Annotated in this window: 57 protein-coding genes, 2 tRNA genes and 1 pseudogene (1 of these 60 cut by a window edge); 29 read left to right on the forward strand and 31 right to left on the reverse strand. The window is 37.5% G+C overall.

What is annotated here, in order from left to right; all coding sequences use genetic code 11:
• Positions 1–2,671: the 5' portion of a SusC/RagA family TonB-linked outer membrane protein gene (locus D017_RS06680; RefSeq protein WP_035335497.1), read on the reverse strand. 452 nt of this gene lie to the left of the window's left edge; 2,671 of the gene's 3,123 nt are visible here — the first part of the coding sequence; its start codon is at positions 2,669–2,671; the stop codon falls past the left edge of the window.
• A 326-nt stretch (positions 2,672–2,997) separates the two neighbouring features.
• Between D017_RS06680 and D017_RS06685 the strand changes: the two genes are divergently transcribed.
• Genes D017_RS06685 through D017_RS06695 form a run of 3 tightly spaced genes read left to right on the forward strand, consistent with a single transcriptional unit; the run spans position 2,998 to position 6,215 of the window.
• Positions 2,998–4,440 (forward strand): alpha-amylase family glycosyl hydrolase, encoded by a 1,443-nt coding sequence (locus D017_RS06685; protein ID WP_035335498.1) that lies wholly within the window; start codon positions 2,998–3,000, stop codon positions 4,438–4,440.
• On the forward strand, positions 4,433–5,674 hold the full coding sequence (locus D017_RS06690; protein WP_035335500.1) for an NAD(P)/FAD-dependent oxidoreductase: 1,242 nt from the start codon (positions 4,433–4,435) through the stop codon (positions 5,672–5,674). Before D017_RS06685 ends, D017_RS06690 begins: the two co-directional genes overlap by 8 nt.
• A gap of 10 nt (positions 5,675–5,684) precedes the next feature.
• On the forward strand, positions 5,685–6,215 hold the full coding sequence (locus D017_RS06695; RefSeq protein ID WP_035335501.1) for a DUF1697 domain-containing protein: 531 nt from the start codon (positions 5,685–5,687) through the stop codon (positions 6,213–6,215).
• Here the strand turns inward: D017_RS06695 and D017_RS06700 are convergent.
• Positions 6,208–6,684 (reverse strand): TspO/MBR family protein, encoded by a 477-nt coding sequence (locus D017_RS06700; RefSeq protein WP_035335502.1) that lies wholly within the window; start codon positions 6,682–6,684, stop codon positions 6,208–6,210. The genes D017_RS06695 and D017_RS06700 overlap by 8 nt on opposite strands.
• Positions 6,685–6,779: 95 nt before the next feature.
• On the opposite strand from D017_RS06700, the gene D017_RS06705 reads away from it, so the two are divergent.
• From D017_RS06705 to D017_RS06715, 3 genes are read left to right on the forward strand one after another with little or no spacing between them, the layout of a single operon-like run.
• The gene (locus tag D017_RS06705; RefSeq protein ID WP_035335504.1) at positions 6,780–7,862 is read left to right on the forward strand and encodes a diphosphomevalonate decarboxylase; all 1,083 of its coding nucleotides are present in this window, start codon (positions 6,780–6,782) and stop codon (positions 7,860–7,862) included.
• A 30-nt stretch (positions 7,863–7,892) separates the two neighbouring features.
• The gene (locus D017_RS06710; RefSeq protein ID WP_035335505.1) at positions 7,893–8,831 is read left to right on the forward strand and encodes a mevalonate kinase; all 939 of its coding nucleotides are present in this window, start codon (positions 7,893–7,895) and stop codon (positions 8,829–8,831) included.
• 31 nt (positions 8,832–8,862) lie between these two features.
• Complete coding sequence (locus tag D017_RS06715; protein WP_035335506.1) at positions 8,863–9,768, forward strand: geranylgeranylglycerol-phosphate geranylgeranyltransferase; 906 nt, start codon at positions 8,863–8,865, stop codon at positions 9,766–9,768.
• 91 nt (positions 9,769–9,859) lie between these two features.
• Here D017_RS06715 and D017_RS06720 read toward each other — a convergent pair whose 3' ends face one another.
• The 3 genes from D017_RS06720 to aspS form a co-directional block, all read right to left on the reverse strand.
• Entirely contained in the window at positions 9,860–10,051 is a 192-nt protein-coding gene (locus D017_RS06720) for a cold-shock protein (protein WP_013750944.1), read from the reverse strand.
• 91 nt (positions 10,052–10,142) lie between these two features.
• Positions 10,143–10,409: a hypothetical protein gene (locus D017_RS06725; RefSeq protein ID WP_035335508.1), complete on the reverse strand. Its 267-nt coding sequence runs from the start codon at positions 10,407–10,409 to the stop codon at positions 10,143–10,145.
• Positions 10,410–10,568: 159 nt separating this feature from the next.
• Entirely contained in the window at positions 10,569–12,332 is a 1,764-nt protein-coding gene (aspS, locus tag D017_RS06730) for an aspartate--tRNA ligase (RefSeq protein ID WP_035335510.1), read from the reverse strand.
• 217 nt (positions 12,333–12,549) lie between these two features.
• Between aspS and D017_RS06735 the strand changes: the two genes are divergently transcribed.
• Entirely contained in the window at positions 12,550–13,323 is a 774-nt protein-coding gene (locus D017_RS06735; protein WP_192816525.1) for a DUF3050 domain-containing protein, read from the forward strand.
• An 83-nt stretch (positions 13,324–13,406) separates the two neighbouring features.
• Here D017_RS06735 and D017_RS06740 read toward each other — a convergent pair whose 3' ends face one another.
• Positions 13,407–14,153 carry a uroporphyrinogen-III synthase gene (locus D017_RS06740; protein WP_035335512.1) on the reverse strand — a complete coding sequence of 249 codons (747 nt, stop codon included), beginning with the start codon at positions 14,151–14,153 and terminating at the stop codon, positions 13,407–13,409.
• Positions 14,154–14,945: 792 nt separating this feature from the next.
• On the opposite strand from D017_RS06740, the gene D017_RS06750 reads away from it, so the two are divergent.
• Genes D017_RS06750 through D017_RS06760 form a run of 3 tightly spaced genes read left to right on the forward strand, consistent with a single transcriptional unit; the run spans position 14,946 to position 17,526 of the window.
• Positions 14,946–15,668 carry a polyprenol monophosphomannose synthase gene (locus D017_RS06750; protein WP_035335515.1) on the forward strand — a complete coding sequence of 241 codons (723 nt, stop codon included), beginning with the start codon at positions 14,946–14,948 and terminating at the stop codon, positions 15,666–15,668.
• Between the two features lie 2 nt (positions 15,669–15,670).
• Complete coding sequence (locus D017_RS06755; RefSeq protein WP_035335517.1) at positions 15,671–17,011, forward strand: dihydroorotase; 1,341 nt, start codon at positions 15,671–15,673, stop codon at positions 17,009–17,011.
• Positions 17,011–17,526, forward strand: a complete 516-nt coding sequence (locus tag D017_RS06760; RefSeq protein ID WP_035335518.1) for a DUF4296 domain-containing protein — start codon at positions 17,011–17,013, stop codon at positions 17,524–17,526. Before D017_RS06755 ends, D017_RS06760 begins: the two co-directional genes overlap by 1 nt.
• On the opposite strand, the gene D017_RS06765 is transcribed toward D017_RS06760, so the two are convergent.
• Positions 17,510–18,505, reverse strand: coding sequence for an NAD-dependent epimerase/dehydratase family protein (locus D017_RS06765; RefSeq protein ID WP_035335520.1), 996 nt, complete (start codon positions 18,503–18,505; stop codon positions 17,510–17,512). The genes D017_RS06760 and D017_RS06765 overlap by 17 nt on opposite strands.
• A 131-nt stretch (positions 18,506–18,636) precedes the next feature.
• Here D017_RS06765 and tyrS point away from each other — a divergent pair, with 131 nt between their 5' ends.
• Complete coding sequence (tyrS, locus tag D017_RS06770; RefSeq protein ID WP_192816526.1) at positions 18,637–19,932, forward strand: tyrosine--tRNA ligase; 1,296 nt, start codon at positions 18,637–18,639, stop codon at positions 19,930–19,932.
• A 99-nt stretch (positions 19,933–20,031) separates the two neighbouring features.
• On the opposite strand, the gene D017_RS06775 is transcribed toward tyrS, so the two are convergent.
• Positions 20,032–20,481: a YHS domain-containing (seleno)protein gene (locus D017_RS06775; protein WP_035335521.1), complete on the reverse strand. Its 450-nt coding sequence runs from the start codon at positions 20,479–20,481 to the stop codon at positions 20,032–20,034.
• Positions 20,482–20,544: 63 nt separating this feature from the next.
• Positions 20,545–21,522 (reverse strand): acyltransferase, encoded by a 978-nt coding sequence (locus tag D017_RS06780; protein WP_035338072.1) that lies wholly within the window; start codon positions 21,520–21,522, stop codon positions 20,545–20,547.
• A gap of 313 nt (positions 21,523–21,835) precedes the next feature.
• On the opposite strand from D017_RS06780, the gene D017_RS06785 reads away from it, so the two are divergent.
• Both D017_RS06785 and D017_RS06790 read left to right on the forward strand, forming a co-directional pair.
• Positions 21,836–22,519: a response regulator transcription factor gene (locus D017_RS06785; RefSeq protein ID WP_035335522.1), complete on the forward strand. Its 684-nt coding sequence runs from the start codon at positions 21,836–21,838 to the stop codon at positions 22,517–22,519.
• A complete protein-coding gene (locus D017_RS06790; RefSeq protein ID WP_035335523.1) occupies positions 22,519–23,574 on the forward strand; it encodes an ATP-binding protein in 1,056 nt (351 codons plus the stop codon). The genes D017_RS06785 and D017_RS06790 overlap by 1 nt, the downstream gene beginning before the upstream one ends.
• Before the next feature lie 111 nt (positions 23,575–23,685).
• Here D017_RS06790 and D017_RS15570 read toward each other — a convergent pair.
• Positions 23,686–24,168 (reverse strand): annotated as a pseudogene (locus tag D017_RS15570) (glycosyltransferase); the annotation flags it as partial.
• Positions 24,169–24,674: 506 nt separating this feature from the next.
• Between D017_RS15570 and trmB the strand changes: the two are divergent.
• From trmB to D017_RS06830, 7 genes are all read left to right on the forward strand, one after another.
• Positions 24,675–25,349 carry a tRNA (guanosine(46)-N7)-methyltransferase TrmB gene (gene trmB, locus D017_RS06800; RefSeq protein WP_035335524.1) on the forward strand — a complete coding sequence of 225 codons (675 nt, stop codon included), beginning with the start codon at positions 24,675–24,677 and terminating at the stop codon, positions 25,347–25,349.
• A 9-nt stretch (positions 25,350–25,358) separates the two neighbouring features.
• A complete protein-coding gene (locus D017_RS06805) occupies positions 25,359–25,988 on the forward strand; it encodes a LysE family transporter (protein WP_035335525.1) in 630 nt (209 codons plus the stop codon).
• The gene (locus D017_RS06810; RefSeq protein WP_035335526.1) at positions 25,985–26,335 is read left to right on the forward strand and encodes an MGMT family protein; all 351 of its coding nucleotides are present in this window, start codon (positions 25,985–25,987) and stop codon (positions 26,333–26,335) included. Before D017_RS06805 ends, D017_RS06810 begins: the two co-directional genes overlap by 4 nt.
• Positions 26,336–26,503: 168 nt before the next feature.
• A complete protein-coding gene (locus D017_RS06815; protein WP_035335527.1) occupies positions 26,504–27,640 on the forward strand; it encodes an Mrp/NBP35 family ATP-binding protein in 1,137 nt (378 codons plus the stop codon).
• 2 nt (positions 27,641–27,642) lie between these two features.
• Positions 27,643–27,885: a NifU family protein gene (locus tag D017_RS06820; protein ID WP_035335528.1), complete on the forward strand. Its 243-nt coding sequence runs from the start codon at positions 27,643–27,645 to the stop codon at positions 27,883–27,885.
• Positions 27,886–27,960: 75 nt separating this feature from the next.
• Positions 27,961–29,013, forward strand: coding sequence for an NAD(P)/FAD-dependent oxidoreductase (locus D017_RS06825; protein ID WP_035335530.1), 1,053 nt, complete (start codon positions 27,961–27,963; stop codon positions 29,011–29,013).
• A gap of 53 nt (positions 29,014–29,066) precedes the next feature.
• Positions 29,067–29,396 (forward strand): 2Fe-2S iron-sulfur cluster-binding protein, encoded by a 330-nt coding sequence (locus D017_RS06830; protein ID WP_035335532.1) that lies wholly within the window; start codon positions 29,067–29,069, stop codon positions 29,394–29,396.
• Positions 29,397–29,442: 46 nt separating this feature from the next.
• On the opposite strand, the gene D017_RS06835 is transcribed toward D017_RS06830, so the two are convergent.
• Both D017_RS06835 and D017_RS06840 read right to left on the reverse strand, forming a co-directional pair.
• The gene (locus tag D017_RS06835; protein ID WP_035335533.1) at positions 29,443–30,339 is read right to left on the reverse strand and encodes a metallophosphoesterase family protein; all 897 of its coding nucleotides are present in this window, start codon (positions 30,337–30,339) and stop codon (positions 29,443–29,445) included.
• Between the two features lie 94 nt (positions 30,340–30,433).
• Positions 30,434–30,508, reverse strand: a tRNA-Pro gene (locus D017_RS06840).
• A 136-nt stretch (positions 30,509–30,644) separates the two neighbouring features.
• Between D017_RS06840 and D017_RS06845 the strand changes: the two genes are divergently transcribed.
• On the forward strand, positions 30,645–31,091 hold the full coding sequence (locus D017_RS06845) for a hypothetical protein (RefSeq protein ID WP_035335534.1): 447 nt from the start codon (positions 30,645–30,647) through the stop codon (positions 31,089–31,091).
• Between the two features lie 74 nt (positions 31,092–31,165).
• Positions 31,166–31,240: transfer RNA gene (locus tag D017_RS06850), tRNA-Pro, on the forward strand.
• 160 nt (positions 31,241–31,400) lie between these two features.
• Here D017_RS06850 and D017_RS06855 read toward each other — a convergent pair.
• From D017_RS06855 to D017_RS06920, 14 genes are all read right to left on the reverse strand, one after another.
• Positions 31,401–32,342 (reverse strand): DUF3078 domain-containing protein, encoded by a 942-nt coding sequence (locus tag D017_RS06855; RefSeq protein WP_035335535.1) that lies wholly within the window; start codon positions 32,340–32,342, stop codon positions 31,401–31,403.
• Positions 32,343–32,495: 153 nt separating this feature from the next.
• The gene (locus D017_RS06860) at positions 32,496–33,452 is read right to left on the reverse strand and encodes a DUF3078 domain-containing protein (RefSeq protein ID WP_035335536.1); all 957 of its coding nucleotides are present in this window, start codon (positions 33,450–33,452) and stop codon (positions 32,496–32,498) included.
• A 65-nt stretch (positions 33,453–33,517) separates the two neighbouring features.
• Positions 33,518–34,027 carry a DUF2480 family protein gene (locus D017_RS06865; RefSeq protein WP_035335537.1) on the reverse strand — a complete coding sequence of 170 codons (510 nt, stop codon included), beginning with the start codon at positions 34,025–34,027 and terminating at the stop codon, positions 33,518–33,520.
• 64 nt (positions 34,028–34,091) lie between these two features.
• Positions 34,092–34,415 (reverse strand): DUF59 domain-containing protein, encoded by a 324-nt coding sequence (locus D017_RS06870; RefSeq protein WP_095522107.1) that lies wholly within the window; start codon positions 34,413–34,415, stop codon positions 34,092–34,094.
• Between the two features lie 81 nt (positions 34,416–34,496).
• Positions 34,497–34,922: a SufE family protein gene (locus D017_RS06875; RefSeq protein ID WP_035335540.1), complete on the reverse strand. Its 426-nt coding sequence runs from the start codon at positions 34,920–34,922 to the stop codon at positions 34,497–34,499.
• A gap of 2 nt (positions 34,923–34,924) precedes the next feature.
• Positions 34,925–35,353, reverse strand: coding sequence for an META domain-containing protein (locus D017_RS06880; protein WP_035335541.1), 429 nt, complete (start codon positions 35,351–35,353; stop codon positions 34,925–34,927).
• A 43-nt stretch (positions 35,354–35,396) separates the two neighbouring features.
• Entirely contained in the window at positions 35,397–35,945 is a 549-nt protein-coding gene (locus tag D017_RS06885; protein ID WP_035335542.1) for a GNAT family N-acetyltransferase, read from the reverse strand.
• Between the two features lie 35 nt (positions 35,946–35,980).
• On the reverse strand, positions 35,981–37,195 hold the full coding sequence (locus D017_RS06890; protein ID WP_035335543.1) for a cysteine desulfurase: 1,215 nt from the start codon (positions 37,193–37,195) through the stop codon (positions 35,981–35,983).
• Positions 37,196–37,319: 124 nt separating this feature from the next.
• On the reverse strand, positions 37,320–38,633 hold the full coding sequence (gene sufD / locus D017_RS06895) for a Fe-S cluster assembly protein SufD (protein WP_035335544.1): 1,314 nt from the start codon (positions 38,631–38,633) through the stop codon (positions 37,320–37,322).
• Positions 38,634–38,714: 81 nt separating this feature from the next.
• On the reverse strand, positions 38,715–39,467 hold the full coding sequence (sufC, locus tag D017_RS06900) for a Fe-S cluster assembly ATPase SufC (RefSeq protein WP_035335546.1): 753 nt from the start codon (positions 39,465–39,467) through the stop codon (positions 38,715–38,717).
• 23 nt (positions 39,468–39,490) lie between these two features.
• Positions 39,491–39,910: a hypothetical protein gene (locus D017_RS06905; RefSeq protein WP_051583827.1), complete on the reverse strand. Its 420-nt coding sequence runs from the start codon at positions 39,908–39,910 to the stop codon at positions 39,491–39,493.
• Between the two features lie 3 nt (positions 39,911–39,913).
• Complete coding sequence (locus tag D017_RS06910) at positions 39,914–40,801, reverse strand: N-acyl homoserine lactonase family protein (RefSeq protein ID WP_035335548.1); 888 nt, start codon at positions 40,799–40,801, stop codon at positions 39,914–39,916.
• A gap of 44 nt (positions 40,802–40,845) precedes the next feature.
• Positions 40,846–42,291, reverse strand: coding sequence for a Fe-S cluster assembly protein SufB (gene sufB, locus D017_RS06915; RefSeq protein WP_035335550.1), 1,446 nt, complete (start codon positions 42,289–42,291; stop codon positions 40,846–40,848).
• 151 nt (positions 42,292–42,442) lie between these two features.
• Positions 42,443–42,772: an iron-sulfur cluster assembly accessory protein gene (locus tag D017_RS06920; protein WP_035335551.1), complete on the reverse strand. Its 330-nt coding sequence runs from the start codon at positions 42,770–42,772 to the stop codon at positions 42,443–42,445.
• 492 nt (positions 42,773–43,264) lie between these two features.
• On the opposite strand from D017_RS06920, the gene D017_RS06925 reads away from it, so the two are divergent.
• Together D017_RS06925 and D017_RS06930 are read left to right on the forward strand one after the other, a co-directional pair.
• A complete protein-coding gene (locus D017_RS06925; protein ID WP_035335553.1) occupies positions 43,265–44,542 on the forward strand; it encodes a ribonucleotide-diphosphate reductase subunit beta in 1,278 nt (425 codons plus the stop codon).
• Positions 44,543–46,333 carry a ribonucleoside-diphosphate reductase subunit alpha gene (locus D017_RS06930; RefSeq protein ID WP_035335555.1) on the forward strand — a complete coding sequence of 597 codons (1,791 nt, stop codon included), beginning with the start codon at positions 44,543–44,545 and terminating at the stop codon, positions 46,331–46,333.
• Between the two features lie 137 nt (positions 46,334–46,470).
• On the opposite strand, the gene D017_RS06935 is transcribed toward D017_RS06930, so the two are convergent.
• Complete coding sequence (locus D017_RS06935) at positions 46,471–48,852, reverse strand: hypothetical protein (RefSeq protein ID WP_051583828.1); 2,382 nt, start codon at positions 48,850–48,852, stop codon at positions 46,471–46,473.
• An 85-nt stretch (positions 48,853–48,937) separates the two neighbouring features.
• Between D017_RS06935 and D017_RS06940 the strand changes: the two genes are divergently transcribed.
• The 3 genes from D017_RS06940 to D017_RS06950 all read left to right on the forward strand — a co-directional run bounded on the left by D017_RS06940 (position 48,938) and on the right by D017_RS06950 (position 52,889).
• Entirely contained in the window at positions 48,938–50,989 is a 2,052-nt protein-coding gene (locus D017_RS06940) for a TonB-dependent receptor (RefSeq protein WP_035335557.1), read from the forward strand.
• 4 nt (positions 50,990–50,993) lie between these two features.
• Positions 50,994–51,752, forward strand: a complete 759-nt coding sequence (locus tag D017_RS06945) for a sulfite exporter TauE/SafE family protein (protein WP_035338080.1) — start codon at positions 50,994–50,996, stop codon at positions 51,750–51,752.
• A 75-nt stretch (positions 51,753–51,827) separates the two neighbouring features.
• Entirely contained in the window at positions 51,828–52,889 is a 1,062-nt protein-coding gene (locus tag D017_RS06950) for a ThuA domain-containing protein (protein ID WP_035335558.1), read from the forward strand.
• A gap of 16 nt (positions 52,890–52,905) precedes the next feature.
• Here D017_RS06950 and D017_RS06955 read toward each other — a convergent pair whose 3' ends face one another.
• The gene (locus D017_RS06955) at positions 52,906–53,127 is read right to left on the reverse strand and encodes a hypothetical protein (protein WP_035335559.1); all 222 of its coding nucleotides are present in this window, start codon (positions 53,125–53,127) and stop codon (positions 52,906–52,908) included.
• Between the two features lie 269 nt (positions 53,128–53,396).
• Between D017_RS06955 and thiL the strand changes: the two genes are divergently transcribed.
• Complete coding sequence (gene thiL / locus D017_RS06960) at positions 53,397–54,449, forward strand: thiamine-phosphate kinase (protein ID WP_035335560.1); 1,053 nt, start codon at positions 53,397–53,399, stop codon at positions 54,447–54,449.
• On the opposite strand, the gene D017_RS06965 is transcribed toward thiL, so the two are convergent.
• Entirely contained in the window at positions 54,446–54,700 is a 255-nt protein-coding gene (locus D017_RS06965; protein WP_035335561.1) for a hypothetical protein, read from the reverse strand. The two genes, thiL and D017_RS06965, sit on opposite strands and share 4 nt — an antisense overlap.
• 162 nt (positions 54,701–54,862) lie before the next feature.
• A complete protein-coding gene (locus D017_RS06970) occupies positions 54,863–55,639 on the reverse strand; it encodes an alpha/beta hydrolase (protein WP_035335563.1) in 777 nt (258 codons plus the stop codon).
• Positions 55,640–55,674: 35 nt separating this feature from the next.
• On the opposite strand from D017_RS06970, the gene brnQ reads away from it, so the two are divergent.
• Positions 55,675–56,949, forward strand: coding sequence for a branched-chain amino acid transport system II carrier protein (gene brnQ / locus D017_RS06975; protein ID WP_035335565.1), 1,275 nt, complete (start codon positions 55,675–55,677; stop codon positions 56,947–56,949).
• On the opposite strand, the gene D017_RS06980 is transcribed toward brnQ, so the two are convergent.
• Complete coding sequence (locus D017_RS06980) at positions 56,946–57,602, reverse strand: hypothetical protein (RefSeq protein WP_035335566.1); 657 nt, start codon at positions 57,600–57,602, stop codon at positions 56,946–56,948. The two genes, brnQ and D017_RS06980, sit on opposite strands and share 4 nt — an antisense overlap.
• Positions 57,603–57,671: the final 69 nt, after the last annotated feature.

The raw sequence follows: 57,671 nt of genomic DNA on the forward strand, positions 1-57,671 counted from the left end.
TAAGGTTTAAGCCAGCTGTTACATCTGGTAACGCATTTTCTCCTACGAATTTTTGATCAGTAAAAGCGTCTCCTACACCATCCCCATTTACATCTTCATAAATAGGCTGGCCATCGGTATCAAATCCTTCAAATACAGGTAGAAAGAATGAGAAAATTGGTTGACCGGCTTCTAAACGCTGTACAGCAGAACCGGTTAAACCTGCACCTCTCAGCGCTCCAGCCCTTACAGGAACTCTTAAGCCTTCAACCATGTTGTCATTGTAGGCAACATTAAAACCTACATCAAATCCCCAATCCTCTGTATTGATGAAATCATAATTTAAACTAAATTCAACACCTTGATTTACGATGGTAGTGTCGTCAAGATTACGAATAAAAGTGCCGCCTGCACCAGGCGCTGCTGTTTCCACAGGAATCAGTAAGTCGTTTGTTTCTTTTCTGTATAAGTTTACAGATCCATTAAGGCGATCATTGTCAAACCCAAAATCAACACCTAAGTTTAGATCTATAGTATTTTCCCATTTAAGATCAGGATTAGGGAAATTACCTACTGTTTCAGTTCCCGGTCTAGGTAGTACCTCTAGATTATTTGAAATTCCACCACCTTGAGCAACAGTTCTAAATAAGAAACCACCAAACCCTAAGCCTTCTTGATTTCCTACGCTACCAGCACCTACTCTAAGCTTTAATGTAGAGAAAGTATCTCCTATAAAATCTTCTTCGTGTACTTGCCATGCAAAAGCTCCTGAAGGGAAATAGCCATATCTTTTATTATTACCAAATAGTGTTGAGCCATCTGCTCTCATTGTACCAGTAAATAAAAACTTATCATTAAATGATACATTAGCTCTAACAAAATAAGACTGTAATTCATCAAAATTGTCAAATATTCCAGCCGTGTAAGCAGGTATTAATCTTTCAAACTCTCCAAGTTCCCCTGTTAAGTCGATTTCTGGAAATAATCTACTTACGTAGCTACCATCAGTTCCATAACCGAATACTTGAAATCTTCCATCTATCGAATTTCGTGCTAAGTCGTATTGATTTAAAAGTTGAGAGTGGATAACATCAAGGTCATCTCCTCCAAAACCAGCTCCTTGAGCGAAAACTCCACTTCTGTCAAATTTTTGATAAGAGAAACCACCTAAAACATCGACTTTAATATTACCAAATTCTTTCTTGTAATTTAAAGTCGCTTCTAAAAGTGTATTAGTTTGGTCTATAGTATTCAGACTTCCACGACCAATACCTGACACTCCGTTTAGACCCTGTACAGTTCTATTGAAGGCTGTAATTGTCTGTGCATCGGTGTTATCATAACCTACAGTTACCTTGGCGCTAAAATCATCTGTAAAATCATATTTCGCTGAAATGTTTGCGAGAACACGAGTACTTTTAGATTCGGCAAGATAGTTATTCAGTAAACTAACCGGGTTTAGTGTGTTTTGTCCAAATGTTAAATTTTCTTCTAAAGGAAATAATGGGCTAGCACTTAAAGAAGCACCTATTAAGTCGCCTGTTGATCCAACAGTTCCATCCAAAGGAGGAGATCCTCTGTCTACTTGAGAAATAGCCCCAGTTCCCGTAAGTGTTAATTTGTCTTCAAAAAAACGTTGAGAAAAGTTTACACGTCCTGAGTATCTCTCTAAGTTGGAATCCTCTATAATTCCATTAGTGTTGCTATATGACCCTGATAATCTTACATTACCACCATTGTAGCTCTTAGAATAGCTTAAATTAGTTTGTCTTGAAAAAGCCTCACGAGTGTAAAAGTCCTGCCAATCTGTGTTAGCATTTCCAGGTAATGCTGTAACATCTATGTTATCTAAGGCGTCGTTAAATTCTTGTGCATTTAATAAGTCATATCTATCTGCTGCTGCAGATGAACTTACCGTAGATCCTAATTCCCAAACACCCTTAGAAGCTCCTCTTCCTTGTTTTGTTTGTACAATAACAACACCGTTTGCTCCACGAGATCCGTAGATTGCAGTAGCTGAGGCGTCTTTAAGTATCGAAATACTTTCAATGTCATTAGGATTTAAGAAACTTAAAGGATTACCTCCACTTGTAGCTCCTACACCACCTACACCATTAGCAGGTGCTCCTCCACCAGCTAAAGGTATTCCGTCCACTACAAATAATGGATTGTTGTTAGCTCTTACAGAATTACTACCACGTATGTTTACTGCAATACCTGCTCCAGGCTCTCCAGAAGATTCTGATATTGTAACACCGGCTGTTTTACCTTGTATAAGTTGCTCTGGTGATTGGATAACACCTTGGTTGAAGTCTTCTGAACCAACGTTATCAACAGATCCCGTGGCGTCCTTTATCGTTGTTGATCCGTAACCGATAAGTACCACTTCATCAAGTGCATTGTCTGGAGCAAGAGCAATATTAATCGTGCTTCTTCCACCTACAGCTACTTCTTGAGCGGCATAACCTACGTAACTAAAAACGAGTGTTGCATCGTTTGGTACGTTGTTAAGACTGTAGTTTCCATCAAAATCGGTAGTTGCACCGTTTGAAGTACCCTTTACAATAACATTTGCTCCCGGTAATGGGCCGTTTTCCTCAGTAACTGTTCCAGTCACCGTCTGGGCTTGGGCAATTCCTACAAAGAGGATTGCAACAAACAAGAGCATACTTTTAAGTATTACTTTCTTCATAAGAATCTTGTTTAAAATTAGTTTGCTTAGTTTATTTGAGTGTTTGTACACTTTATAAGGGTTAAAAATATGCAAATTTTATGTTAAGATAGTGTGACTACCCCCATAAAGTTACGAAAACGATTTCGTGTGAACAAGGGGAGATTTGTAAGAATACCATAATATTTGATTGCTTTGATTGTCATATTATGATTTAAATAGCCCAAGTTTTTTTATATAATTACTTAAAATTGTTTTTAAGTCATATATCACCGCCATCGGTGTCGCATTTGGCTAACTTTGATCAGATTTTATTATTAGTCTAATTTCACACAAAAAGGAATCTTATGAAAAAGTATTTTTTAAGCTTAGCTGTACTCGTTACAACACTATTTTCTTGTGAATTCAATACTTCAAATGAATCTCCCGCTTTCGCGAAAGCGTTATCAAACACCTCTTTCCAGTTTGATGAAACCATGGAAGAGTCTGGGGTTATATATGAAGTGAATATAAGGCAGTACTCCGCCGAAGGAAACTTTGCATCTTTTACAAAAGATATACCTGTAATAAAAGAGTTAGGGGTTAAGATACTCTGGGTGATGCCTATTTTTCCTATTTCCGAAACTAATAGAAAGGGGGAGTTGGGGAGCTATTATGCAGTGTCAGATTTTAGAGAGGTAAACCCTGAGTTTGGCACTTTGCAAGATGTGGATGATATGATTAAGGTTGCTCATGAGCATGGAATAGCTGTTGTGCTGGACTGGGTGCCTAATCATACGGGATGGAATCACACGTGGATTACAAAGCACCCCGAATGGTATACTCAAAATGATAAAGGAGAGATTGTTGATCCTATAGATCCAGCAACCGGTAAATCGTGGGGATGGACTGATGTGGCAGATCTTAATTACGATAATCAAGCCATGCGCGATGAGATGATTGCAGATTTGTTGTATTGGGTACAAGAACATGATATTGATGGTTTTAGAATGGATGTTGCTCATAAAGTGCCAGTACCATTTTTCAAGAAAGCAATAGATTCTCTTGAGCAAATAAAGTCACCGCTATTTATGCTTGCAGAAGCAGAGCAAGAGGATCTTATGGCAAATGGTTTTGATATGCACTACGCCTGGCAGATGCATCATTTACTTAATGAAATAGCCAAAGAAGAAAAAAGTGTAGAGGACTTCTGGACACTACTCGCACAGTATGACCAAACACTAGCTCAAGATGATATGAATATGTACTTTGTTACAAATCATGACGAAAATAGCTGGGCAGGAACGCTAGGTGAGCGCATGCCAGACAATAAAGAGATCTTTACCACACTTACCTATATGTTGCCAGGCATGCCTCTTGTTTATAGTGGGCAGGAATATGATCTGGATAAACGATTAGCCTTTTTTGAAAAAGATAGTATACCTAAGGAACGAGGAGATTACTTTGAATTATTAGCAACCCTCGGGGCTCTTAAAAATAATAATACGGCACTGCATGGTGGTAAAGAAAAGGCTTCACTTATAAAGATAGATCTAAGTCACCCAGCTGTAATGAGTTTTGGAAGAGAAAAGGAAGCAGAGCAATTAGTATTCATTGGTAATTTCTCAAGCAAGACTGTAAAAACTACCTACCCATATAGCGGTACGTTTACAGATATGGTAAACGATAAGGAGGTGCTCATAAGCTCAAATGATGGATTTGTACTAGAGCCTTGGGAGTTTTATATCTTAGAGCCTGTGAATACACTTATCTTTGACACTCGTATTGTACCAGATGTCGCACATGAATAAATTTGATATACTTATAGTAGGTGGAGGAGCAGCCGGTTTTTTTACAGCTATTAATATAGCCGAGAAGAGACCATCGCTTAAAATTGCCATTTTAGAACGAGGCAAGGATGTGCTTACCAAGGTGAAAATCTCTGGAGGTGGGCGTTGTAATGTGACTCACGCCGAGTTTATACCTAAAGAACTTTCAAAAAAATATCCTCGTGGTCAAAAAGAGTTGCTAGGGCCATTTCATACGTTTATGACTGGTGATACTATTGCTTGGTTTGAAGAGCGCGGTGTCGAACTGAAAATTGAGGAAGATGGGAGGATGTTCCCCATTACAGACTCTTCATCTACCATTGTAGATTGTTTTTTAAGGGAGGCTCGTAAGCACAATATTGAAGTACTTACTAATCATTCTGTGCAAGATGTTGGTTTTGATTCCGCTTTCGCGAAAGCGAGAATTTCAAATAAAGATCCCTTTTATGTAAAGACGAGTAAAGGTGATTTCACATGTGAGCACCTTGTAATGACTACTGGAAGTAATCCTAAAATGTGGTCATTATTGCAAAAATTAGGTCACTCTATTACAGATGCAGTGCCATCACTTTTTACTTTTAATATCAAGGATAAAAAGATAGAGGGTCTAATGGGGCTGGCAACTAATGTCACAGTAAAGGTGCTAGGAACCAAACAGAAATCTGAAGGTCCTTTGCTTATAACTCACTGGGGAATGAGTGGTCCAGCTATTTTAAAACTCTCTGCATGGGGAGCAAGAGAACTTGCCGACCTGAAATATCAATTTGAGATTCAAGTAAACTGGCTGCAGTTTCTTACACAAGAAGATGCTTTAGATGAGCTTTTAGAGCTCAAGTTGAAACACGCAAAACAGTCTCCGTTTACCTATGCACAACTTGAGTTGCCTAAGCGTTTATGGCATAATTTATTAACGGCCTCAGGGATTCAGCAGGCTACCAAGTGGGCAGAACTCACGAAGGCGCAATTACAGTCATTAAGCCGAGAGCTCACGCAATCCCGTTTTCGCGTAAGCGGGAAAAGTACTTTTAAAGAGGAGTTTGTAACTGCGGGAGGTGTTAACCTAAAGGAGGTGAACTTTAAAACCTTTGAAAGTAAAAAAGTACCAAGTCTTTATCTTGCAGGTGAGGTGCTCAATATAGATGCAATTACGGGTGGTTTTAATTTTCAAAATGCATGGACGGGAGGCTATCTTGCTGCTCAGGCTATAGATTCTTAATAGAAGATGTATGAATACGTATATATGTTTGCTGCGCGGAATTAATGTAGGAGGTCATAGAAAAATCAAAATGGCAGACCTCAAAGCTCTTTTTACTTCGCTAGGATATACAGAGGTAGTGACCTATATACAAAGTGGGAATATTGTATTTAAATCTCACGAGAAAGATATAGACGAGGTAACAACTGTTTTAAAGAAAACTATTGTGGACACATACGGTTTTGAGTTGCCAGTGTTTGTTTTAACTCGTAAAATGCTCACTCAGGTTTATGAGAACTATGCGCTCTCACTAGAATATATAGAGTCAAGTTATTTTACATTGTTGCATACCATACCTAGCACAGAACATAAAGCGCTTGTAAATAATTTAGAGCTACCTAACGAACATTTTGTAGCTACTCAAAACTGTGTTTACCTTTATCCGGAGAAAGGGTACGGGAAAGCAAAGGCGACAAATACTTTTTTTGAAAAGAAATTAAGCGTGGTCGCTACAACCCGCAATTATAAAACCATCGTAAAATTGTTAGAACTTTCTAGTTAAGACGCCAGATTTCAAAATTAAGAGCCGACGCAAATGCAAGCCATAATAAATAAGGAATAAGTAATGCTGCGCTCCATCTGTCTACAACTTTGAACCATTTTATGGTTAGTATGACTAAGATAAAAAGGCTGCAAATGGTGAGTAAGGCAAAGAATGGCTGTTCTAGCCCGAAGAAAATGATGCTCCACAATCCATTAAGTATAAGCTGAAAACCAAAATGGTATAAAGCTACTTTTACCCACTTGTGATAAAAACCTCTATTCCACACAATACCTGCGGCTATACCCATCATGATATAAAGTACAATCCATACGGGTGCAAATATCCAGTTAGGCGGACTCCAGCTAGGTTTCATAAGACCTACATACCATGTGTCTATGCTGCTTTGTGTTGCCAGTGCACCTATAGTTCCTATGAGAAGGCAAATGATTATGCTCAGAACAATGCGAATCAATAAATCTTTGTCCATAAAATAAATTGGTTAAGACTTAAAGGTAGTAAATAATCTTAGACGTCTCTAAAGGTTGATATTGCTATCTTTGTATAAATTTCTACTCAAACTCAATGACCGAAAGCGATTTTATACCCTCTGGTGATTATCAGGTATTACCTGCAGGATCTGTAAGTTATCAATCTCCTAGCAATATAGCCCTTGTTAAATATTGGGGTAAATATGGTGAGCAGTTACCTCAAAATCCAAGCATAAGTTTTACCTTATCTAACTGCCATACAACAACAACGCTATCTTATAAAAAGAATAGTAATAGCTCTGGCGAGATTCCTTTTGAGATCTTTTTAGATGGAGAAGCAGCGCCAGATTTCAAGCCAAAAATTGCCAAATTTTTTGAGCGTATAGCTATTTATATGCCTTTTGTAAAGGAATATGAGTATAAAATTGAGACGTCTAACTCTTTTCCTCATAGCTCTGGTATTGCGAGTTCTGCATCTGGTATGAGTGCGCTTGCTCTCTGTCTTATGGAAATGGAGCGAGGTATGGAGGGAGCCATGACAGATGCTTTCTTTAATGAGAAGGCAAGTTTTCTTGCTAGACTAGGTTCTGGAAGTGCGTGTAGAAGTATAGAGGGGCCTCTTGTGGTTTGGGGTAAGCATGCGGAGATAGAAGGGAGTACAAACTTTTATGGAACATCTTACGAAGGAGAAATTCATGAGAAATTCCACAATTATCAAGATACCATCTTGCTTGTAGATAAAGGCGAGAAGCAAGTAAGTAGTACTGTAGGGCATGATTTAATGCATGGTCACGCTTTCGCGAAAGCGAGATTTACCCAAGCACATGAAAACTTATCAAGCTTGATGCAAGTTTTTAAGGAAGGTGATGTTGATCAGTTCATTAAAATTGTGGAAAGTGAGGCGCTCACACTGCATGCTATGATGATGACGAGTCATCCTTACTTTATCTTGATGAAGCCTAAAACACTCGAGATAATAAATGAAATCTGGGCTTACCGCAATGAAACAGACTCAAAAATTTGCTTTACACTTGACGCTGGAGCAAATGTTCATGTGTTGTATCCAGAAAATGAAAAGGAATCTGTTCAGAAATTTATAGCTAGTAAGCTTTCAAAATTTTGCCAAAATAGCCACTATATTGATGATTGTGTGGGTAATGGAGCAAAAAAACTGTAAATTTGTGTAACTCATTAGGAGAACCCCATTATGAAAGGTCCACTTTTTTATTCTAAAATCTTACTTTTTGGCGAGTATGGAATCATAAAAGATTCCAAAGGACTTGCTATACCATATAACTTCTATAATGGAGCTCTTAAGATAGAGGAGAATCCGTCTGAAGAAGCAATTGCATCAAACGGGCATCTTGCACGTTTTGTCACCTATCTGAAAGACTTAGGGGCGGAGCAGCCAGAGCTTGTTTCATTTGATATTGATCAAATGCAAGCAGATGTAGCTGCAGGTATGTACTTTGATTCTAGTATACCTCAAGGTTACGGAGTGGGAAGTAGTGGTGCGCTAGTAGCGGCTATTTATGATAAATATGCGGTAGATAAAATCACAGTATTAGAAAATCTTACGCGAGAGAAGTTGCTTAACTTAAAGCAAATCTTTGGTGGAATGGAATCTTTCTTTCATGGCAATTCTTCTGGATTAGACCCTCTTAATAGTTATTTAAGTTTACCTATTCTCATCAATAGTAAAGATCACATTGAAGCTGCAGGAATTCCCTCTCAAGCGCAAACGGGTACAGGTGCTGTTTTCTTATTAGATAGTGGTATCGTAGGTGAGACTGCTCCTATGGTAAATATCTTTATGGAAAGTATGAAGCAAGATGGCTTTAGAGCAATGCTTAAAGATCAGTTTGTAAAACATACAGATGCTTGTGTAGATGATTTTTTGAAGGGAGACGTAAAATCACTTTTTGGTAATGTGAAGCAATTATCTAAAGTGGTGCTTAGCAACTTTAAACCTATGATCCCTGCAAAATTTCATGACCTATGGAAGCAAGGAATAGAGAGTAACGACTATTATCTAAAGCTTTGTGGCTCTGGCGGTGGTGGTTATATGCTCGGGTTTACAGAGAACTTAGAAAAAGCGCAGCAAGCCCTTAAGGGACACAAGTTAGAAGTGGTTTACACTTTCTAGTAATTCTTACTACTTACATAAAAGGTAACTGATGCTTTCGAGAAAAAACAAACGTTTTATCCTTAAGTTAATCAGTCTCTTTTCTGTGGTGCGTGGTTATAATATTCTTGTAATTGTCATTGCACAGTATCTTACTTCTATATTTATACTAGCTCCAGATTTACGCTTACGCGAAATTATATTTGATCTCAATCTCTTATTTCTAGTGCTCGCTGGAGTTTTTACCATCGCAGCGGGTTATATTATCAATAGCTTTTACGATTCTGAAAAAGATCTGATTAATAGGCCTAAAAAGACCATGTTAGACAGGCTCGTGAGTCAAAACACAAAGCTGTCTATATATTTTGTACTCAATTTTCTAGCCGTAATCGCAGCTAGCTATGTGTCTTTTAGAGCGGTAATATTTTATGCCCTTTATATTTTTGGAATATGGATTTACTCACATAAACTCAAAAAATATCCTTTTGTAGGTAATCTAGTAGCGGCAACACTCGCGATTACTCCATTCTTTGCTGTATTTATCTATTACGGGAACCTAGCGCCTGTAATTTTTGTACACGGTTCATTTTTATTTCTAGTAATAGCCATGCGAGAGATGGTAAAAGATCTGGAAAATTTGAAAGGCGATCTCGTGCAGAATTATAGAACAATTCCCGTGATTTATGGTACAACTACTTCGAAGTGGTTGCTTACGATATTGGCAGGCTTAACCATAATCCCTATCTTTTTTCTAATTAATCGTTTTAAGTTAGGAGATATGAGTTACTACTTTTATGGAAGTGTTGCTCTGTTATTATTGTTTCTAGCCGTTTTATGGAGATCTGTAGCGAGACCTCATTATGTGTTACTACATAATATTTTGAAGTTTATTATCGTAGCTGGGGTGTTCTGTATTGTGCTTCTGGACGCGAGTGTGGTGCTTAATAGAATATTTTAAGTTAAGGGTTTAAAGGAATTGATCTAAACGAAAAAAGCCCGCCATAGGCGAGCTTTTGTAATCGTAAAAAAGTATCTATCTATCTTGATTACTACAATACACGTACTTGTGCAGCAGTCAATCCTTTTCTTCCTTCTTCTTCTACGTACTCAACTTTGTCTCCTTCGTTGATAGTTTCCCCGTTAAGACCTGTAACGTGTACAAAAATGTCTTTACCGGTGTCGTCATTAGTTATAAAACCATAACCTTTTGACTCATTGAAAAATTTTACTGTTCCTTCCATTATAAAATATGTATTAATAAAGTGCAAACTTACACTTTTATTTGGTAACCAAAACTTTTGCTAATATTATATTAATGTAAACTCTTTAAATTCAGCGCTTTTTATCTTTGGAATTGTTAAATTCTTTCATTCTTTTAAAAGCGTCATCTGTGAGCATATAGTCTGCCACTTTGCGATCTTTCCAGCGGTGATAAATAAAAGTGGGCATTAAAATGAAAAAACCACCTGCAATAGAAAGGCCAATAAACTTATGACCCAAAGCTGCGTCTACATTGTCTTTGCAGTAAAAGCCATATGCAAGCATCGCTGCTAGAATAAAGAAAAGAACAATGATGAAAATACGTCGAGCTTTGTTCATTTATTCAAAGAATGTAATGGTTATAAAAAAAGCAATGATAGCTAGTACCAAGATGCTAACCATCGTGATTGCTATCGTTTTTAAAACAGTTTTAAATACTTTAGAGTTGCTTTGATTTTCTTCTGTTTCCAAGACTTGGTTTTGTTAAGTAGGAGTTTGTTAGTGTTTTGACTTTTGATCACGTAACTTCAAATTCAATTCCTTCATTTGCTCATCATCAAGAAAAGCAGGTGCGTCTATCATGACATCACGACCACTATTATTTTTAGGGAAAGCAATAAAGTCACGTATAGTTTCTTGTCCTCCTAGAATAGCAACAAGTCTATCTAGCCCAAAAGCAAGACCTCCGTGTGGTGGCGCTCCATACTCAAAAGCATCCATAAGGAAGCCAAACTGTGTCTTAGCTTCTTCTTCAGAGAAGCCTAAGTGGCGTAGCATGATAGCTTGCGTTTCTTTATCGTGTATACGTATAGATCCTCCTCCTATTTCGTTACCGTTAAGTACTAGGTCGTATGCGTTTGCTTTTACCTCTCCAGGTTTTGTATCTAGTAGTTCTATCTGTCCAGGCTTAGGAGATGTAAATGGGTGGTGCATTGCGTGGTAATGCCCAGTCTCTTCATCTAGTTCAAGTAATGGGAAATCTATTACCCATAATGGAGCAAATACCTTAGGATCTCTTAGTCCTAAACGTGTTGCTAGCTCCATACGTAATGCACTCATTTGAGCGCGAACTTTTGAAGTTTCTCCAGAAAGGATGCAGATAAGATCTCCTTTTTGAGCTCCAGTTACTTCTGCCCATTTTGCTAGATCTTCTTGGTCATAAAATTTATCTACAGAAGACTTGAATGATCCATCGTCATTGCAACGAGAGTACACCATTCCTAGTGCACCTACCTGCGGGCGCTTTACCCAGTCTATAAGTTTATCTATTTCTTTACGAGTATAGCTATTTCCTCCTGGGACAGCAATACCTACTACGAGCTCTGCGTTATTAAAAACGCCAAAGTCCTTATGTTGTGCTACCTCATTAAGTTCTCCGAATTCCATCCCAAAGCGGATGTCTGGTTTGTCATTACCATATAAACGCATTGCATCATCATACAGCATGCGAGGGAACTTCTCAATCTCAACACCATTTACTTCTTTAAGTAAGTGGCGTGTAAGTCCTTCAAAGATGTTCAAGATATCCTCCTGCTCTACAAAAGCCATCTCACAGTCTATTTGTGTAAACTCCGGCTGTCTATCTGCACGTAAATCTTCATCACGGAAACATTTTACAATCTGGAAGTATTTGTCCATTCCTCCCACCATAAGCAATTGCTTGAAGGTTTGCGGAGATTGTGGTAATGCATAAAATTGTCCTTCGTTCATGCGAGAAGGAACTACAAAGTCACGAGCTCCCTCAGGAGTAGACTTGATTAAGTATGGTGTTTCTACCTCAATAAAATCTTGGTCAGAAAGATATTTACGTACTTCTAATGCAACTTTATGTCTAAAGATCAAGCTGTCACGCACTGGCTTACGGCGTATATCTAGGTAACGGTATTTCATGCGTACATCCTCACCACCATCAGTTTCATCTTCTATGGTAAAAGGAGGAGTAAGTGATGCGTTAAGCACTTCTAGTTTTGATACTAAAATCTCGATATCTCCTGTAGCAATATTTGGATTTTTTGAATCACGCTCTATTACGGTTCCAGTAACTTGAATTACAAATTCGCGTCCTAGTTTACGTGCTTGCTCCATAATAGATGCATCGGTACGCTCCTCATCAAAAACAAGTTGCGTCATTCCGTAACGATCACGTAGATCTACCCAAATAATAAATCCTTTATCTCTAGATTTTTGAACCCATCCTGCGAGGGTAACTTCCTTATTTACATCGGCAGCTCTTAGGCTTCCATTATTGTGCGTTCTGTACATTTCTTGCTCTGTTTGAGATGTGCAAAAATAAATATATCAAAGGGGATTTAAACAGTAACTGTCTATAAATGTTAAGGAAGTGTTTTTTATGGTTTAATTACGCTTTCGCGAAAGCGTAAAAATTCAATTTACCTTCTTAAAAACGTAAATTTGTCGTCTGTTTACAAGAACCGAAACGCGCTTATATGCGTATTATATATGATAAAATAGATTGAAAATGATTGCACAAGTTACACGAGAAATACAACCGCTTCAAGAACAGTTGCTTAGTCATTCTTTATATAAAGAGATAAAAACGCCTGAAGATCTTTTGGTCTTTATGGAGCATCACGTATTTGCCGTTTGGGATTTTATGTCTTTGTTGAAGGCATTGCAAAATGGATTAACATGTACAAAAACTCCATGGAAACCAATAGGAAGTGCCGAAACTAGATATTTAATCAATGAAATTGTTCTTGCTGAGGAGACGGATATTAATGCAAAAGGGGAGCGACAGAGTCATTATGAGATGTACATCGATGCTATGCAAAAAGCTGGTGCGAGTACGGTTGCAATAGATCGTCTAGTTACTACAGATTTTGATGTAATTGCAATACATGAGGCTATCGAAAATCTGCCAGCTGGGGTAAGTCAGTTTTTAAAATTTACATTTGATATTATAGATAGGGGTAATTTGCATGAGATAGCAGCGGCATTCACTTTTGGCCGTGAAAATTTAATTCCAGCAATGTTTAGTGCAATTATTGGGGAAATAGAAGATAATTTTCCAGCTAAAGACTTATCTGATTTTAAGTATTATTTTGATCGTCATATTGAGCTGGATGAAGATGAGCATGGGCCTATGGCTTTGCAGATGATTGAACATTTATGTGGAGAGGATAATAATAAATGGGATGAAGTGATTACAGTCTCTAAGGAGGCTTTAAAAGTAAGATTAAATCTTTGGGATGGTATATTAAGTGAGATTAAGCGTGAAGAGATTTTTGCTTAGATAAATGGGGTAGTATACTTTACTAACGTCCATAAAAAAACCTGCTCACTGAGCAGGTTTTTTATATATGTGATGGAAGAATATTACTTCTTGTTTACATCTTTAATGTACTTCTCTAATGCCATAGTCATAGAAGGAGTTTCTGGTGTAGGTGCTTGGATATTTACTTTAAGCCCTGCTTCTTCGGCAGCTTTTACCGTGGTGTTACCAAAAGCGGCAATACGTGTGTCGTTCTGTTTAAAGTTAGGGAAGTTTTCAAATAATGATTGAATACCACTTGGACTAAAAAATACTAATATGTCGTAAAATACATTTTCATATTCAGAAAGATCACTTACTACGGTTTTATAAAAAGTAGATTGCATCCATTTTACACCTAAAGCATCGAGAAGTTCTGGCACATTAGGCTTGAACTTATCTGATGATGGCAATAAGAATGTCTCATTCTTATGCTTTTTGATTAATGGGATAAGCTCTGGAAATGTGCGTTTACCTACATATATTTTACGCTTACGGTATACCACGTATTTCTGAAGGTAGTAAGCAACAGCTTCACTCTGACAAAAATATTTTAAGGTATCTGGAACTTTAAAACGCATTTCCTCTGCAATTCTAAAGAAGTGATCAACGGCATTGCGACTTGTGAGTATGATTGCTGTGTAGTCTTTAAGATCTACTTTTTGCAATCTAACTTCTTTTCCTGAGACACCCTCTACATGGATGAAAGGGATGAAGTCTATTTTAACGCGTTGTCTTTGTTCTAGCTCAAAATAAGGTGAGTTTTCAACCTTAGGCTTTGGTTGCGAAACGAGGATAGTTTTCACTTTCATAAACACTCATTTTTTTAATTGGGCTACTGTTTTGCGATGAATGAGTACAAAATAAAGTAGGGCCCAATTTCGAGAGTGCAAAAATACAAAATAAAATAAAAAGGAAACCTAAAAAAGTCACTCTTGTATTTACGAATGAGCCAAAATTGTGAAATAGTGTAAATAGTTATGATTATACCTAGGATGCTGTAAATGAAATACAAAGGAATTTGCAGTTGGTATACGATAAAGGCACTTCCTAAAAGCGCAAAGAGTCCTAAGAGGTGTTTAACATTAAGTCGTTTGTAAAAAAAAGACTGCATCTTTTTGTCAAAATTTAAAACATATGCTATAAATCGTTCTAACAAGAATTTTATAATCTCAAAGGCGGCATAGCCTATTAATATATACTTGAAAATATCAAAGTTGTCTGAAAAAGTGAGGCCTTGAAAGGTGCAGTATGTTAAGTAGAAGAGAAGCGAGATGCCTGTAAATTGTATTATCAATAGTGCAAGCTGTAATGGATGTAGTATAAAAACTCCTTTCGATCTTGTGCTGAAAAATCGATCTGCACCTATCACTTTTATAAAATCTGTGAATCTAGCCTGATAAAAAAACTTAATTGTAGCTAGTAATATCAAGCAGCTAACTATGGTTATTGTTATCCAGTTTTGATATGTAATAAGACGTAGGCTGCTTTCCAAATCGAGGAGTTTTTTTAGAGCGTTAAAAATACTACAAATTCTACCAAAAGGTGCTCTCGAGGTGTAATGACCTTATTAAAATAAGTACATTTGCCTCAAACAAGATTGCATGGCAAACGCTGTAGTTATCATACCCACCTACAACGAGATTGAGAATATTGAGAGACTATTGCGCAATATATTTGCGCTACAACGAGCTTTCCATATTTTAGTTGTTGATGATAATTCTCCAGATGGAACAGCTGCTACTGTAAAAGAACTTCAAGAATCTTATAAAGGGAAACTATTTCTTTTAAATAGACCTAAGAAAAATGGGCTTGGTACTGCATATATAGCGGGCTTCAAATGGGCTCTTGATCAAGAATATGAATATGTTTTTGAGATGGATGCAGATTTTTCACATAACCCTAATGATTTGATTAGGCTTTATAATGCATGTGTTAAAGATGGTGCAGATCTTGCTATAGGATCTAGATACGTAACGGGAGTTAATGTTGTAAACTGGCCCATGGGGAGGGTATTGCTTTCTTGGGGAGCCTCCAGATATGTTAGGTTTATAACAAGGATGAACATATATGATACTACAGCTGGATTTATTTGCTATCATCGTAAGGTGTTAAAAGCAATAAATCTTGAAAATATTAAATTTGTAGGGTATGCGTTTCAAATAGAGATGAAGTATAAAGCATATCTCAAAAAGTTTAAAATAGTTGAAGTTCCTGTAGTCTTTACAGATAGAACTAAAGGTGAAAGTAAAATGAGCTCAGGTATTATCTCTGAGGCTATTTTTGGTGTTGTTAAAATGCGATTACAACACCTTTTTAAAAAGTGATTATGGAAAAGATTTTAATAAAAGATGCTCATATTGTTAACGAAGGAACCATTTTTAGAGGGGACGTATTAATACATGATGGCATTATAGAGGAAATTGCAGAAAGTATAAGTGCAAAATCTGGTGATGTGCACATTTTTGATGCAGAGGGTACTTATCTTATACCTGGAATTATAGATGACCAAGTGCATTTTAGAGAGCCTGGACTTACTCATAAAGCAAATATTGCGACAGAATCTAAAGCGGCTGTTGCTGGAGGTATTACATCTTTTATCGAAATGCCTAACACAAACCCACAAACTACTACTGTTGAGAAGTTGGAAGAAAAGTTTGAAATTGCAGCAAACTCATCTGCAGCAAACTATTCTTTTATGTTTGGAGGGACTAATGACAACCTTGATGAGATCTTAAAAGTTGATAAGAAAAGTGTTGCCGGACTTAAGTTGTTTTTAGGGAGCTCTACTGGTAATATGCTGGTAGATAATGAGGCAGTGCTTGAAAAAATATTTAAGTCTACAGATATGGTTATTTCAACCCACTGTGAAGACGAGGAGACCATTAGAAAAAACCTGGCCATTTATAAAGAGCGCTATGGTGATGATATACCTATGAATCTCCACCCTATCATAAGAAGTGAGGAGGCATGTTATATATCTTCATCTAGAGCAATAGCGCTTGCAAAGAAAACTGGAGCTAGACTTCACGTTTTTCACTTATCTACAGGTAAGGAAACAGAGTTGTTTGATAACAGCATTCCACTAGCCGAAAAGAAAATTACAGCAGAGGTTTGCATACATCACCTATGGTTTTCTGATGCAGATTATGATGAGAAGGGCTCTAGGATAAAATGGAATCCAGCTGTAAAAACCGCTCAAGATCGTGATATGCTCTTTCAAGCATTGCTAGATGATAAGATTGATGTTATAGCAACAGATCACGCTCCACATACTCTAGAAGAAAAAAATAACGTTTATACAAAAGCTCCTAGTGGCGGCCCATTAGTACAACATGCTTTACCGGCAATGTTAGAGTTTTATCATCAGGGAAAAATCTCTTTAGAGAAGATTGTAGAAAAGATGTGTCATAATCCAGCAATACTTTTTCAAGTAGAAAAGAGAGGGTATATACGTAAGGGTTATAAGGCAGATCTTGTGCTTGTAGATCTTAATGCACCGTGGACTGTACAAAAAGACAATATTCTTTATAAGTGCGGTTGGTCTCCTTTTGAAGGAACTACATTCAAGTCTAGAATAACACACACTTTTGTAAATGGGCGCCTTGCTCATAAAAACTTTAAGGTGTACGATGAACTTTTTGGTGAACGTCTTACGTTTGATAGATAATGAGAGGATTATATGCTTTATTTCTAGGTTTTATGTGCTTGATGAGTTGTCAAGACATTCCGCCTGTAGAAAAGCCAGATAATTTCATTAATCAGAAAACCATGGAGAATATATTATATGAATCTGTACTTATTTCTAGTGCTAGAGGTTATAATATTGCACAGCTTAAACTCTTGGGGATCCAGCCAGAAACTTATATTTATGATAAATTTGATATTGACAGCCTTACGTATGCAAAGAATCTAGCTTATTACACAGCAGATGTAGATGCTTACAAATCTTTAAATGCTAAAGTGCTAGAGAGAGTCAAAGCAGAATTGAAAGTGAATGACTCGATAGAAAGAGTGCAGAAAAAAGAGCAAGATTCTTTGCGAACATTAAAAGCAAGAGAAGTACAAGCAAAATTTAAACAAAATGATTCTGCAAAGTTTAAAGAAATTCCAAGGCGTTTAATTACAGATACTTTTAGCAGAAAAAAGATACGGGTAAAAGAAGATTTTAGCGAGTCTGATTAATATGCACTGCTATACGTGATAATGTCTCATCCAGTGGCGTGGGAACATAATTAAATGCCTCTACTATTTTGTTATTATTGTACAGCGTCTGTGTTTGCAATGACTTGTACCCTATTTTAGTTATTTGTCTTTTGCGAGTAAATATGCCTCTTATAAAGTCTAAGAAGTTTAAAAACTGTAGTAAGCTACTGCTTAGAGGTCTAGTAGGTGCTTTCTTGCCTAAAGTCTGTGCTATTTCTTTTAGTAGCTCACGATAAGTGATATTGTAAGCAGTCGCGATGTATCTTTCTTGCGCTAGAGGAGTGATCATAACTTTCTCCATTAATGCTACTAGGTCCTTTACATCTATCACAGCGCTACTTCCAGTAGGGTATAAATCTTTTCTTTCAAGAATATGATTAAAGAATTTTCCGCTGCCAGCTTGGTAGTTTCCTTCACCTATTATAATTCCGGGATTTAAAATAATTGCGTTTAAGCCTTCTTGTGTTCCTCTCCATACTTCCATCTCTGCGCCATTTTTTGTGAGCGCATATACCGAATTTTTGGCGTCGGGATCCCAGAAATTTTCTTCTGTAATTGGATTGTTTGGTGTGTTTGCCAGCGTAGCAATAGAGCTTATATGGACTAGCTTTTTTATATTATTTGCTAGGCATAGGTTTACAATATTTGCCGTTCCTTCAATATTTATTTTAGTAAGCTTTTTAAATTGGTAGGGGTCAAATGAAATAAGTGCCGCACAATGATACACATGGGTTATACCCTCAAAGGCTGTGGCGAGGCTGGGTATTTCTGTAATATCCCCTTGAACCCAATCTATACGTTGTAATTGAGATTCCGCTTTCGCGAAAGCAAAAAAAGAAACAACCTCTTCCTTCTTAGATTCACTTCTGTATAATGCTCTAACGCTATCACCTTTTTGTGTGAGGCTTAACAGTAAATGCGTGCCTACAAGTCCAGTACTCCCCGTAACTAAAATCATATGGTAAAGATACATCTCAGGGATTAATTCTTAATTATATGAAGTATATACATGATTTGTCTTTTTAATAGAAACAATAGCCGTGGTCACACGCTTCTTTTTATATTTGCTATTGCCTAAATACAATAGCAATGATTAAGAATTTTGTAGAAGAATTAAAGTGGCGTGGGATGATACACGATGTGATGCCACAAACCGAAGAGCATTTAATGGAAGCGATGCGCTCTGCATATGTAGGTTTTGACCCTACAGCAGACTCATTACACATTGGAAATTTAGTTCCTATTATGTTGCTGGCACATTATCAAAGATCTGGTCATAGACCTGTCGCACTGGTGGGAGGAGCTACGGGTATGATAGGGGATCCATCTGGAAAATCTTCTGAGCGTAATCTTCTTGACGAAAAAACATTGCGTCATAATCAAGAGTGTGTGAAAAACCAATTGTCGCAATTTCTTGACTTTACTTCGGGTGCAGAAAATCAGGCACTTTTAGTGAATAACTATGACTGGATGAAGGAGTTTTCTTTTCTAGACTTCATTCGTGATATAGGTAAGCATATTACGGTTAATTATATGATGGCAAAAGATTCTGTAAAAAACCGACTTACCGGTGAAGATGCAGATGGTATGTCATTTACAGAGTTTACCTACCAGATGGTTCAAGGATATGACTTCTTGCACTTGTATAAAAACGAAGGAATCACGCTCCAAATGGGAGGAAGTGACCAATGGGGTAATATTACTACAGGTACAGAATTAGTTCGTCGCATAGGAGGCGGAAAAGGATATGCACTTACATGCCCGCTTATTACCAAGTCTGATGGAAGTAAATTTGGTAAAAGTGAAGGAGGAAATGTATGGCTAGATGCAAAAAGAACATCACCATATAAATTTTACCAGTACTGGTTAAATACAACAGATGAGGATGCAGAGAAGTACATTAAGATCTTCACATTTTTAGATAGAGAAGAGATTGAGGCACTTGTTGCAGCTCATAAGGAAGCTCCACACCAGAGAGCTTTACAAAAGAGACTGGCAGAAGAGGTAACTACTACGGTACATGATGCAGAGGCGCTAGAAAAAGCAATTGCAGCTTCAAATATATTATTTGGTAAGAGTACGAGTGATGACTTGAAATCTCTTGACGAAGCAACCTTTCTAGATGTTTTTGAAGGTGTGCCACAAGCAGAGATCGACAAAGCAGACATAGAAGGTGGCTTAGATATCATTGCAGCACTAGCGGAGAAGACTGGATTTTTGAAGTCTAATGGAGAAGCAAGACGTGCGCTTAAAGAAAATTCCATTTCAATTAATAAGGAAAAAGTAGGAGAGGATTATACCATCCAGACTACAGATTTAATAAATGGAACCTTTGTACTGCTTCAAAGAGGTAAGAAAAACTATTTTGTTATTAGAGCAGTCTAGTTAAGTAAAAACTTTACTAATAAATATATGAAAGCCCCAGTGTTCAAGTGAACATCTGGGGCTTTCTAACTAACTAACCAATCTATTATGAAGTCGTTATTAATGTTTAGTCCTTACACTCTTCCACTCAATATCTGCTTTTTTCTTTAAAGCGGCTGCGCCCTCTTCATTCCATTTTTCTAAGGTGTTTACTCCCCATGAATTATAAAAGAGATATAATTTGCCATCTCTTATTTCAAAAGTTTCTGGATCTATAGACACTTTTTTTCCTTTATCTGCAATGGCGTAAGCACAATAGCCTCCGTATTGAGGGATGAATTTTTCTGGAGTCAGCAAGAAAGCCTCTAAGTTTTCATGGCTGGCAAATTTGAATTTTGCACCATCATAGGTTGTGGTAAACTCCTTGTTTCCTTCTATTGCCTTATTATTAAAATACTCTGTCACGTCATATCCTTCGGCTACATATCCTTTTTTGAGGTTGTAATCCGTTTTTTGGGCAGTAGCGGCAATTGTAAACAATGCTACGAGAATAAATGATAGTGATTTCATAAACTTGCTATTTTAGTAATACGTACGTAAGGTAAGTCGTATTAGTTTTAGCAGGATTACATTTTATAGGGACATGAGGTTGCAGCCCCGAATATCTGAGTTGTCAAAACGACCTATTACGGTAAAGCTGCCATCTTTGTATACTCGCCCAAGATCTTGAGTGGCTATAAAGGGGCAAGAAAATCTATTAGCCAAGTCAATCACATTGAGACCTCCGGTTTTCGTTCCTTCTAGTAGGCTTAGAGCATCTTCTGTGTCTCGAGTGTATATTTTCATCCATGGAGGTGTGGTAAATATCCCGTTGCCATTAGAATACCCTTGACTTAACAGCTCGGTCATGCCATACTCACTATGTATTGAAGACACGCCAAAACCATTACGAAGTATTTCATGCAGCTCTTCACGCACTAGTTCTTTGCGACGCCCTTTCATCCCTCCAGTTTCCATTATGATGGTGTTCTTAAGATTAAAGCGATGGGATTCTACTAGGTCTAAAAGCGCAAATGATACTCCTATGAGTAACACTTTTTGTCCAGACTTGTCTAATGAGTTTAGCTTTTTTGCTAGTTCGTCGAGGTTATTTAAATAAAACCCACTGTCAGGGTGATTACTGGTCTTTATTAAATCATCTACCATGTAAATAAGTGAAGAACCAGTTCTTTCTAGATAGGAGGGTAGTAAGGCTAGGATTACATAATCTTTTGGGTTGCCGTACGCTTTCGCGAAAGCGTGCCTAAAACTATCCTCATATAAACTCAAGTCTGCAACATTGTGCTTGCTAGTAATGCTCCCCGTAGTCCCACTACTACTAAAAACAACTGAAGGCTCTGATCCAGACGTGAGAATGGTGTGTGATTTAAAAAACTGAATAGGTAAAAAAGGGATGTCTCTACTTTTTGTAATCTCACTGGGATGTTTATAAAGTAAATCACAGAAAGATCTATAAGTGCTATTATTCTCAAATTGAAAGCGGAATGATTCTAGTGCAGCTTCTTCAAATTGTGCATCTGTAGTGATATCGAAAATAGACCGTTGAGGCATTGAGAGTAGTGTTTGTGCAAAGATATAAAACATATCTACCCATATTTATGTCAGTTTTAAGGATAAATTAATGGCAGGTGAGTAGTTTTTAGCATGAATATAGCTTAATGGAAAAACTCTTTTGTCATTGATGTGTTGTTTATCATGCAGTTAAATGCTTTAATTTTACCTTGCCAATTGTTGTCGTTGTAGAAAAACTTAACGAATTCTTAATGCTCTTAACATGAGAAAGGATAATATTGCTAATACATTGCAGGGTAAATCAAAAGATTAAAACAACGTATATTTACAGTAGGCGTATAATATTTAAAGCATGAAAAAAAAGGACCTAAAAATACTTCTTGTAGATGATGAACCGGATATTCTTGAAATTGTAGGTTATAATTTATCTAATGAAGGTTACCAAGTTATAACTGGGTCAAATGGTGTAGAGGCTGTAAAACTTGCAAAAAAACATTCACCTCATTTAATCATTCTCGATGTGATGATGCCAGAGATGGACGGTATAGAAGCTTGTGAAGTGATAAGAGCAAATAGCGATCTAGATCAAACTATAATTACATTCTTTACAGCTAGAGGAGAAGATTACTCACAAGTAGCAGGATTTGATGCTGGCGCAGACGATTATATTACAAAGCCTATTAAACCTAAGGTCTTAATAAGTAAGGTAAAAGCATTGCTAAGAAGATTTAAGGAAGAAGAAGTAGCTTCTCAAGTTACAAAAGTTGGTAATCTCGTAATCAATAGAGAGGAATATAAGGTGTATAAGGGTAAAGAAGAATTGTCTTTGCCGCGTAAAGAGTTTGAATTATTGTCGCTATTAACATCAAAACCAGGTAAAGTGTTTACTCGAGAAGATATACTTGATAAAGTCTGGGGTCTGGAAGTTGTAGTGGGCGGGAGAACTATAGACGTACACATACGTAAGCTTAGAGAAAAAATAGGAGATGCGTCTTTTAAAACTGTAAAAGGTGTAGGCTATAAATTTGTGATTTAATGGCCGCAGGAGATAAGCAGTCGTACTCATTCTCTCTTATTACGGCAAGTTATATATCAATAGTATTTGCGATACTTATTGTTACACTTGAGTTGTTGCGGGAGGGCGAGCCATCCTGGCAGGCGCCAGCGATAGGTGTGGGGCTATGCTTTGTTATTTCTTTTTTAATTATCCATTATAGAACTCAGTTTTTTATTATAAAGGGAGTTAAAGAGATTTATGATAACATAAAACTGCTTGAGGATGTGAGTTTTGTGCCAGATAATATTACCACAGACATGGCTTCCTTATCTGAGGAAGTAGAGCGTTATGCAAAACGTAAGAAAATAGAAATATCATCTTTACGTATTCAAGATGAATATAGACGTGACTTTCTTGGAAACGTAGCACATGAATTAAAAACACCTCTTTTTACTGTACAAGGATATATTCTCACGCTTTTGGATGGAGCTATAAATGATAAAGCAGTACGTAAAAAATATCTACAACGTGCCGAAAAAGGTGTGGAGCGTCTCATTTACCTAGTAAATGATTTGGACATGATTACAAAGCTGGAAGTGGGCGACCTCAATATAAACTATGAGTATTTTGACATTATAGAGCTGGTGGAAAATACCTTTGAAATGTTAGAAATGAAAGCTGCAAGGAGGAATATCACACTTGCTTTTGATGCGCCTTACGATGATGGCGTGATGGTCAATGCAGATAAAGAACGTATGCAACAACTACTTACTAACCTTATAGAAAACTCTATAAAGTATGGTAAAGAAAACGGAACGACAGAAGTAAGCGTGCAAGATCTAATTCAGAATAAAGTCCTGGTGCGCATTACAGATAATGGTGAGGGAGTAGAGAGTGTACATATCCCTAGACTTTTTGAGCGTTTTTATCGTGTAGATAAATCTGGTAATCGTAAAGTAGGAGGTTCGGGTCTAGGCCTGTCTATTGTCAAGCACATCATTGAAGCGCATGAAGAAAGAGTGTATGTTGAAAGTGAATTTGGGGTGGGCTCTGAGTTCTCTTTTACCATTGAAAAGGCCGAAGAATTGAGTTAAATCATAAGCAGGTAGTCCTTGCTCAAAGCCAGGATATACTTTAAGCCTAGGTAGCTCTTTGCTTTTAAAACTGTCTTGTGTGCAGTAAGGCGCAATCTTTTTTGTTTTCAATACCTCGGCAAGGTATTCTTGCTCGGTTTGTCCAGGTGTAGGTATAAAGAACACCTTTTTTCTCATTACGGCTAGATCCATAATTGTAGTGTAACCAGATCGTGCAATTACATAGCTACTCTGGTTAATCGCTTTTTCTAAAGCAATAGACGTTAGATAATTTACAACCTTTATGTGATGGCCTACGCTCTTAAATTCCTGCTCTGAGGATACTTTTCCTTGTACAATAAGGAGCTTTGAACTAGATTTTTTAAATAATGTAATAATAATTTCTTCTAGCATGCTGCGCTGTGGCTCTGGTCCAGATAATACAGCGATATAGTCATAGATAATCTCTTCCTTGCGAGATTGCATCCTGCTCAAAGGTCCTATGTACTTGGTAGGTATAGAGAGTTTTTTTTGTGGATGCCCTAAAATTCCACTTAAATTTATATCGTCAGCTACGTCAGGAACCCAACATTCATTAAACCTCTGAAGATACATTCTATGAGCGGCAGATGAGAACCATGTGGTTTTACCACTCAAGACTTGCAGCTGGTGACTTATTATAACACACGGAACTTTTTTAGTGTATAGCCCAAGTCTGTTGTCAGATATTACACCATCTATATTTAATTTATAGATGAGTTCTTCAAGATCTCTGTGCTCCTCTTTTATCGTTCTTCGTATGGAAGGCAAATCTGCAATTAGTTTTCTTTTAAAATGCGATCCTTTCTCAGAATACTCAATATTATACGAAGGTAAAGTAACTGTAGCAAGGTCTGGAAATTCCTTTATAAGGAGTTTTAAGGCTTGGCCATCACTAGCGATGGTTACCTTATACTCTTGAGATAATAAAGTGCGAATTATAGGGATGCATCGCGTAGCGTGACCCAGTCCCCAGTTGAGGGGTGCAACTAGTATGTGTTTTTTATAATTCACAATGCAAATATCTAACACTTCTAACTACTAAAAGTTTCCTTAATTTTACCAAAACATTAAATATACCTGTGGGAAGTAAAAATAAGCTTAAGCGTTTTAGAGAAAATGAGACTTTTTCAAATGTAGTACAACCTACAAGGGAAGAACTCGTAGATGGTACATTCCCATTAAAGGGTAAATGGAATAAAGACTTTTTTAAAAATGAGAACCCTATCGTAGTCGAGCTAGGTTGTGGTAAAGGAGAATATTCTGTGGGGCTCGCGCAATCTTATCCAGATAAAAACTTTGTGGGTATTGATATAAAAGGTGCCCGTTTTTGGAGAGGAGCAAAAACAGCAATAGAAGACAACTTGACTAACGTAGGTTTTATGCGTACGCAAATTGAGTTGATTGAGCACGCTTTCGCGAAAGCGGAAATAGATGAAATATGGATTACTTTTCCAGATCCTCAAATTAAGTACAAGCGCACAAAACACAGAATGACTAATACGGAGTTTCTCCAAAAGTATAAGCGTGTGCTTAAACCAGGCGGTTGTGTAAACTTAAAAACTGACTCTGAGTTTATGCATGGTTACACCTTAGGGTTACTTCACGGCGAAGGTCACGAGATTTTAGAGGCAAATCATAATGTGTATAAGAATGAATACTCTCCTAAGGAAGTGGTAGGTATTCAAACTTTTTATGAAAAACAATATCTAGAACAAGGAAAACCAATTACTTATATTAAATTTAGAGTTAAGTAACCGCTAGCCTTGGAGATAACAAAACTCTTCTTAATTACATTTTTTGCTGCTTTAGCAGGAGTTATCCCTCCTGGTCTAATAAATATGTCGGTTGCAAAAACCTGTGTAGAACGTGGTCGCAATAATGGATTGCTAGTTGCTATAGGGGCATCATTTATTGTAATTATACAGGCACTTATTGCTGTACTGCTGGCTAAATATATTTTTGGCAATCCATTTGTTCAAAATATGTTATTGAGAACAGGGCTTGTAATTTTCTTAATAATGGCGGTGTTCTTCTTTATGAAGGCAAAGCGGGGGAAGGTTCCTAAAGTAAAGCTATCTAAAAATAGAGGACTCAAGAGTCTAGGTAAAGGGATGATGATCTCTGTCCTTAATATCCTGCCCATACCATATTTTTGTGCCCTAGGCGCTGCCTTAAATGTGAGTGGTAAAGTAGAGTACGATATTGTAGCTATTACGTTTTTTGTGCTAGCGGCAGCATTGGGAACCTTTACGGCGCTTTATTTTTATGTGATATTTTTTGCAAGAATTCAGAGTAGAGCAACCACTTTTACAAAGTATTCTAATTACTTTATGGCTGGTCTTATGGTGATATTAATGATTATTACACTAGTAAGAACTATCTACTTCGAATGAATTATACACCAAAAACCGAAAATTTCTTTACAAAGGTCTACGCGGTTGCTGCCCAGATACCTTATGGTCGTGTAACAAGTTATGGGGCTATTGCAAAGTACTTAGGAGCTGCGAGAAGTAGCCGTATGGTGGGGTGGGCAATGAATGGTGCACATACACATAGTGAAGTCCCTGCTCACAGAGTTGTAAATCGGGTGGGTCTACTTACGGGTAAGCATCATTTTGCACAAACTAATCTTATGCAACAGCTACTAGAAAACGAGGGTGTAGAGGTGGTAGATGATAAGATTGTGGCATTTAAAAAGCACTTCTGGGACCCTAGTGTGGAGTTGTCACCATACTTCTAGCGCTAGGCAGAGAATCCCTAAAAATCAATAAAATATTTTGTGATTAAACAAACTTGAAATGTCAAATAATTTGAAATTTCAAAGGTTGGAATATACATGCTCGCGGTTGTATCTTTGCATTTAGAATCAGTCTAATTAGAGATTATTCAGAATTGCTTAAACACAACAATGAAACTACAAAAAAACGATATTCTTGAGGCTTTAAAAACCATAACAGCTCCAGGTGCTGGAGAAAACATGGTAGATAGTGGTGCTGTTACAAACGTACTTACGTTTGGTGATGAGGTGATAGTAGATATTACTATTAATAACCCAACGTTACAAGCACGTAAAAAGGCAGAGGTTGATATTATGAAAACCATACACGATAAAGTGTTTGCAAAAGCACAAGTGAAGGTTAATGTAAAAGTCAACGCACCAGCCAAAGATGAAAGCAACGAGATAAAAGGAAAGGAAATTCCAGGTATTAAAAATATCGTAGCTATTGCTTCTGGAAAAGGAGGAGTGGGTAAATCTACAGTGACTTCAAATATCGCGGTTACACTTGCAAAAATGGGATTCAAAGTAGGAATTCTAGATGCAGATATCTATGGTCCTTCTGTACCTATTATGTTTGATGTAGCAAATGAGAGACCACTTTCTGTTACCGTAGATGGTAAGTCAAAAATGAAGCCTGTAGAGAGTTACGGAGTAAAAGTACTGTCTATCGGATTTTTTACTAAGCCAGATCAAGCGGTTATCTGGAGAGGGCCTATGGCGGCAAAAGCTCTTAATCAAATGATTTTTGATGCTGCTTGGGGTGAACTAGATTTCTTACTGTTAGACCTTCCTCCGGGAACTGGAGACATACACTTGAGCATTATGCAATCACTACCTATTACAGGAGCGGTTGTTGTGAGTACACCTCAAAATGTGGCACTTGCAGATGCAAAGAAAGGTGTAGCGATGTTCCAGCAAGAAAGTATCAATGTCCCAGTACTTGGTATCGTTGAGAACATGGCTTACTTTACGCCAGATGAGTTACCAGATAATAAATATTACATCTTCGGAAAGGAAGGAGCAAAGAATCTTGCCGATGATTTAGGCGTACGTTTACTGGGAGAAATACCATTAGTACAGAGTATACGTGAAGCAGGAGATGTAGGTCGTCCAGCTGCATTACAAGCAAACACGCCTACAATGCTAGCCTTTGATGAGCTTACTAAAAATGTTGTTGAAGAAACTGTACGCCGCAACAAAAGCCTACCAGCAACAGAGGCTATAAAGATTACTACCATGGCAGGTTGTTCTGCTGTAAAGAATTAATTATGACCGGAGCAGAGTTAACCCAAAAAGTAGAAGAGGCACTTCAAGAAATTCGTCCGTTTTTACAGAGTGACGGTGGAGATATTACCCTTTTGGGCATAGATAACGATACCGTTGTACGTGTCCAATTGCAAGGGGCTTGTGTAGGATGCTCTGTAAATCAAATGACACTTAAAAGTGGCGTGGAGATGACTATAAAAAAGCATGCTCCGCAGATAGAAGAAGTCATTAATGTTAAGGCTTAAGACTGATAATAGTCATCTTTTTAGATAGAGGATGTATTTATTTTTGCTTTCGCGAAAGCGTATTAATAAGAATCAATGATTAAAACAGATATACTCATTATAGGTGCTGGTCCAACAGGACTTTTTGCCGTATTTGAAGCAGGATTATTAAAGTTGAAATGTCATCTTATTGACGCACTACCGCAACCAGGAGGGCAGTGTTCTGAGATTTATCCTAAGAAACCTATCTATGATATCCCTGCATTTCCAGAAGTGCTTGCGGGAGATCTTGTAGATAATTTAATGAAACAAATTGAGCCTTTCCAGCCAGGATTTACACTAGGTGAGCGTGCTCAAACTATAGATAAACAAGAGGACGGTAGCTTTATAGTAACCACAAATAAAGGAACAAAACACCACGCGCCAGTTGTTGCAATTGCGGGAGGTTTAGGGAGTTTTGAGCCTCGCAAGCCGCCTATTCCTAATATTGCCAACTATGAAGATATTGGGGTAGAATATATCATAAGAGATCCTGAGTTGTACCGTGACAAGAAGGTAATTATTGCTGGTGGTGGAGATAGTGCTTTAGACTGGAGTATTTTTCTAGCAGATGTTGCTAGTGAAGTGACGCTAGTACACCGTCGTAATGAATTCCGTGGAGCTCTTGATAGTGTAGAGAAAGTTCAAGAGCTAAAAAATCAAGGACGCATTAAGTTAATCACCCCAGCAGAGGTGGTTGATGTACTAGGAGATACACATGTAAGTGGGGTAACCATAAAACAAGGTGAGGAAACATTTAATGAAGCTTGTGATCACTTTATACCGCTCTTTGGATTAGCTCCTAAATTAGGTCCTATAGGAGACTGGGGGCTTGAGATTGAGAAAAATGCTATTAAAGTGGATAATAGTTTGGACTACCAAACAAATATCCCTGGTATATATGCAATAGGAGACGTAAATACTTATCCAGGTAAATTGAAGTTAATCCTTTGTGGTTTTCACGAAGCGACGTTAATGTGCCAGAGTGCTTACCAGCGTATCTTTCCAGATAAACGTTATGTGATGAAATATACGACCGTAGGTGGAGTCACTGGGTTTGACGGAACAAAGAAAGAAGCCCCTAAGGCTGTAGTAAAAGCAATAGACTAGTAATAGGTTAATCGTAAAGTTATTATAGAGGGTTAACCTATAAATCGCTATCCATGATAGATATTAAAATTACAATTACAGATCGCGATGGCGTTGCTCACGAGATTGATGCTCCTACAGATATGAATATGAACTTAATGGAGGTTGTGCGCTCTTATGAGCTCGCTCCAGAAGGTACTATAGGTATTTGTGGTGGTATGGCGATGTGTGCATCATGTCAATGTTATGTGGAGAGTGATCATGACTTACCTGAAATGGGTGATGATGAGGAAGCAATGCTTGCCGAGGCCTTTCATGTACAAGATAATAGCCGTTTGGGCTGCCAGCTACATATACATCAAGATATGGATGGATTAAGAGTAACCTTAGCTCCAGAAGAATAGAAGGAGTAAAGTATATTATTAAAAATTATATCGAGGGATTATAAGGCTAGCTAGTTTTATAATCCCTAATTTTTTGAGGGCCTTCTAGTAATACACGGTTTACATGCAGGTGACCTTCTTCTGTAGTGGTAATATGCCATTTTATAAGGGAGATAGCCCCTTTCTCTATTTCTAAACCTGTAATACTACGTGGGTGAACACAACTACCATCATTAAAAAAAGCAATATCCCCGGGTTCTGGAAATCGAGGTCTATGTGTGTGACCCGTAATGGTAAGTAGATTGTTATTTTCTGTAATCCACTTTTTAATACGGCGCTCTACTTTTATGAGCTCTTTGTAATTTTTTGCAGGACTCGTAGGGTCAGAAATACCAAATATTTGAAGAGGTTTCCATAAAACTCTAACGAGAAATCTATTAAACCGCCAGCCGTGATAATTGAGCCAGTCGGCTTGATGACCATGGCATAAAAATAGTTCTTGAGCGCTCTCTTGATGTTTTAATATCAATGCCTCATGATACTCTAGATCTTTAAATAAAACCTCTTCTCTGCCATCCTTTGGGTCAAAATAGGTGCTCAAATGCTTTTGAACGTAGTTCTTATCGCGATATACCATATCATGATTTCCCCAGATGAGGTGAAGTCGTTTTTCAAAGTGAAACTTCTGCAGTAATGTATATACATTTTTATGAGCGCGTAAGATGCTTTCAAAGGTGCTATTTTCCCATAATTCATCACCATCCCCTAGCTCGCAGTAGGTGAACCCTTCCTTGTAATAATGTTTTAGAGCGTGGTAATAGATATTTTCATTTCTCGCAAAATCATCGGCAAAGCTTTTGTCTCCGCGGTGACAGTCAGAAAAGAAAACTAGTTTATCAGCATCAGAAAATGGTATTTCCTTTGCTGCTTTATAAGCTCTGTCTAAACGCTGTCTTGTATTCACAGGTTAAATATCTTAAAAAAGACTGAGATTAATAGGGTTGAGAGGAGTACGCTTTCGCGAAAGCGTAAAATAAATACATCCTATCTATTTTATGTCGGGTAGAGAGGATTCGAACCTCCGATCTCTGGTCCCCCAGACCAGCACTTTAACCGGACTAAGCTACTACCCGTTTTTATGCGCATAAATATAACAAAGCTTAATCATTAAGAAAATAGCGTGGTTGAAAAAACCCTCAACACATGGCTTATTAATTTTTTTGTAACTTAAAGTATTGGAAAATAAATTATTAACTAAACCCAAATATTATGAAAACACTAATGATGATTTGCTTTTATGTGATGGGTGCTACACTTATAACGAGTGATGGATGGAATACGGATGAACCTACAATGAGCCTTGAAGGGGTATGGGAATTAGAAAACCAGCAGATGTATGAAAATGGGATGCTCTCAGAAATGCTGCCCAATGAGAATGGGTATAGGCAGGTGAAGATGTATAGTAAAGGGAAGGTGATGTGGACACGTAATGATCCATCAGATAGTAATGAGTGGTTTGGCTATGGTACATATACCGTAGCAGATGGTTTTCTAGAAGAACGGTTGGAGTATGCCTCTGGCCCTATGATGAATATTGTAGACACGACTCAAATTTTCAGATTTGAATTAGTAATGGGAGCAAACAGTTACCAGCAAATACAGCTAGATGAAGATGGACATAGAGCAGAAGGCGAGAGTTATATAAGAATAGAGTAAGATTTATAATTATTGATCAATAAAGCTTGTGATTATATAATAGATTTTATTATATTTGCACCCCGTTAAATACTCGGGGTATAGCGTAGCCCGGTTATCGCGCCTCGTTTGGGACGAGGAGGTCGCAAGTTCGAATCTTGCTACCCCGACAAAAACCAGCCTTTTTAGGCTGGTTTTTTCATTTTAAAAGGTTTTGGATATTCATAATCTTTTATATTATGAAATTGTTTAAAGCAAAAATGCGAGCCTGTGAGGGCTCGCATTTTTATTATGTATCACTAGCCTTAAAGCTAGTAGTATTGCAATTACTTAGAATGCATACGTAAGTCCTAATAGGTAGTATGATTGTATTTTGTTATCTACAGCGCTATCACCTACTTCAAAAGGAATAGCCGTTGGATCTTCAGCAAGTAAATTGTTATTTGCGAAGTTTACTGCCTCTTGTCTGTTTCCTCTTAAACCAAATTCAAAACCAACACCGATTTGATTAAACAATTTGTAGCTGAAAGAGTTAATCCATGTGAAGTTTGATAAGTCGCTGCTCTTGTAGCTTGCAAATGCTGATAAGTTAGATTTGAATGCAATTTTACCAATCTGACGTGTATAATCTGCAACGATTTTTGCTCCTAAAGAAGATTCAAATACTGCGTCGTTATCAGAGAATACAAAGTTGTAGTTAAGTGGGTGTACTACAACTACAAGGTTTGTAATAGGAGTCCATGTAGCACCAACACCTAAATCTAAGTATCCTGGATCGTTAAAGTTATTTAATATCGTAGTTCTGTATTCACCTAATGCAGATACAGCAATCTTGTCAGTTAACTTGTAACCGTATAAAGATGAAACATTAAAAACATCTGTAGCTTCTTGAAAGCCTTCTTCTTCCTCACCTTCTTCATCAAATTTTACCCATCCTAAGTTTACGTTTAGGCTGTTTCTCCAGAAGTATTTTTCTTCTAGTTTATTTGCAAATACGTTACCGGTAATACCTATGTTACCTGAAGATACGTTAGGTGCACCTTGAGAATACCAATCGCTAAATTTAGAGAAATTTCCTCCTATTGTTCCAAATGCTCCGTATTTCCATCCTGGAAGAGCATCGATTTGTGCTTGTAAACTATTTACTTCTCCTTGAAGCTTTGCAATTTCTGCTTTCTTAGGAGCTTGTTGCGCTTTTAATTCTTCTTCTGTTTGTGCTTGCGCGCTGATTGTGAGGAGTATAGCTGCTCCTAAAACAATAAGTCTTTTCATAATAATAATTAGTTAAGATTTGTAGCGCAAAGATATAATTAAATAAAAACTGCTACGCGTAATCTCGCTAATTTAATGGTATTGCCTCTTTATCGATTAAATGTGACATTAAACGTTAGCTTGTAAGTATAGTTTGTGAAAGTAGCTTGCTATCTAAGATTTCCACTCGAGAAAAGCGTATTTAAGACCTACTCCAAGTACTTCTCGTACCTGTAAACCGCTTACTGCATTTTCATCATAAATGAGTTGTAATGCAAGATTTGTAGTAACATATTTATTTACTTGCATGGCAACATTGAGTGTGTAATCTAAATCGACATTCTTTACTTTTTCCAGGTAATCTGCATAAAGGTTGAGGGTGTTCTCAAATACGACATTTTCAAACAGCTCTTCTTTATAATAGACACTTAGTGATGAACCTAATTCAAAACGAGTATTTTCATTTGCTTCAACACCAAAAAATGGTTCGTAAGCTGCTACGGCTTCAGGGTCGCTCTCATCAACTCTCGTAAACTTAGAATGCACAAAAATAAGTCTAGACGTAGCGGGTGCTAGGTTTATTGTAAAGTCATTGCTTTTTTTCCAAAGAATACCAGGCCCTGCTTGAATGTAAGCTGGAGAAAAGGCATCTGTTATCTCTCTTCTGTCTTGTACGGTGTTGATAATTTCTCCCTCTTCATCAAGCACATTGCGGTCAAAAAATTCATAACCAGGTGCCATTTGTGTTCTAAAGTTAAACACGCCAGAATAGTACCAGTTTGATTTATTGATTCTACTACCCACAAGGCTGTTTAACTCGAGTCTGTCTGTTGTTTTACGTACAAATTTTTGATCTTTTGTGGCAGCAAGACCAAGTATAGAGGTAAGTCTGGTGTCCCATGCAAGTTTATTGCGTTTATAATTGAGATCCCAGCTTATATTAAAGTTACCTGCGATGTTAGAGGTACCTCCACCTTGCCATTCTTTATTAAAGGCGCTTTGGCTAAAAAGTAATTCGGCAAGTCCTTTACTTTTCCATCCATCAGGAAGAGAATCTTTTTTCTTAGTCTTCGTTTGGGCGACTAGAATACTACTTGTAGCTAGTAGTATTATAAAAAGATATGTTCTCATAGGGACTTGCTTAAAAATTAAGAAAGTAAATATACACAGGGAGTCTGTGGATGTCAAGACAATTTTTAAGCGCGCTTCTTAAATAGAGGAACGGTAGAGCATGCTTCTCCAAACATAAGGCTACGTACCACAGGTTGAAGTTTTTCTATAAGCAGTAAATATGCGTTAGGAGGTACTGGTTTATTTGAGCATCCTTTTACGATTAAAGGTACGCCTTGATAAGGTGTTGTGTCAAGATTTGCAATAGCCGTTGTGTAAAGAACAGTTTCTAGAAGCTCTAAAGAGCCCACGATCGTCTTTTGTGCAATATCTTGTAGCTGAGTAGAAACAAGCATATAGGCCCATGCTGGAACAATAGCGTCTGTACTGCAATGTAACGCTACAAACGAGCCTTTATATTGCTGCCAGTCGTGATTTTTTATGCTTTCGCGAAACTGAGTTTCACGTAAAATAAAACCTTGGTCTAGCCATTCAGAAATGTCTAGTGTTTCTCTCTTCCCTTTAGGATATAAATCTTCCAAATCAAAGGTGATGAGTTTACTTCCAGCGACTCTATTGATAATTTCTTCTGCCATAATCATGTAATTAAAAAGTGATGATGCGTTTTAATCCATAAGCTTAAAACGCATCATAATACTTTTATAACATTCCTAATTCTAGTTTTGCTTCTTCACTCATGAGGTCTTGTGTCCATGGTGGGTCAAAAGTGATTTCCACTTCGCAATCTTTTACTTCTTTGAGAGATTTTACTTTCTCTTCTACCTCAAGTGGTAGTGTTTCGGCTACTGGGCAGTTAGGTGTAGTAAGTGTCATAAGGATTTTGGTATCCATGTCTTCGTTTACAAAAACATCGTAAATCAATCCTAACTCATAAATATCTACAGGAATTTCTGGATCGTAAATGGTTTTTAGTACTCGTACAATCTTATCTCCTAACTCTTCTGTGTTTACTTCCATATGTATTGTGGTACTGCAATGCAGTCTCTTTTATTTAGTTAATAATGGTGAATTACATCACATTTTCGCGCAAGCGTAATTGATAATTTAATTCAGTTGTGTTTGATAAGCTACAGCATATAGCTTTATCTGCTTGATCATGCTCACAAGCCCGTTTGCACGGGTAGGAGAGAGGTGGTCTTTAAGTCCTATCTCGTCTATAAACGAAGTGTCTGCATCTATAATTGCTTGTGGTGGTTGCCCAGAAAAAGCACGTATAAGTATCGCTATGATTCCTTTTGTGATAATCGCATCACTATCTGCAGTAAAGGCAATCTCACCGTCTTTCATATCTGCATGTACCCATACTTTGCTCTGGCAGCCTTTTATGATGTAATCATCAGTTTTAAACTGATCATCAATCATAGGAAGTGATTTTCCTAAGTCTATCATATACTCATAACGTTGCATCCAGTCTTCAAACATGCTGAACTCATCAACGATTTCATCTTGTATTTCTTGTATACTTGCCATAATTATATTGCTGTTGATGTTGCTTTAAAAAGTACTTGGTCTTTGTTATATAAAGTAAGTGTTCCGTTTTTGAGAGTGTATCTATTTACCTTTAGGAGATTTTGGAAAATTTTTTTCTCTAAATCCATAGCCTCCGCAGGACATGCTTTTTTAGTAGATAACGGATCTGTAATATCTAATTTATCCTTTGTGAGTGTAAACGCTGCATTATAAGAATTACATCCAGAAAAACCAGTTATTCTCCTTTTTTGATTTTCTATGTTAAAGGTGATTCCTTGTTTTGTGATTGGATTTTCTGCGACACTCGTAAGTGTGTAGTATCCAGAAAATCTAGGTGCTTTCACGTCCGGTTCGCTTTCCTTTTTTTCGGTTGCGCAGCTGCTTAAAAAGAGGCCTAGCATTAAAGCGATGATGTAATATGTGTGTTTCATAGTAAAATAGTATTTGCAAAGATAGTGCCCAGAAGATTAACTGTCATTCTGTCGAGTCTAGCATTTTATGCATATACCACATAGGGCGGTATTCATCATGTAATAATGTAAAGTCTAGTTTTTGCTGTTCTGTTTTTTGAAATCCTAATTTCTTATAAAATTGCTGTGCTTGCGTATGTTTATCCATAGCGTCTAGCCAGATCAGGGTGTGTTTTTGTGCTATTGCAATTTGTTCTGCATAACCCATCAGAGCATAGCCAACACCTTTGCCTTGAACAGATGTGTCTAGGTATATACGATGTACTTTAAAAGCTTTGTGAGATGCTAGCGGTGCATACTCGCAGTCATCAATGAGCTTTAATATACCTACTATCTTATCGTTATAGTGCACAAAGTAGTATAGGCTATTATCATCACTAAGCTCTTGAGCTAAGTTTTTTTTGCCATAAATCTGATCGAGATACCATAAGCCTTCGTCTTTCCAAAAATGCGCATATGCAGATGGATACACCCTCTTCATCAAATTATATAAACGTTCTTGATCTATAAGCTCAATAGACGTTAGTGTAATATGTGAATTTACCTGTATCAATATGGCAATGTCTAAAAATGATGTACTATAAGATATTATGAGAGCATGGTAACTGCTCGTTTTAATCCAGTTACAAAGGTGTCTATTTCTTCCTTGGTATTATAAAAAGAAAAAGAAGCGCGTACTGTTCCTGGTATTTTATAATACTCCATAATAGGCTGTGCACAGTGATGACCAGTACGCACTGCAATGCCTAGTTTGTCAAGTATCGTCCCTATATCATAAGGGTGTATATTTCCTACATTAAAAGAAATAACGGCAGTTTTGTGTGCAGAAGTACCATAAATCTTTAGACCTTCTATTTCTAGTAATTTCTTCGTTCCATACTGTAAAAGCTCATCTTCATAGCTCGCTATGTTATCGAAGCCTATAGTGTTCATGTAATCGAGTCCTGCGGCTGTAGCAATCCCTCCACAAATGTTAGGCGTTCCGGCTTCAAATTTGTGAGGTAAACCAGCATAGGTGGTTTTTTCAAAACTTACTTGATCTATCATCTCGCCACCACCTTGATAAGGAGGTAGTTTAGTAAGCCATTCTTCTTTTCCGTATAGAATTCCCACTCCAGTAGGGCCGCAAATTTTATGTGCAGAACATACGTAGAAGTCGGCGTCTAGTGCTTGTACATCTGGTTTGATGTGAGGAGTAGCTTGTGCGCCATCTATAAGAACTGCAGCACCTACTTTATGAGCTTCCTCAATGATGTGCTCTATAGGGTTTATAGTTCCTAATGCGTTAGATACGTGGTTTACAAAGACTAGTTTTAAGTTAGGAGATAACGCTTTCGCGAAAGCGTCCATATCCAGCTCACCACTTTCTGTCTGAGGTATTACTTTAAGTATAGCTCCAGTTTTTTCGCAAAGCATTTGCCATGGTACAATGTTACTATGGTGCTCTAGTGCCGAAACTAAAACCTCTTCACCTTCTTTTAGTATTGAGGCAAAACCATGTGCCACAAGATTAATAGCATGTGTAGTTCCTGCAGTGAGAATGATCTCGTAAGGCTTTGCTGCGTTAAAATGCTTTTGAATTTTAATACGCGCCTCCTCATAAGCGTCTGTTGCTTCTTGAGAAAGTGAGTGTACGCCGCGATGGATATTTGCATTATAGTTTGAGTAGTAGTCTACAATAGCATCTATAACCACTTGTGGTGTTTGTGAAGTGGCGGCATTATCAAAATAAATAAGCGGATTTCCATTTACTTCTCTTTTGAGAATAGGGAAGTCATTGCGTATTTTCTTAACGTCTAGCATAGCATTTTTCTTTGTTACAAAGATACAAACTGGACTACTTTTAGGCTACTCCAGTATGTGTTGAGTTTAAAATGAAAAAGCCGTTACTGGAGAGTAACGGCTTTTAATATATGGTACTAATTACCTATTGCTCGAAGCCGATGTTTACACCGATTTTCTTAGCAATAAGTTTTGTGATTCTATCCTTTAACTGAGGGATTTTTACACTTGACAGCACTGTGTTTGCAAAAGCATACATCAATAAAGCACGCCCTTCTTTCTCTGCTATACCACGTGATTGTAAATAGAACAGAGCACTCTCGTCTAGTTGACCTATGGTACAACCATGAGAACAACGTACATCATCTGCAAAAATCTCTAATTGAGGTTTTGAGTTGATAGTTGCAGTGTCATCTAATAAAATGTTGTTATTAGATTGGTAAGCATTTGTTTTTTGAGCTTCTTTCTCAACAACTACTTTCCCATTAAATACACCTACAGATTTATCTGCAAAAATACCTTTGTAATCCTGGTGGCTCTCGCAGTTAGGGGTAATGTGGTGTACTAGTGTGTTGTGGTCTACGTGCTGTTTTCCTTCTATAATCGTAATACCTTTAAGGATAGAGTCCATGTACTCTCCTTTTTGATAAAAGTTAAGGTTGTTACGAGTGATGTTTCCACCTAGAGAAAAAGTATGTACAGAAACAATACTTTCTTTGTGCTGCTCTATCTCTGTAGTATCTACAAGGGAAGCACTTAGGTTATCGTTCTGAATCTTATAGTAATCTACAAGCGCTCTTTTGTCTGCAAAGATTTCTGTTACAACATTAGTAAGCACTTTCTTGTCTGTAAGACTCTGGTGGCGCTCTATAATTTGTACTTCAGAATTTTCTTCGGCAACAATAAGGTTACGTGGTTGTAGCATCATTGCATCATTTGCTCCTGTAGCAAAGTGTACAATCTGGATAGGCTTTTGTGCTACTTTTCCTTTTGGGATGTAAATGTAAGCACCATCTTTTGCAAATGCAGTGTTAAGAGAATCCATAGATTCACCCTTTGCAATCTTATTAAAGTAAACGTCTATAACTTGTTTGTACTTTGGCTTTGATAGTGCTGCACCCATTGTACATACATCAATACCATCATGCGTAGTTTCTGAAAGAAATGAGCTATAAACCCCATCTACAAAAACGATTTTATAAGTGTCTACATCATTAAGAAAATACTGCTTTACATCTTTAAAGTCTAGTGCAGCTTCTTTACTAGGGAAGATGTTGTAATCTTCCTTAAGAATGCTGTTAAGAGATGTGTATTTCCAGTTTTCTAATTTCTTTGTAGGAAACCCTTCTGCTTCAAAAGTCTTGATGGCCTCGTTACGAATGTCGTATATATGAGAATCTGCATCAATACTTTCTTGAAGTACGATATGGTTACTTACTAATTTATCTTTTAAACTCATCTTTTCTAAGTTATGAATCTAGACAGTTAAGTATAAGGGATATTTTTATTGGGCATATCTCTTATGAGTTGTCTAAACGTATTACGCTCCCACTTCTTCTTTTAACCAGTCGTATCCTTTTTCTTCAAGTTCAAGAGCAAGCTCTTTTCCTCCAGAACGTACAATTTTACCATTCATAAGAACGTGTACAAAATCTGGAACGATATAGTCTAGAAGACGCTGGTAGTGAGTGATCACTAGTACTGCGTTGTCTTTGCTCTTTAATTTATTTACGCCATTTGCAACAATACGTAGTGCATCTATGTCAAGACCAGAATCCGTTTCGTCTAGAATAGCGAGTTTAGGCTCTAGCATTGCCATTTGGAAAATCTCATTACGCTTCTTCTCTCCTCCAGAAAACCCTACGTTTAATGATCTAGAAAGAAACTTACGATCCATCTCAAGAAGTTCTGCCTTCTCTTTTATCTTTTTAAGCATATCGCTAGCTGGCATATTTTCTAAGCCTTTAGCTTTGCGAGTTTCATTTATGGCAGTCTTGATAAAGTTAGTCACAGAAACTCCAGGGATCTCTACAGGATATTGAAAAGATAAGAAAACACCTTCGTGTGCTCTCTCTTCTGGATCCATTTCTAGTATAGATTCTCCTTCAAGTTCGATGTCTCCATCGCTTACTTCATACTCTTCTTTTCCTGCAATAACAGAAGCGAGTGTACTTTTTCCAGAACCGTTAGGTCCCATGATAGCGTGCACTTCGCCAGCTTTTATCTCAAGATTAATACCTTTAAGGATATCCTTCTCTTCAATTCGTGCGTGTAAATCTTTAACTGATAACATAATTCTACGTTCTTATTGTGCGATTATTTACCGCTTTCTACTTTAATGGAAGCGCCCTCTGTCTTGAGTTTGTCTCCTGCTTCTAATTTAATCGAAGTGTCAGCAGTTGGTGCTTTGACTTCTACTATTTCTTTTATGGTAACTATATAATCCCAACCTTCCTCACTAGTAGGCTTAGGATTAATGATTCCTTTTATAACAACTGGCACCATATCATATTCATCACGTTGTAATGGTTTTACAATAGTTGCTAGTTCTTGCATTTTTTCATCTATAACTACGCCGTGTATAAAGGAATCTCCCTTAATAATAGCGGCATCTTCTAGATATATAAACTCACCTTCGATAGTCTCATATGAGGAAGAAGACGAGTCCTGGCTAGATTTCTGATTACAGGATACAAGTGCAAGACTTGTTATCAATAAAAAGATAATCTTCTTCATATTTTAATTAAGTATTGCAGGTGTTTGTGCAAAGTTTCCTGCATCATGCTGGATAATTACCTTGGCATTTTCCGCTTTCGCGAAAGCTTCAAAATCCTTTATACTTTTATCTGTTGCTGGAATATCATAATTAAACTGAGGTACAATCGCATCTTTGCGGTTTTGCTCAAAATGATAAATATCTCCAGACAACAAGGTTGGTCCGTTATCTTTTAAACGTAAAAACAATACTTGGTGACCTGGTGTGTGCCCTGGCATAGATTTGATAACTACAGTGCCATCTCCAAAAACGTCTCTATCTCCATTCAGTTTCTCTACGTTTGTAAGCTTGTTAAAGCTATCTGGCGCATAAAATGAATTTCCTTTGATGTCTTCTCCTTTTGCAAAATCATATTCTGATTCTTGAACCAACCATGTTGCGTTTGCAAAATGTTTTGCCGCTCCTGTGTGATCAAAATGTATATGAGAAAACGCAATCATATCGATATCCTCAGTAGTCATATCGATACTTTTAAGTTGATTTTTTATAGAGTCCTTACGCGTGATTGTAAAAGCCCCTCCTTCTGGAGTATATGGTTCTTGTCCTACCAGCATTTCTGGTAATCCTGTGTCCCATAAAAGAGTTCCTTTAGGATGCTTGATTACAAAAAATGCATCTGCAAGCTGCTTAGATTCTCCTTTGTAGGTGTCGCCCTGAGCAAATAGGTTTAAGTTATTTGCCATTACGGTACCACCATCTAGTTTGTATAATGTAACCTCAGGTGAGACTGCTGCAGCTGCTGCCTCTTTTTGGTCTTCTGCTTTTTGCTTTCCATCTTCATACCCTTTCTTGAATTCTTCGCAAGAAACAGTAGTTATGGCAAGGGCAGCAATTAATAATATATTTTTCATTGTTTTGATAATCTTGGTTTAGAACTCAATTGTAATAGTGGATACTATCCTACAGACCCCTCAAGACTAATCTCAAGTAATTTTTGGGCTTCTACAGCAAACTCCATAGGGAGTTTATTAAGTACTTCTTTTGAGAATCCGTTTACAATTAAAGCAATTGCCTTTTCCGTATCAATACCACGTTGATTACAGTAAAATATCTGGTCTTCACCTATCTTACTAGTGGTTGCTTCATGTTCTACTTGAGCAGTTTTGTTTTTAGTCTCAATATATGGGAAGGTGTGTGCTCCACACTCGTTACCCATTAATAAAGAATCACACTGCGAGAAGTTACGTGCATTTGTCGCTCCTGAGTTAATCTTTACTAGACCTCTATATGAGTTTTGAGATTTTCCTGCAGAGATACCTTTTGATATGATTGTACTCTTGGTGTTTTTTCCAAGGTGTATCATCTTAGTTCCTGTGTCTGCCTGCTGGTGATTGTTTGTCACTGCGATAGAGTAAAACTCACCTATAGAGTTGTCTCCTTTAAGAATACAAGAAGGGTATTTCCATGTAACTGCGGATCCTGTTTCTACTTGTGTCCATGAGATTTTTGCATTCTTCTCACAAAGACCACGCTTTGTTACAAAGTTGTAAACTCCACCTTTTCCTTCTTCATTACCAGGGTACCAGTTTTGAACGGTACTATATTTAATTTCTGCATCGTCCATTGCAATAAGTTCTACAACGGCAGCGTGCAGTTGATTCTCATCACGACTAGGAGCGGTACAGCCTTCAAGGTAACTTACATAGCTGCCTTCATCTGCTACAAGTAGTGTTCTTTCAAACTGTCCAGTTCCTCCTTGATTAATTCGGAAATAGGTAGAAAGTTCCATAGGGCATTTTACACCTTTAGGAATGTAACAGAAAGAACCGTCAGAAAATACAGCACTGTTTAATGCTGCGTAGTAATTGTCTTTTACTGGAACTATTGTTCCTAAGTGCTTACGTACTAGTTCTGGGTGTTCTTTTATGGCCTCAGAGATACTCATGAAAATGATTCCTTTCTCTGCAAGTGTCTCTTTAAATGTAGTGGCTACAGAGACAGAGTCTACCACGATATCCATCGCGATATTGTTCATTTTCTTTTGCTCATCTACAGAGATTCCTAATTTTTTATACATAGCGAGTAGATCTGGATCTACATCGTCTAGTGTTTTGTTAGGGTCTACAGCTACGGGAGCAGAGTAGTAAGCTATTGATTGAAAATCTGGCTTTTCGTAATTTACGTTTGCCCAGTCTGGCTCTTCCATAGATAACCAAACCTTGTATGCATCAAGTCTCCACTCAGTCATCCACGCTGGCTCTTCCTTTTTCTTAGAAATCGCTCGTATGATGTCCTCATTTAATCCTACTGGAAACGTTTCAGACTCAATATCTGTAAAAAAACCATATTCGTATTCTTTGGTTTTTAGTTCTTCCCTTAAATCATCTTCAGTATATGCCATGTTTCTTATTTCAATGTGTGATAGAAAAGTATTCCTGCCCTAAGGGTGCCTTTTCAAAGTATGCTCGCTTTCTTGTTTTAGGGTGTTGTCAAGAAAACTATAATGAGTTTTAAGTAGTTACGCTTTCGCGAAAGCGTAACCAACCAATTTATTATAGAGAAAAGCTTTCTCCGCATCCACAGGTGCGCTGTGCATTTGGATTATTAAAAACAAATCCTTTTCCATTAAGTCCGCCACTATATTCTAGTGTAGTACCTATTAAGTAAAGGAAGCTCTTCTTGTCTACGATGAGCTTTACGTCATTGTCTTCAAAAACTTTGTCATCTTCGTGATGTGTTTTGTCAAAATGAAGGTCGTATGATAAACCACTACAACCACCACTCTTTACGCCTACACGTACATAGTCTGTAGTTACATCAAAACCGTCTTCCTGCATGAGGCTTGCGATTTTAGTTTTTGCTTGTGAATCTACTTTAATCATATCGTTATAAATAGTTTGCAAATATAAGGCTTAGGTCTCGTTTTTACACAAATCCTAACATATAACTAATGCATAGTGCGATAGGGTTTTCTTATAGGTTATTTAAAAGTCTTCTAAAGTTGTTTTTAAGGATATGAGATGTAAAATAACTAGAAATTCTATGGTTCTTTTGCTAAAGCTTTGTGTGTGCGGTCTTCTCTAAAATGAGAAGTCATTTTTACTTGAAATGACTCTTGAAACCTAATTTAATCCCGAAGTTTTTTGAGTAAGTTTTCCACACCGCAATGTTGATAGATTTGTGTAAATCGTGTTACCATATGGAAATAGACTTGATGACAGAGATATGCGTGAAAATGAAACCTTTGCGAAGGCTAGTAAAATGGCAATTGTGAATATCCTGTTGAAAACGTTGAAAGATAAACGGTTGTTTGAGCCCATAAAAAGTAGACCTTTATTATCCGCATAATTCTAATCATAATACTCAATTTAGCTATGGAAATTACTCACATCGTCAAGCGCGATTTTCAAACGAAACCTTTTCACCAAGAGAAGATTACAAGTGCTATTCTTAAAGCAATGACTGCCATTGAGCATGGAGGTCCTGAAGATGCACAACGTATTTCTGATATGGTTTATAGCGACCTTAAGAAGAGAAAAGAGCTTGATGCAACTTACATTCCTACTATTGAGCAAATACAAGATCTCGTAGAGCGCAAGTTAATGTTAAGTGAGGAGTTTGTAGATGTTGCAAAAACATACATATTGTACCGTGACGAGCAAGCTCAAAAGCGTAAAACAAACATCTTTGAAAAGAGAATTAATCTTAAGCCGTACGAGTATCCACAATTATACGATTATGTGCCAGCGATAAGACACTCTTACTGGATACATACAGAGTATAACTTTACGAGTGATATACAAGATTTTAAAACGCGTATTACAGATGTGGAGCGTAGCGCGATTAAAAATACAATGCTAGCAATCTCTCAAATAGAAGTTGCGGTAAAAGGTTTTTGGGGAGATATCTACCACAAAATGCCTAAACCAGAAGTAGGAGCAGTGGGAGCGACGTTTGCAGAGAGTGAGGTGAGACATGCAGATGCATACTCGCACCTTCTTGAAATATTAGGTCTTAATAAAGAGTTTAAGTTACTTAAGAAAAAGCCTGTAATGATGAAGCGTGTGCAGTACCTAGAGACTGCGCTCAAGAATGCAAAGAGTGAAGACAATAAAGAGTACTCAGAGTCTATATTACTATTTTCTCTATTTATAGAGCACGTATCACTGTTTTCTCAGTTCTTAATTATCATGGCTTTTAATAAGCATAAAAATATGCTTAAAGGAATCTCAAACGTAGTAGAGGCAACTTCTAAGGAGGAGCAAATACACGGAGATTTTGGTATTGATATTATAAAAATTATTAAAGCAGAAAATCCAGAGTGGTTTGATGCAGAGCATAGCGCAACCGTACAAGAAATGTGTAAAGAAGCATTCAAAGCAGAAAGCAATATTGTAGACTGGATTTTTGAAGCTGGAGAATTAGACTTCTTACCTAAAGCGCTTGTAAACGAATTCATAAAAGACAGATTCAATAAATCTCTTACGAGTATTGGTATTGACCCTGTATTTGAAGTTGACCAGAATTTATTAAAAGACGCAGAGTGGTTTGATGATGAAATCATAGGGACCAAACATGGCGATTTCTTTGTAAAGAGATCTGTTAACTACACAAAAAGAGCACAAAGTATAACCGAAGACGACCTATTTTAAATGAACGATCAAGAACTAATGAAAGACCAAGTTTCTGCATCAACAGCAGGAAAAGAAAATGAACTGTTAACTGCTCGTAAAGAAGCGTTGTCTAATAAAACAGAAAGTGAAGGAGCCGGATTCAAGTGGCTTACAGAAAATAGTCGTAAGTTTTTAGGTGCAGGATATCTAAGTCCTGGAGTATCTCCAGAGCAAAGAATAAGAGAAGTTGCAGATAGAGCCGAACAAATTCTAGGAATGCCTGGGTTTAGTGATAAATTCTATGGGTATATGTCTGAAGGGTTTTACTCACTTGCTTCTCCAGTATGGTCAAATTTTGGAAAAGAAAGAGGACTCCCTATAAGCTGTTTTGGTTCACATATCTCTGATGATATGGGTAACATTCTATACACTCAATCTGAGGTAGGAATGATGTCAAAACTAGGAGGAGGAACTTCTGGTTATTTTGGAAAAATAAGACCAAGAGGTGCAGAGGTGAAGAACAATGGGCAAGCGTCTGGTTCTGTACACATCATGCAACTTTTTGAATCAATGGTGGATGTGGTAAGTCAAGGGTCTGTAAGACGTGGTCGTTTTTCTCCTTACTTGCCTATTGAGCATGCAGATATTGAAGAGTTCTTAAAAATAGGAACAGAAGGAAATAGCATCCAAGAGCTTACACACGGTGTTACTGTGACAAGTAAGTGGATGGAAGAAATGATCGAGGGTGACAGTGCAAAACGCTCATTATGGGCAAAAGTATTGCAGTCTAGAGGAGAAATGGGATACCCGTATATATTCTTTACAGACAACGCAAATAATGGTGCTGCAGATGTATATAAGGATAATAATCACAAAATCTATGCAAGTAACCTTTGTACAGAGATCATGTTACCTTCTAATGATGACTGGTCATTCGTATGTGTCCTTTCATCTGTAAACGTACTTCACTATGATAAGTGGAAGGATACAGATGCTGTTGAGACAATGGTATACTTCTTAGATGCTGTAATTACTGAGTTCCTTGAGAAATTAGAAACTTATAGAGATTCAGACTCTAGAGAAGATCGCCAGACATTCTTATTTATGGAACGTGCTTATAATTTTGCAAAGTCTAACCGTTCATTAGGGTTAGGAGTATTAGGATGGCACTCATTACTGCAGTCTAGAATGTTACCTTTTAATAGTCAAGAAGCATATAACTTAAACAGCGAAATCTTTAAGGCAATTAAAGATAAGTCTTATAAAGCATCAGAAGAGCTTGCAAAGACATTTGGAGAGCCAGAAGTACTTAAAGGATATGGTAGACGTAATGCGACACTTAATGCAGTTGCACCTACAACATCATCTGCTTTCATTTTAGGTCAAGTGTCTCAAGGTATTGAGCCTATCTGGTCAAATATTTATGTAAAAGATATAGCAAAGATTAAGACTACGATTAAGAATCCATTCTTAGAAGAACTTCTTGAAGAAAAAGGAATGAATACTACAGAGGTGTGGAGAAGTATCCGTGATATGGATGGGTCTGTGCAGCACTTAGAATTTTTGAATGAAAATGAGAAAGATACTTTCAAAACATATTCAGAAATTGATCAAATGGATATTATCTATCAAGCAGCAAACCGTCAAAATCACATTGATCAAGGGCAGTCTGTAAATATTATTGTGCACCCAGAAATGCCAGTAAAAGAGATTAACAAAATCCACGTAACAGCATGGAAGCTAGGATTAAAATCTTTATACTACCAGCACAGTATGAATGCAGCTCAAAAATTCAAGCAGAAGAAAGACTGCGCAAGTTGTGAAGCATAATCTGTAAAAGATTAAGAATATTGCTTAATGTATGTTGAGCAAACCATATAATAAGAAAGACCTGCTGTGATAGCGGGTCTTTCTTTTTTTTGTGTTTATACTGTTTTTAATACGCTTTCGCGAAAGCGTAGTTTATATCACAACCTGTTCATAAAACCTACATTGTCTATAATGATCACACCTTCTTTCGTATTATCAAAAACGAATGTGATACTCATAATTTCTTTTAAGTTAATAGCCTTGTTGCGATCTTGGAAGTCCTTTAATGGAAAATAATACGTCTGAAATACATTTTCTGAGAGTGTTTCCTCTCCTATAAATTGAGATTTCCACACTCTCACACCTATCTCATTTTGCAATGCAGTGAAGTCACTTAAACACATAGAAGCTGTGTTTCCAGTAGCGTCCTCAATACTAATTGTAAAGTCAATAGGTTCTTCTGGGAGCTCTGTGTCTTCACCATAATCTATATTATCTTCGGTAGTTTCCTCACTGCTGTTAGCGATGTTGTTAGTCGGTACTGGTTTATTGTTTATAGTGTTGTCTTCATTGTTTATCCATTTTCCACCAGATTTTGGATTAGTACTTTCGTTGGATTCTGCTAGTGAAAATGTAAATACCTTGCTGCTGTCTATGGTGCTGAGCGGCTTTTTAAAAACAAATGAATAACTAGCAACGAGGCTATCGGGAAGGTCAGTCCCTTCTTCAATATCATCGTAGTGCCAACCCACATATGCCGCGCGACTACCTTTCTCTCCCCATTTTAGTGCTATTTCTTGTTCTCTCCAGACGCTTAGGTGTTGCGTTGTTATTGTCGTGGTGGTGTCTATAGTAGTCACAACATCAAAATCTTCATCAAAAGTAGCAATGGCATCAAAAGAGCTATCCTCATATTGATTAAGGTAGATGGTTTCTGGAAGCCATTCTTTCCCTTTGCGAGCATCTATAAATAGTGGTAGGTATTCCTTTCGATTTTTAAGAGTTGTTTCTAGAAAGGCACTTATATAAACCTTAGCGATTTGTTCTTGATCTTCTTTGGGAAGTAATTGCTTGTTATTTAAAAACGGAGTAACAGAAAGCCCTGCATCATTAGCTCCCCAGCTAGTATTAAACTGTCCGTGATTTGCTCCTTGTATATAAAGTCCGCTTTTTATGTAATCTGTACTATCAGAAAATGTGATGCGTTCATATTGCTTGGATCCTGCATAAGAACTTACATCACCATCTTGAGCGCCATGCATCACAAAGTAGTTGATGTCTTTAAGTGATGTGCGGGTATTCCCAGGTTCGTACTGTCCGTCTACAGGAGCAATCGCAATAATAGTGTTGATATTGTAGTTATAATCCATGGCGATGGTTGCATCATCAGGGTAATGAGTAAACTTGTTTAGTAAGGCGGTATGTGCCACGGCTTCGCCACCTCTAGAGTGACCTAGTAATGCTATCTGGGTGGTGTCGACTTTTTTGTAAAAACTACTTTCTGAATCTTCATTCCACTCATGCCATGCTTTTAGATGTTCTAGAAGTATCCAGCCACGAGCATCATTTTCTTCGTTAAGACCTTCAGGAATATCTGACCAACTGCTATTGATGAAATTTTGATCTACAGATGCAAAAATGAATCCTCTTGATGCCATTAATTCTCCTAGATACGCATAACCTTGGTCTGAGAAGTCGTGCATGGAGTGATTACCGTGAACAATTAATGCAAGCGGGAACGGGCCTTCTCCCTCTGGATACCACACCCTGCCGTTTACTGGAAGTTCTCTAGCGTCAAATCCCCAAAAGCGTTCTCTATACCATCCGCTCATTCCTTCCCAATTATCTAAAAACGGTATTCCGTTTATAGTGTTTGTGATTATAGTGGCGTCTTCTCCATATTCAGGTCTGTGTTTGTCAGTACCGCTACCGTACGTTAATGTCTGTACTTTGTAATTACCATTTAGGGATGGAGATGGAGCTTCAATTGGTGCAATATTATCTGAACTTAGAGCAGCCGCATTTGCTATTGGTTGCATGTCAAAACCGTCAGGCGCAAGTCCTAAAATCGCGAGTGTACATCCAGTAATTGCGAGTACTCCTCCCAGAAGTGTTATTGTTTTTTTTATAATAGTCTTCTGTCTAAATCCTTTATTAGTAAGAACTGCAATAGTAGCTCCTCCAAATGCAAGTGTAACCACAGCCCACAACCAATAAACGAGTTCTTCTGATAATGATAGCAGAAGGAGTGGTGTAGTGATCAGTAGTGCTAGCTGAAGAATTTTAGGAATGCGAGCAAGCTTTTTGAGTACCCATAATCCTAAGTATACAGATAGTACAATCCCTATAAGAATAGCGAGCTGTAACAATATGAGTGTACTGTCACCCATCGTTTGTATGGCGTGTATCGCAAAAATCAAAAATATAATGGAGGCCCCTATGAGGAGTCCTCTTGCGGCACCCTTAGTGGCAATTGCACCAGGAGTGATTGTCTTTAATTGCTTATAAATCCATTTTTTAAGTTGTAATAATCGTTTCATATCATGAACATGTTTACATAAGTAAATGTAGCTTTATTTTGAGTTTCTTCTTATAGGCAGTACTTTTCGCCAAAAATTGCTACCCTTGAAAAATATTATCACCTCTTTTATCTGTTCGATTGCATTCTTTTATGGTGCCTTTAGTCAGACGGGATCTATACCTATTCAGACTATTGATACTATTGTAATTTCTTCATCGAGAATTAAGAGTACAGCACAGCAAATACCTGCAGCCGTTTCTGTTATTACTACGAGCAAAGAAGATGCTACTAGACAGCAACTGTCCTTACAAGAGTATGTGCAGCAAGTGCCAGGTGTGTTTACTCAAAATGCAAATAACTTTGCTCAGGATTTACGAATATCCATTCGTGGTTTTGGAGCACGGTCTAGTTTTGGGATACGAGGTATAAAACTTATTGTAGATGGGATTCCTGAGACTACTCCAGATGGACAAGGGCAACTTGATAATCTTAATCTAGGTATAATAGACCGTATTGAGATTACAAAAGGAGCAAGTGCTAGTCTTTACGGTAATGCCTCTGGTGGTGTGGTTGATATAACCACAAAATCTTTTGACACACTGGAGGGAAATAGCACCTCAGTAAAAGCAGGAATAGGTGCTTTTGGATTTCAAAATTATCAAGCAACGGCCACCATAGGAGATGCAAATGCAAACTATACCTTCCACGGTAATTATGCGACTAGCGATGGTTATAGAGATCAAAGTGGTTTTGAGCAAATAAACACCAATTTTAAAGGGCAATTTAAACTAGGGGAGAATACTTCTTTAACGGCTATTCTTAATTATGCAGATTCACCACAGGCAGATGATCCTGGTGGATTAACGCTAGAGGAAGTTAATACTAATAGAAGACAGGCAAGAGATAGAAATGCGCAGTTTAAAACAGGTGAGGCTGTAGAGCAGTTTAAAGTAGGAGCGAGCCTAGCGTGGAATAAGAATGAGAATACTACCGTAAATACATATGCTTTTTATAGCAACCGACAGTTTAATGGGCTGTTGCCATTTGAGTTTGGTGGTATTGTAGATTTATCACGCAATTACTTAGGGCAAGGAACGAGTATTACTTACAAGAAAAATAAGAATACCATACGCGCAGGATACGACTTTGCTTATCAGAATGATCGCAGGAACAGGTTTAGAAACCTTGATGGAGAAGAGGGAGGTCAAACGCTAGGACAGCGCGAGAAATTTACTAACCTAGGTATTTATGTTACAGACCACCTTTCGCTAGGTAAATTATTGATTACAGCCGGAGCGAGGTTTGATTACAACAAACTTTCGGCAGATGATGATTTTCTGGATAACGGGGATGATTCTGGAAGTCTTACATTAAATTCTTTTAATCCTAGTGTTGGTGTTAGTTACGCTTTCGCGAAAGCGTTATCTCCATACATCAATGTCGCAACAAGTTTTGAGACACCGTCATTATCAGAATTATCGTCAAATCCTGATGGGTCTATAGGATTTAATGAGAATTTAAAAGCGCAAAAAGCAACTAGCTTTGAGGTGGGTTTAAAAGGGACTATTGCAAGCAAGTTGCAATATCAACTCGCTGCGTTTTTGATAAACACAAAAGATGATTTAGTGCCTTTTGAGTTGGCTCAATTTCCAGATCGTGAGTTTTTTAGAAATGCAGGAAAAACCGAGCGTCATGGTGTTGAGGTTGAGGCTTCATATAGAGCATTACCCTTAGGGAGTGGTTGGTTAAACGCTACGGGCTCTTACACCTACTCAAACTTTACGTATGATGATTTTGAAACTCCAAACGGAGATTTTGACGGTAACTACTTGCCAGGGATAGCAAGACACATGTCTAGTGTAGGGTTACAATATGCAGGTGAAACTGGTATAAGTGCAAGCATAAACACAAATTTTATAGGAGAGCAATTTGCTCAAGATAGCAACGAGACTACTATAGATGGATATGAGCTTGTTAATGTGAGAGCAAGCTACGAGACATTATTTAGAGAGGTCAGGTTAAAGCCTTACATTGGGATAAATAACGTGCTAGACCAAAAATACACGGATAATGTGCGTATTAATGCCTTTGGAGGAAGGTTTTATGAGCCTGCGCCGGGACTCACTATTTTTGGAGGAATCACACTTGAATTTTAATATTGTGACAGAAGTACAAACATATATTATTGCTATAATAGGAGGTCTTATCGCTGGGGGGATCAATACCCTTGCAGGAAATGGAAGCGCCATTACCTTAACGATTCTTACGGAGGTGCTTGGGCTGCCAGGCAATATTGCAAATGGAACTAACCGTATTGGGATTTTTACACAATGTTCGGCTACTTCGTGGGTTTTTTATAAGAATGGAAGGCTTGATATTGCAAAGAACAAAAAATATATCATTCCTATTTTTATAGGTGCTATTGCAGGTGCTATTCTTGCTATAAATGTAAGTAATGAGCAGTTTAGAGCAGTGTTTAAATTTATGATGGTGTTCATGCTGCTAGCCGTGTTAGTGAAGCCTAAGCGCTGGTTAAGAGAAACAGATCTTAAGTTTAAACCTAAATGGTACATTTATATCCCATTGCTTTTTGCTCTTGGATTTTATGGAGGATTTATCCAGATGGGTATGGGCGTGTTTTTCCTTATAATCATGGTGTTAGGAATGCGCTTTAACATCATAGAAAGTAATGCGCTCAAAAGTTTTGTAATAGGACTTTATACGCTCTTTGTAATTGCAATTTTTCACTACCAAGGGCTCATTGATTGGAAACTGGGAGGCATTATGGCAATAGGACAAACTACAGGTGGGTTTCTTACTGCTCGTTTTGCTAGTAAGAATAAATGGGCAGATCAAGTAGCATATTACGTTCTTATTATTGTACTCACAGGTGCTATTGCAAAGATGTTTTTATTTTAAAAGTCCGCTTTCGCGAAAGCGTGCTTATCCACTTAATTATTTTGTAAGTATTTTTAGGAATCTAAATAAGATTTTATGCACATCAAAATGTTACTCAAAATAAGTTTCTGTATACTATTTATTACTAGTTGCAATCAGGCTGAAGATAAGAAGCAGGTCATAGATGAACCAGTTAAGCAACTTAGAGCACTCATTGTAGACGGTCAAAACAATCATGGAGTATGGCCCAAAACAACAATGATGATGAAATCATATTTAGAAGAAACAGGTCTTTTTCAGGTTGATATTTATAGAACCGCTTATACATATCAAGGTCCACATCACGGTATTGTAGACGGACTCAATCACGACAGTATCACACAACTAGTTGAAAAGTATAGAGTAGATGATGCACGAATACATGAAGTAAAAGACAGCATCATTGCAGATGCTTCTTTTAAGCCCGAATTTAATACATATGATGTGATCTTATCAAACTTTGGTGACAAAACTGCAAATTGGCCTGAGGATACAAAAGAAGATTTTGAATCTTATATGAAGAATGGTGGCGGTCTTGTGGTTGTGCATGGAGCAAATAATTCTTGGGGAGACTGGCCTGCATTTAATAAGATGATAGGTGTAGGTGGCTGGGGAAACCGCCCACACGATGGACTTAATCAGATTTACATTAACAAAGAAGAACAGCTTAAGATTGAACCAAGTAATGGTGAGGAATCTTCACACGGTCCAGAAACCGAATTTGTACTAACAGCCTGGGATACGTTACACCCTATCATGCGCGGATTACCTAAGCAATGGATGCATACTAAAGACGAACTCTATGACCGTTTACGCGGCCCTGCTAAGAATGTAAATGTATTATACTACGCCTATTCTGATGTAGAGGGAAATGCACAACCGTGGGCTCCAGAAAATAAAGGATCCGGCAGGGGTGAGCCTCTTATTATGACTGTAAATTATGAAAGTGGACGTGTATTCCATACTGCCTTAGGACATATGGATATTTCTATGGAGAGTGTCGGCTTTATAACGACCTTGCAGCGAGGAGCAGAGTGGGCAGCCACCGGGAGAGTAACACAAGAAGTGCCAAGAGATTTTCCAAAAAAAAAGAGCGCCGTAAAGCGCTCTTGGAAATAGTTGTATATATTACATATTATGCGGCTAATCTGCCCTTAATACGTTTTTCAATTTTTTTCTTTTTTACAGTAAGGCGTTTCATAACGTCCATAAGTTTACTGTCTTTTGTTTTCTTGTATACTTCGTTAATAGCAAGAATCAATCTTTTACCTTCTCGTGATGCTGCTACTCGATCACTAGTAGACATATGACTCATTGTTCTATTTTCATATACTTCTGCTTGTTGTAAGAGGTCCATAGTAAATTGTTTAATTTTAGGTTAAATTACTTAAACAAATATAATTAGCCTAGGTAATAGAGAGCTTTTAAGAATACTTTATGAAAATATGGCCGTTTTATCGATAATGTTCTAATTTTTCGGCTCTTTTCTCCCTTATAATTAGATAATTACTAAGATGTGCCACGTGAACGTAGGATTGAGTAAGGGTATTAGTATTATGCTACCTGTAGTGTGTGCTAGACAATTTTGAAAGTAATAAAAGAAGATGTTTAAGTATCTTTGCGGCTATGTTAGAAGATAAAAATCAAGAGCGCACTTCGCTATCAGAATTAGGAGAATTTGGTCTAATTGATCACTTAACAAAGCATTTTAAAATTCATCATAAAAGTACCGTTGTTGGAGTAGGTGACGATACTGCAGTTTTAAAATTCCCTAAGAGTCAGGTTATTGTTACTACAGACCTTCTTGTAGAGGGAGTACATTTTGATTTGACCTACGTGCCTTTAAAACATTTAGGTTACAAGGCTGTGATGGTAAACCTCTCTGATGTTTATGCTATGAATGCAGAAGCTACTCAGATTACCGTATCAATCGCAGTGTCTAATCGTTTCCCACTAGAGGCGCTAGAAGAATTATATGCTGGTATTCAAGCTGCTTGTGTTAATTATAAAGTAGACCTAGTAGGTGGAGATACTACCTCTTCTAATGTAGGTTTAGTAATAAGTGTTACCGCAATAGGTCACGCAACTCCTAAGAACATAGCAAAAAGATCTACCGCAAACGCCGGAGATTTACTGGTAGTAACTGGAGATATAGGTGCAGCTTATATGGGATTACAGATACTAGAAAGGGAGAAGGCGGTTTTTACAGTAAATCCTAATAGCCAGCCAGATCTTGAGCAATATAGTTACTTGATTGAGCGCCAACTTAAACCTGAAGCGCGTAAAGATGTAAAAGGAATTTTAGAATCTTTAGAAGTGAAGCCTACATCTATGATTGATGTAAGCGATGGGTTATCTTCTGAGGTACTGCATATATGTAAAAACTCTGGTGTAGGATGTAATTTATATGAAGATAAGATACCACTAGATCCACAAGTTATAAGTAGTTGTGAGGAGTTTGAACTAGATAGTACTACTATCGCGCTAAGCGGTGGAGAAGATTATGAACTCTTATTTACAATTAGTCAAGAGGATTTTCCAAAAATAAAAGGAAATCCTAATTTTTCTATAATAGGTCACATGACAGAAGAAAAAGAAGGTGTACACCTCATCACACGAGCAAATACTAAAATACCATTAGTTGCCCGTGGATGGAATGCACTTCAAAAAGAAGACTAAGAGGTGCGAGCGAGTTTACGCATGTAAAACTCTTCATAAACCTCGTTAATACGACGTAACTGAGGTGTTAACGGTGTGTAATGGCCATAACCATCAAGCGTGTATTGTTTTTTACACTGTGAGCATTCAAATTCTTTTAGATTAGACTCATAACGTTTTATGATTCTATATTTATGTCCAAATAATTTGCAGCCTACAGTAGTAAGTGGGTTGGTACTTTGGTTTTCTGTTTTTAGGTTAAATGATTTCATTTTAGGGGTGATTTGGGATACACAAATAAAGGAATCATCTGTGAAATACACAAATTTACCGATGAAATACTTTTAATTTTAACAATCAACCTCAATCTCCGCTATAAACCTATGTATATTTTAGTAAGAGATTTCTATTGTTTGTAATTATTAGTTGACTGATTATGAGGATAGAAAATGAAGCATGGTATCTAGAGTTGCTGTAGTATTTGTAATGTGTGACATGTGACCACTTTCTATGATACTGAAGAAATTTGTAGACCTTTTGTAACGCTGCTCTTGTAAATGAGCATCTATTAGCATATCCGACTTTCCTAAAATCATTCCAGTTGTTATAGAGGTTGTTTTCCAAAACTCAGAACTGTCTTGTCTATCTTTCATTCCAGAATTTGCGGCAATATACCCTTGTACAGGTGTGTTGAGTGCTTGTTCAAGTGCTTCGTTTATTTCGACCTTATGGGCTGAAGTTGCTTTTTTGTCAAAGAGATTTATAAATGACATTCTTACAAGTTGCTCATATTGTTTTTTTGCCATCACATTTGCACGTGATCTCAATTTTTTGCGAGTATCGTCGTCTGCTTCTGGAGTGGAGTTAAGAAGACATAATTTTGATACAAATTCTGGATACGCTTTCGCGAAAGCGAGACCTACATAACCTCCCATAGAGTGCCCTATTATTGCAATATCCTTAAGCCCTAACTGATTTGTTACTGCTGCAACTGCACCAGCCATTTCCTCCATGCTATGCACATAACCCACAGACTCCGAAAATCCGTGACCTAATAAATCTATGCATATAACGCGGTATTGATTGCACAAAACGCTAAGGAATTGGTCCCACATCTGGTGGTTTTCTAAGAATCCGTGAAGTAAAATTACAGGTGTTCCTGTTCCTTGATCTGTATAAAATATGGAAGCACCTTTGTGGTTAATAGTCATTAGTTCTATATTGGTGGGCAAATATCACGCAACCTATGAGAATGACCAAACAAACATTTATCACAGCTTTTGCTTTATTCTCCCTTTTTTTTGGCGCGGGTAATTTAATCCTGCCATCTTTTTTAGGTTTTAATGCGGGTAGCTCTTGGTTATTTGTATTAGCAGGGTTTCTTATTTCTGCCGTGGTTATACCTATTCTCGCGATTTATGGTCATGCGAGATTGCAAGGGACTTTGATTGATTTTGCAAAAAAAGTTTCACCACTTTTCGCACTTCTATATACAATTGTTGTTTATGCTATTTCTATAGCATTACCTGGCCCACGAACAGCTTCTGTTACTTATGAAATGGCAATAGCTCCATATTTTGATATTTCTAGTTGGCTGTGGAGTACGATATACTTTGGGCTAGTCTTGATATTTGTACTCAACAGGTCTAAAATGATGGACCTTGTGGGTAAGTATCTCACTCCTGCGATTCTCATTATTTTGGCATTGGTGATTGGTATTGGCATATTCGGAGAGTATGAGCCTATGCGTGCATCCATTTTCGATAGTACACTCACTAGCGGAATCTTAGAGGGTTATCAAACCTTTGATGCCATTGGAGGAGTCGTGGTAGGCGGTGTTATTGTAATATCTCTTGGTTTTAAAAAGGGCTCCAGTGGTGCAAAGCAACGTTTATTAACTAGAGCGGGAATCATCGCAGGTATAGGATTATTACTAATTTATGGAGGACTTATCTATCTGGGAGCATTGAGAAGTGGAGGTATAGAGATGACAGATCGCACGGCACTTCTCACACTTTTGAGTACAGATACATTAGGGGTTATAGGTACTAAGGTACTTGCTGTATTGGTTGGTTTGGCTTGTTTTACTACAGCTGTGGGAATTGTAACAGGGACCGCAGATTTTGTTAAAGGTATCTTAGGTGATTCACAAGTAGCTTATACTATCACAGCAATTCTAGGAGCTATACTTGGGGTGGTGATGGGACAACTAGATGTAAATTCTATCATTATAGTGGCTGTGCCAGCACTCATGTTTATCTACCCAATCACCATTGTGTTAATATTACTTAACGCAATGCCTAGAAGGTGGACATCTCCAGTAGTGTTCAAAGCAGTAGTGATTGCTACCATACTATTTAGCGCACCAGACTTTTGGGCCTCTGTGGGCTTTGGTGATCAGATGAAAGTGGTGCAAGAAATGATTCCGCTAGGTACTGTAAGTTTGGGCTGGTTATTACCTGCTATTGTGACGTATGTAGTGGCGAGTGCTATTACGCTTTCGCGAAAGCGTACCACCTAAGATTGTAACTTTTTAATAGTAGAAAATGCACGGTCAACAAGATGGTCTTCTACAAGAATAATGAATTCATTAGTGGTCGAAATAACCTCTTGTAATGAAATACCTTCCCACGCCAAACGTTTAAATATCTGGTAGTACAAACCTGCAACCGCAGTGTTCCCTTGCGGAAGGCGTATGCTTATAGCAGATAAGTTACCCTGAAACCCAAGAATGTTTTCTGTCTTAAAATGATTTCTAATATTTGCCTCCTCACTCGATGAGCTTATGAGTGTGCTTTCATGGATACCACGCGTAAACGTGTAAAACACCTGTGTATTTGTGGCAATAGTGCTCAATATTTGAGCGTGATTCTGGATAAGTGTTCCAGAATTTTGAAATGTAAACACAATAAGCTTAGAGCGTACAGTAATATCACCTAGCGTACTTAGTACTTCCTTTAAGCGTAGCGATTTTTGTGTGTCTGTAGGTGATGCATAACGACGTAGCGCCATTAAGATAGCTCCATCTTTTACAGGCTTCTTAAGTAATTGTGAGACCTGAGGATTAAGATTCTCAGCGAGAGCGGCATAGTTAATAATCTTCTGTGATAATGCCTCTTCTAAGTAAGGTTGCTGTGCGATAATTTCTGATACGCAGTCTGATATAGTGTTCAAATCGTTATATAGTTAACATTTTGTTCAAAATTAGTCTATTTTCTTCATTTTTATGGTGGTAATCTAACT

Origin of the sequence: Dokdonia sp. PRO95, from assembly GCF_000355805.1 — a bacterium.
Classification (GTDB): domain Bacteria; phylum Bacteroidota; class Bacteroidia; order Flavobacteriales; family Flavobacteriaceae; genus Dokdonia.

Coding starts and splice junctions, on each gene's coding strand:
- D017_RS06740 (WP_035335512.1), bottom strand. CDS start 14,153: ATGAAAGTGAAAACTATCCTCGTTTCGCAACCAAAGCCTAAGGTTGAA.
- D017_RS06815 (WP_035335527.1), top strand. CDS start 26,504: ATGAAACTACAAAAAAACGATATTCTTGAGGCTTTAAAAACCATAACA.
- D017_RS06735 (WP_192816525.1), top strand. CDS start 12,550: ATGATTGCACAAGTTACACGAGAAATACAACCGCTTCAAGAACAGTTG.
- D017_RS06890 (WP_035335543.1), bottom strand. CDS start 37,195: ATGCTAGACGTTAAGAAAATACGCAATGACTTCCCTATTCTCAAAAGA.
- D017_RS06700 (WP_035335502.1), bottom strand. CDS start 6,684: ATGGACAAAGATTTATTGATTCGCATTGTTCTGAGCATAATCATTTGC.
- sufC (WP_035335546.1), bottom strand. CDS start 39,467: ATGTTATCAGTTAAAGATTTACACGCACGAATTGAAGAGAAGGATATC.
- D017_RS06760 (WP_035335518.1), top strand. CDS start 17,011: ATGAGAGGATTATATGCTTTATTTCTAGGTTTTATGTGCTTGATGAGT.
- D017_RS06925 (WP_035335553.1), top strand. CDS start 43,265: ATGGAAATTACTCACATCGTCAAGCGCGATTTTCAAACGAAACCTTTT.
- brnQ (WP_035335565.1), top strand. CDS start 55,675: ATGAGAATGACCAAACAAACATTTATCACAGCTTTTGCTTTATTCTCC.
- D017_RS06830 (WP_035335532.1), top strand. CDS start 29,067: ATGATAGATATTAAAATTACAATTACAGATCGCGATGGCGTTGCTCAC.
- D017_RS06720 (WP_013750944.1), bottom strand. CDS start 10,051: ATGGAAGGAACAGTAAAATTTTTCAATGAGTCAAAAGGTTATGGTTTT.
- D017_RS06965 (WP_035335561.1), bottom strand. CDS start 54,700: ATGAAATCATTTAACCTAAAAACAGAAAACCAAAGTACCAACCCACTT.
- D017_RS06765 (WP_035335520.1), bottom strand. CDS start 18,505: ATGATTTTAGTTACGGGGAGTACTGGACTTGTAGGCACGCATTTACTG.
- D017_RS06780 (WP_035338072.1), bottom strand. CDS start 21,522: ATGCCTCAACGGTCTATTTTCGATATCACTACAGATGCACAATTTGAA.
- D017_RS06755 (WP_035335517.1), top strand. CDS start 15,671: ATGGAAAAGATTTTAATAAAAGATGCTCATATTGTTAACGAAGGAACC.
- D017_RS06930 (WP_035335555.1), top strand. CDS start 44,543: ATGAACGATCAAGAACTAATGAAAGACCAAGTTTCTGCATCAACAGCA.
- D017_RS06690 (WP_035335500.1), top strand. CDS start 4,433: ATGAATAAATTTGATATACTTATAGTAGGTGGAGGAGCAGCCGGTTTT.
- tyrS (WP_192816526.1), top strand. CDS start 18,637: ATGATTAAGAATTTTGTAGAAGAATTAAAGTGGCGTGGGATGATACAC.
- D017_RS06955 (WP_035335559.1), bottom strand. CDS start 53,127: ATGGACCTCTTACAACAAGCAGAAGTATATGAAAATAGAACAATGAGT.
- aspS (WP_035335510.1), bottom strand. CDS start 12,332: ATGTACAGAACGCACAATAATGGAAGCCTAAGAGCTGCCGATGTAAAT.
- D017_RS06845 (WP_035335534.1), top strand. CDS start 30,645: ATGAAAACACTAATGATGATTTGCTTTTATGTGATGGGTGCTACACTT.
- D017_RS06775 (WP_035335521.1), bottom strand. CDS start 20,481: ATGAAATCACTATCATTTATTCTCGTAGCATTGTTTACAATTGCCGCT.
- sufB (WP_035335550.1), bottom strand. CDS start 42,291: ATGGCATATACTGAAGATGATTTAAGGGAAGAACTAAAAACCAAAGAA.
- D017_RS06810 (WP_035335526.1), top strand. CDS start 25,985: ATGAATTATACACCAAAAACCGAAAATTTCTTTACAAAGGTCTACGCG.
- D017_RS06825 (WP_035335530.1), top strand. CDS start 27,961: ATGATTAAAACAGATATACTCATTATAGGTGCTGGTCCAACAGGACTT.
- D017_RS06905 (WP_051583827.1), bottom strand. CDS start 39,910: ATGAAGAAGATTATCTTTTTATTGATAACAAGTCTTGCACTTGTATCC.
- D017_RS06715 (WP_035335506.1), top strand. CDS start 8,863: ATGCTTTCGAGAAAAAACAAACGTTTTATCCTTAAGTTAATCAGTCTC.
- D017_RS06950 (WP_035335558.1), top strand. CDS start 51,828: ATGCACATCAAAATGTTACTCAAAATAAGTTTCTGTATACTATTTATT.
- D017_RS06920 (WP_035335551.1), bottom strand. CDS start 42,772: ATGATTAAAGTAGATTCACAAGCAAAAACTAAAATCGCAAGCCTCATG.
- D017_RS06910 (WP_035335548.1), bottom strand. CDS start 40,801: ATGAAAAATATATTATTAATTGCTGCCCTTGCCATAACTACTGTTTCT.
- D017_RS06710 (WP_035335505.1), top strand. CDS start 7,893: ATGAAAGGTCCACTTTTTTATTCTAAAATCTTACTTTTTGGCGAGTAT.
- thiL (WP_035335560.1), top strand. CDS start 53,397: ATGTTAGAAGATAAAAATCAAGAGCGCACTTCGCTATCAGAATTAGGA.
- D017_RS06880 (WP_035335541.1), bottom strand. CDS start 35,353: ATGAAACACACATATTACATCATCGCTTTAATGCTAGGCCTCTTTTTA.
- D017_RS06695 (WP_035335501.1), top strand. CDS start 5,685: ATGAATACGTATATATGTTTGCTGCGCGGAATTAATGTAGGAGGTCAT.
- D017_RS06855 (WP_035335535.1), bottom strand. CDS start 32,342: ATGAAAAGACTTATTGTTTTAGGAGCAGCTATACTCCTCACAATCAGC.
- D017_RS06785 (WP_035335522.1), top strand. CDS start 21,836: ATGAAAAAAAAGGACCTAAAAATACTTCTTGTAGATGATGAACCGGAT.
- D017_RS06860 (WP_035335536.1), bottom strand. CDS start 33,452: ATGAGAACATATCTTTTTATAATACTACTAGCTACAAGTAGTATTCTA.
- D017_RS06865 (WP_035335537.1), bottom strand. CDS start 34,027: ATGGCAGAAGAAATTATCAATAGAGTCGCTGGAAGTAAACTCATCACC.
- D017_RS06935 (WP_051583828.1), bottom strand. CDS start 48,852: ATGAAACGATTATTACAACTTAAAAAATGGATTTATAAGCAATTAAAG.
- D017_RS06970 (WP_035335563.1), bottom strand. CDS start 55,639: ATGACTATTAACCACAAAGGTGCTTCCATATTTTATACAGATCAAGGA.
- D017_RS06750 (WP_035335515.1), top strand. CDS start 14,946: ATGGCAAACGCTGTAGTTATCATACCCACCTACAACGAGATTGAGAAT.
- D017_RS06685 (WP_035335498.1), top strand. CDS start 2,998: ATGAAAAAGTATTTTTTAAGCTTAGCTGTACTCGTTACAACACTATTT.
- D017_RS06790 (WP_035335523.1), top strand. CDS start 22,519: ATGGCCGCAGGAGATAAGCAGTCGTACTCATTCTCTCTTATTACGGCA.
- sufD (WP_035335544.1), bottom strand. CDS start 38,633: ATGAGTTTAAAAGATAAATTAGTAAGTAACCATATCGTACTTCAAGAA.
- D017_RS06875 (WP_035335540.1), bottom strand. CDS start 34,922: ATGGCAAGTATACAAGAAATACAAGATGAAATCGTTGATGAGTTCAGC.
- D017_RS06705 (WP_035335504.1), top strand. CDS start 6,780: ATGACCGAAAGCGATTTTATACCCTCTGGTGATTATCAGGTATTACCT.
- D017_RS06725 (WP_035335508.1), bottom strand. CDS start 10,409: ATGAACAAAGCTCGACGTATTTTCATCATTGTTCTTTTCTTTATTCTA.
- D017_RS06820 (WP_035335528.1), top strand. CDS start 27,643: ATGACCGGAGCAGAGTTAACCCAAAAAGTAGAAGAGGCACTTCAAGAA.